60 protein-coding genes and 1 pseudogene (1 of these 61 cut by a window edge) are annotated in these 55429 nt (G+C 51.7%); 39 read left to right on the top strand and 22 right to left on the bottom strand.

The window, feature by feature from the left end:
* Positions 1-920: the 5' portion of a helix-turn-helix transcriptional regulator gene (locus E5336_RS09335; RefSeq protein WP_135980856.1), read on the bottom strand. Its footprint begins 253 nt before the window's first position; only the first 920 of its 1173 coding nucleotides appear in the window; it begins with the start codon at positions 918-920; its stop codon lies beyond the left edge, outside the window.
* 111 nt (positions 921-1031) lie between these two features.
* Here E5336_RS09335 and E5336_RS09330 point away from each other — a divergent pair, with 111 nt between their 5' ends.
* Positions 1032-2546, top strand: coding sequence for an ATP-binding cassette domain-containing protein (locus E5336_RS09330; RefSeq protein WP_135980855.1), 1515 nt, complete (start codon positions 1032-1034; stop codon positions 2544-2546).
* Positions 2547-2575: 29 nt separating this feature from the next.
* On the opposite strand, the gene E5336_RS09325 is transcribed toward E5336_RS09330, so the two are convergent.
* Entirely contained in the window at positions 2576-3619 is a 1044-nt protein-coding gene (locus E5336_RS09325) for a ribonucleotide-diphosphate reductase subunit beta (protein WP_135980854.1), read from the bottom strand.
* A gap of 19 nt (positions 3620-3638) precedes the next feature.
* Positions 3639-6152: a ribonucleoside-diphosphate reductase subunit alpha gene (locus tag E5336_RS09320; RefSeq protein ID WP_135980853.1), complete on the bottom strand. Its 2514-nt coding sequence runs from the start codon at positions 6150-6152 to the stop codon at positions 3639-3641.
* Positions 6153-6549: 397 nt separating this feature from the next.
* On the opposite strand from E5336_RS09320, the gene E5336_RS09315 reads away from it, so the two are divergent.
* From E5336_RS09315 to E5336_RS09275, 9 genes are all read left to right on the top strand, one after another.
* Entirely contained in the window at positions 6550-7467 is a 918-nt protein-coding gene (locus tag E5336_RS09315; protein WP_135980852.1) for a dihydrodipicolinate synthase family protein, read from the top strand.
* A gap of 23 nt (positions 7468-7490) precedes the next feature.
* Positions 7491-9053, top strand: coding sequence for a sodium:solute symporter family protein (locus E5336_RS09310; protein WP_135980851.1), 1563 nt, complete (start codon positions 7491-7493; stop codon positions 9051-9053).
* A complete protein-coding gene (locus E5336_RS09305; protein ID WP_135980850.1) occupies positions 9050-9505 on the top strand; it encodes a NanQ anomerase/TabA/YiaL family protein in 456 nt (151 codons plus the stop codon). The genes E5336_RS09310 and E5336_RS09305 overlap by 4 nt, the downstream gene beginning before the upstream one ends.
* 57 nt (positions 9506-9562) lie before the next feature.
* The gene (locus E5336_RS09300) at positions 9563-10474 is read left to right on the top strand and encodes an ROK family protein (RefSeq protein WP_135980849.1); all 912 of its coding nucleotides are present in this window, start codon (positions 9563-9565) and stop codon (positions 10472-10474) included.
* Complete coding sequence (locus E5336_RS09295) at positions 10467-11285, top strand: MurR/RpiR family transcriptional regulator (protein WP_135980848.1); 819 nt, start codon at positions 10467-10469, stop codon at positions 11283-11285. The genes E5336_RS09300 and E5336_RS09295 overlap by 8 nt, the downstream gene beginning before the upstream one ends.
* A gap of 240 nt (positions 11286-11525) precedes the next feature.
* Positions 11526-12767, top strand: coding sequence for a serpin family protein (locus E5336_RS09290; protein WP_135980847.1), 1242 nt, complete (start codon positions 11526-11528; stop codon positions 12765-12767).
* On the top strand, positions 12760-13569 hold the full coding sequence (locus E5336_RS09285; protein WP_135980846.1) for an AzlC family ABC transporter permease: 810 nt from the start codon (positions 12760-12762) through the stop codon (positions 13567-13569). Before E5336_RS09290 ends, E5336_RS09285 begins: the two co-directional genes overlap by 8 nt.
* Positions 13541-13771: an AzlD domain-containing protein gene (locus E5336_RS09280; protein ID WP_338400921.1), complete on the top strand. Its 231-nt coding sequence runs from the start codon at positions 13541-13543 to the stop codon at positions 13769-13771. The genes E5336_RS09285 and E5336_RS09280 overlap by 29 nt, the downstream gene beginning before the upstream one ends.
* The gene (locus tag E5336_RS09275; RefSeq protein ID WP_135980844.1) at positions 13768-14196 is read left to right on the top strand and encodes a GNAT family N-acetyltransferase; all 429 of its coding nucleotides are present in this window, start codon (positions 13768-13770) and stop codon (positions 14194-14196) included. The genes E5336_RS09280 and E5336_RS09275 overlap by 4 nt, the downstream gene beginning before the upstream one ends.
* A gap of 409 nt (positions 14197-14605) precedes the next feature.
* Here the strand turns inward: E5336_RS09275 and E5336_RS09270 are convergent, their stop codons facing one another.
* Positions 14606-15004, bottom strand: a complete 399-nt coding sequence (locus tag E5336_RS09270; protein WP_135980843.1) for a hypothetical protein — start codon at positions 15002-15004, stop codon at positions 14606-14608.
* A gap of 254 nt (positions 15005-15258) precedes the next feature.
* Positions 15259-16755 (bottom strand): RNA-binding domain-containing protein, encoded by a 1497-nt coding sequence (locus E5336_RS09265; RefSeq protein ID WP_135980842.1) that lies wholly within the window; start codon positions 16753-16755, stop codon positions 15259-15261.
* Between the two features lie 196 nt (positions 16756-16951).
* On the opposite strand from E5336_RS09265, the gene E5336_RS09260 reads away from it, so the two are divergent.
* The 4 genes from E5336_RS09260 (at position 16952) to E5336_RS09245 (ending at position 20621) form a co-directional block, all read left to right on the top strand.
* Positions 16952-17137: a hypothetical protein gene (locus E5336_RS09260; protein ID WP_135980841.1), complete on the top strand. Its 186-nt coding sequence runs from the start codon at positions 16952-16954 to the stop codon at positions 17135-17137.
* Positions 17138-17189: 52 nt separating this feature from the next.
* Positions 17190-17852, top strand: coding sequence for a GNAT family N-acetyltransferase (locus E5336_RS09255; protein WP_135980840.1), 663 nt, complete (start codon positions 17190-17192; stop codon positions 17850-17852).
* 73 nt (positions 17853-17925) lie between these two features.
* A complete protein-coding gene (locus E5336_RS09250; RefSeq protein WP_277820839.1) occupies positions 17926-18699 on the top strand; it encodes a ZIP family metal transporter in 774 nt (257 codons plus the stop codon).
* 230 nt (positions 18700-18929) lie between these two features.
* Positions 18930-20621: an ammonium transporter gene (locus tag E5336_RS09245; protein WP_338400922.1), complete on the top strand. Its 1692-nt coding sequence runs from the start codon at positions 18930-18932 to the stop codon at positions 20619-20621.
* A gap of 157 nt (positions 20622-20778) precedes the next feature.
* Here E5336_RS09245 and E5336_RS09240 read toward each other — a convergent pair whose 3' ends face one another.
* The 5 genes from E5336_RS09240 to E5336_RS09220 form a co-directional block, all read right to left on the bottom strand.
* The gene (locus E5336_RS09240; protein ID WP_277820838.1) at positions 20779-21006 is read right to left on the bottom strand and encodes a PTS sugar transporter subunit IIB; all 228 of its coding nucleotides are present in this window, start codon (positions 21004-21006) and stop codon (positions 20779-20781) included.
* Positions 21003-21827: a Cof-type HAD-IIB family hydrolase gene (locus E5336_RS09235; protein ID WP_135980837.1), complete on the bottom strand. Its 825-nt coding sequence runs from the start codon at positions 21825-21827 to the stop codon at positions 21003-21005. The genes E5336_RS09240 and E5336_RS09235 overlap by 4 nt, the downstream gene beginning before the upstream one ends.
* A 123-nt stretch (positions 21828-21950) precedes the next feature.
* The gene (locus E5336_RS09230) at positions 21951-22808 is read right to left on the bottom strand and encodes a MurR/RpiR family transcriptional regulator (protein ID WP_135980836.1); all 858 of its coding nucleotides are present in this window, start codon (positions 22806-22808) and stop codon (positions 21951-21953) included.
* Between the two features lie 164 nt (positions 22809-22972).
* On the bottom strand, positions 22973-23647 hold the full coding sequence (locus E5336_RS09225) for a DUF554 domain-containing protein (protein WP_135980835.1): 675 nt from the start codon (positions 23645-23647) through the stop codon (positions 22973-22975).
* A gap of 204 nt (positions 23648-23851) precedes the next feature.
* Positions 23852-24337, bottom strand: coding sequence for an NUDIX hydrolase (locus tag E5336_RS09220; protein ID WP_135980834.1), 486 nt, complete (start codon positions 24335-24337; stop codon positions 23852-23854).
* 121 nt (positions 24338-24458) lie between these two features.
* Between E5336_RS09220 and E5336_RS09215 the strand changes: the two genes are divergently transcribed.
* Complete coding sequence (locus E5336_RS09215) at positions 24459-25901, top strand: ATP-binding protein (RefSeq protein ID WP_135980833.1); 1443 nt, start codon at positions 24459-24461, stop codon at positions 25899-25901.
* Positions 25902-26070: 169 nt separating this feature from the next.
* On the opposite strand, the pseudogene E5336_RS09210 reads toward E5336_RS09215, so the two are convergent.
* Positions 26071-26937: pseudogene (locus tag E5336_RS09210) on the bottom strand (RNA-guided endonuclease InsQ/TnpB family protein); the annotation flags it as partial.
* Positions 26938-26973: 36 nt separating this feature from the next.
* Positions 26974-27126, bottom strand: coding sequence for a hypothetical protein (locus tag E5336_RS12450; protein WP_168353629.1), 153 nt, complete (start codon positions 27124-27126; stop codon positions 26974-26976).
* Positions 27127-27624: 498 nt separating this feature from the next.
* Between E5336_RS12450 and E5336_RS09205 the strand changes: the two genes are divergently transcribed.
* The 5 genes from E5336_RS09205 to E5336_RS09185 all read left to right on the top strand — a co-directional run bounded on the left by E5336_RS09205 (position 27625) and on the right by E5336_RS09185 (position 32111).
* Positions 27625-28251, top strand: a complete 627-nt coding sequence (locus tag E5336_RS09205) for a queuosine precursor transporter (RefSeq protein WP_135980831.1) — start codon at positions 27625-27627, stop codon at positions 28249-28251.
* The gene (tgt, locus tag E5336_RS09200) at positions 28248-29468 is read left to right on the top strand and encodes a tRNA guanosine(34) transglycosylase Tgt (protein ID WP_135980830.1); all 1221 of its coding nucleotides are present in this window, start codon (positions 28248-28250) and stop codon (positions 29466-29468) included. Before E5336_RS09205 ends, tgt begins: the two co-directional genes overlap by 4 nt.
* Before the next feature lie 118 nt (positions 29469-29586).
* Entirely contained in the window at positions 29587-30153 is a 567-nt protein-coding gene (locus tag E5336_RS09195) for a DUF1292 domain-containing protein (protein ID WP_168353628.1), read from the top strand.
* 127 nt (positions 30154-30280) lie between these two features.
* On the top strand, positions 30281-31705 hold the full coding sequence (locus E5336_RS09190) for an MATE family efflux transporter (protein WP_135980828.1): 1425 nt from the start codon (positions 30281-30283) through the stop codon (positions 31703-31705).
* A 199-nt stretch (positions 31706-31904) separates the two neighbouring features.
* The gene (locus tag E5336_RS09185) at positions 31905-32111 is read left to right on the top strand and encodes a cold-shock protein (protein ID WP_135980827.1); all 207 of its coding nucleotides are present in this window, start codon (positions 31905-31907) and stop codon (positions 32109-32111) included.
* Positions 32112-32157: 46 nt separating this feature from the next.
* Here E5336_RS09185 and E5336_RS09180 read toward each other — a convergent pair whose 3' ends face one another.
* Both E5336_RS09180 and E5336_RS09175 read right to left on the bottom strand, forming a co-directional pair.
* A complete protein-coding gene (locus E5336_RS09180) occupies positions 32158-32598 on the bottom strand; it encodes a DUF3021 domain-containing protein (RefSeq protein ID WP_135980826.1) in 441 nt (146 codons plus the stop codon).
* A 9-nt stretch (positions 32599-32607) separates the two neighbouring features.
* A complete protein-coding gene (locus E5336_RS09175) occupies positions 32608-33042 on the bottom strand; it encodes a LytTR family DNA-binding domain-containing protein (protein ID WP_135980825.1) in 435 nt (144 codons plus the stop codon).
* A 186-nt stretch (positions 33043-33228) separates the two neighbouring features.
* Here E5336_RS09175 and E5336_RS09170 point away from each other — a divergent pair, with 186 nt between their 5' ends.
* Together E5336_RS09170 and E5336_RS09165 are read left to right on the top strand one after the other, a co-directional pair.
* Positions 33229-33831: a TetR/AcrR family transcriptional regulator gene (locus E5336_RS09170; RefSeq protein ID WP_135980824.1), complete on the top strand. Its 603-nt coding sequence runs from the start codon at positions 33229-33231 to the stop codon at positions 33829-33831.
* Complete coding sequence (locus E5336_RS09165) at positions 33818-34348, top strand: GNAT family N-acetyltransferase (protein WP_135980823.1); 531 nt, start codon at positions 33818-33820, stop codon at positions 34346-34348. The genes E5336_RS09170 and E5336_RS09165 overlap by 14 nt, the downstream gene beginning before the upstream one ends.
* A 17-nt stretch (positions 34349-34365) precedes the next feature.
* Here E5336_RS09165 and E5336_RS09160 read toward each other — a convergent pair whose 3' ends face one another.
* Together E5336_RS09160 and E5336_RS09155 are read right to left on the bottom strand one after the other, a co-directional pair.
* Complete coding sequence (locus E5336_RS09160) at positions 34366-34959, bottom strand: DUF3267 domain-containing protein (RefSeq protein WP_135980822.1); 594 nt, start codon at positions 34957-34959, stop codon at positions 34366-34368.
* A 52-nt stretch (positions 34960-35011) separates the two neighbouring features.
* On the bottom strand, positions 35012-36115 hold the full coding sequence (locus E5336_RS09155) for an aldo/keto reductase (RefSeq protein WP_135980821.1): 1104 nt from the start codon (positions 36113-36115) through the stop codon (positions 35012-35014).
* A gap of 202 nt (positions 36116-36317) precedes the next feature.
* Here E5336_RS09155 and E5336_RS09150 point away from each other — a divergent pair, with 202 nt between their 5' ends.
* The 3 genes from E5336_RS09150 (at position 36318) to E5336_RS09140 (ending at position 39066) form a co-directional block, all read left to right on the top strand.
* Positions 36318-37505, top strand: coding sequence for an MFS transporter (locus E5336_RS09150; protein ID WP_277820837.1), 1188 nt, complete (start codon positions 36318-36320; stop codon positions 37503-37505).
* Positions 37506-38019: 514 nt separating this feature from the next.
* Positions 38020-38466, top strand: coding sequence for a low molecular weight protein-tyrosine-phosphatase (locus E5336_RS09145; RefSeq protein WP_135980820.1), 447 nt, complete (start codon positions 38020-38022; stop codon positions 38464-38466).
* Between the two features lie 3 nt (positions 38467-38469).
* Positions 38470-39066, top strand: coding sequence for a uracil-DNA glycosylase family protein (locus E5336_RS09140; RefSeq protein WP_135980819.1), 597 nt, complete (start codon positions 38470-38472; stop codon positions 39064-39066).
* A gap of 15 nt (positions 39067-39081) precedes the next feature.
* Here E5336_RS09140 and tpx read toward each other — a convergent pair whose 3' ends face one another.
* Complete coding sequence (gene tpx / locus E5336_RS09135) at positions 39082-39564, bottom strand: thiol peroxidase (RefSeq protein ID WP_135980818.1); 483 nt, start codon at positions 39562-39564, stop codon at positions 39082-39084.
* A 141-nt stretch (positions 39565-39705) separates the two neighbouring features.
* Here tpx and E5336_RS09130 point away from each other — a divergent pair, with 141 nt between their 5' ends.
* The 13 genes from E5336_RS09130 (at position 39706) to E5336_RS09075 (ending at position 49094) form a co-directional block, all read left to right on the top strand.
* A complete protein-coding gene (locus E5336_RS09130; protein WP_168353627.1) occupies positions 39706-40791 on the top strand; it encodes a VanZ family protein in 1086 nt (361 codons plus the stop codon).
* Between the two features lie 360 nt (positions 40792-41151).
* A complete protein-coding gene (gene rsmD, locus E5336_RS09125) occupies positions 41152-41733 on the top strand; it encodes a 16S rRNA (guanine(966)-N(2))-methyltransferase RsmD (RefSeq protein WP_168353626.1) in 582 nt (193 codons plus the stop codon).
* Positions 41730-42656 (top strand): alpha/beta fold hydrolase, encoded by a 927-nt coding sequence (locus E5336_RS09120; RefSeq protein WP_135980815.1) that lies wholly within the window; start codon positions 41730-41732, stop codon positions 42654-42656. The genes rsmD and E5336_RS09120 overlap by 4 nt, the downstream gene beginning before the upstream one ends.
* A complete protein-coding gene (locus E5336_RS09115) occupies positions 42653-43540 on the top strand; it encodes a magnesium transporter CorA family protein (RefSeq protein WP_135980814.1) in 888 nt (295 codons plus the stop codon). The genes E5336_RS09120 and E5336_RS09115 overlap by 4 nt, the downstream gene beginning before the upstream one ends.
* Before the next feature lie 11 nt (positions 43541-43551).
* A complete protein-coding gene (proC, locus tag E5336_RS09110; protein WP_135980813.1) occupies positions 43552-44319 on the top strand; it encodes a pyrroline-5-carboxylate reductase in 768 nt (255 codons plus the stop codon).
* Position 44320: 1 nt separating this feature from the next.
* Complete coding sequence (locus E5336_RS09105; protein WP_135980812.1) at positions 44321-45211, top strand: LysR family transcriptional regulator; 891 nt, start codon at positions 44321-44323, stop codon at positions 45209-45211.
* Positions 45208-46020 carry an HAD family hydrolase gene (locus E5336_RS09100; protein ID WP_168353625.1) on the top strand — a complete coding sequence of 271 codons (813 nt, stop codon included), beginning with the start codon at positions 45208-45210 and terminating at the stop codon, positions 46018-46020. Before E5336_RS09105 ends, E5336_RS09100 begins: the two co-directional genes overlap by 4 nt.
* An 88-nt stretch (positions 46021-46108) precedes the next feature.
* A complete protein-coding gene (locus E5336_RS09095) occupies positions 46109-46828 on the top strand; it encodes a carboxymuconolactone decarboxylase family protein (RefSeq protein WP_168353624.1) in 720 nt (239 codons plus the stop codon).
* Positions 46825-47217: a cupin domain-containing protein gene (locus E5336_RS09090; RefSeq protein WP_277820836.1), complete on the top strand. Its 393-nt coding sequence runs from the start codon at positions 46825-46827 to the stop codon at positions 47215-47217. Before E5336_RS09095 ends, E5336_RS09090 begins: the two co-directional genes overlap by 4 nt.
* 13 nt (positions 47218-47230) lie before the next feature.
* Positions 47231-47701, top strand: a complete 471-nt coding sequence (locus tag E5336_RS09085) for a flavodoxin (RefSeq protein ID WP_135980808.1) — start codon at positions 47231-47233, stop codon at positions 47699-47701.
* A 107-nt stretch (positions 47702-47808) separates the two neighbouring features.
* Complete coding sequence (locus E5336_RS12445; protein ID WP_168353623.1) at positions 47809-47949, top strand: hypothetical protein; 141 nt, start codon at positions 47809-47811, stop codon at positions 47947-47949.
* A gap of 47 nt (positions 47950-47996) precedes the next feature.
* Positions 47997-48560 carry an NADPH-dependent FMN reductase gene (locus E5336_RS09080; protein WP_135980807.1) on the top strand — a complete coding sequence of 188 codons (564 nt, stop codon included), beginning with the start codon at positions 47997-47999 and terminating at the stop codon, positions 48558-48560.
* 153 nt (positions 48561-48713) lie between these two features.
* Complete coding sequence (locus tag E5336_RS09075; RefSeq protein WP_135980806.1) at positions 48714-49094, top strand: hypothetical protein; 381 nt, start codon at positions 48714-48716, stop codon at positions 49092-49094.
* Between the two features lie 94 nt (positions 49095-49188).
* On the opposite strand, the gene E5336_RS09070 is transcribed toward E5336_RS09075, so the two are convergent.
* From E5336_RS09070 to E5336_RS09050, 5 genes are all read right to left on the bottom strand, one after another.
* Positions 49189-50787, bottom strand: a complete 1599-nt coding sequence (locus E5336_RS09070) for an ABC transporter permease (protein WP_135980805.1) — start codon at positions 50785-50787, stop codon at positions 49189-49191.
* Entirely contained in the window at positions 50780-51499 is a 720-nt protein-coding gene (locus E5336_RS09065; protein ID WP_135980804.1) for an ABC transporter ATP-binding protein, read from the bottom strand. Before E5336_RS09065 ends, E5336_RS09070 begins: the two co-directional genes overlap by 8 nt.
* Positions 51500-51676: 177 nt before the next feature.
* Complete coding sequence (locus E5336_RS09060) at positions 51677-52576, bottom strand: GNAT family N-acetyltransferase (RefSeq protein ID WP_135980803.1); 900 nt, start codon at positions 52574-52576, stop codon at positions 51677-51679.
* Positions 52573-52854 carry a hypothetical protein gene (locus E5336_RS09055; protein ID WP_135980802.1) on the bottom strand — a complete coding sequence of 94 codons (282 nt, stop codon included), beginning with the start codon at positions 52852-52854 and terminating at the stop codon, positions 52573-52575. The genes E5336_RS09060 and E5336_RS09055 overlap by 4 nt, the downstream gene beginning before the upstream one ends.
* Before the next feature lie 9 nt (positions 52855-52863).
* A complete protein-coding gene (locus E5336_RS09050; RefSeq protein ID WP_135980801.1) occupies positions 52864-53478 on the bottom strand; it encodes a YigZ family protein in 615 nt (204 codons plus the stop codon).
* Positions 53479-53663: 185 nt separating this feature from the next.
* Here E5336_RS09050 and E5336_RS09045 point away from each other — a divergent pair, with 185 nt between their 5' ends.
* Entirely contained in the window at positions 53664-55199 is a 1536-nt protein-coding gene (locus tag E5336_RS09045; RefSeq protein WP_135980800.1) for a nitrite/sulfite reductase, read from the top strand.
* Positions 55200-55429 lie beyond the last annotated feature (230 nt).

Here is a 55429-nt window from a genome sequence, read left to right as displayed (position 1 = left end):
AGCCGCGAAAACGTGACGATCGCGACCAGGCGCAACGCCAGGGAAGTGCGGCTCCAGTCCGGAACGGTTTCCAGCCACCGGGCGACGGTTTTTAGCTCGTCTTTCTCGAAAAAAGCCATCGTAAGGTTGTGGACGTAAACCGCTCGTTTCGAGTCGAGGCAGACGTCGTTCCAGTGTGTCGTGATGTGGTTCCACGTGTGCTTCCAGTCGCTACGTTCCGCTTTGGAAAAGGAAATGAGCTTCAAAATCCAAAGATCCATTGTCCGGATGGGATTTTGCGCGTAAGACACCTCGCTTTCGAGCTGGTTGATGTGCACGGAAAGCAAGTGCCGCCGGTCGGTTTCCCACAACCGGTAACCATAGGAGATGCGGTTGGGCAGAAATTCGCTTTGGGACAGCTTCTTTTCCTCTTCAAAAGGAACGCCAACGGAAAGATGGGCGCCATAGCGCATCGCCAGCGCCAGATCCTGCACGCTTCGTGGCCATACCGGTTCCAAAAAGCGCCACAAGGAAGCGGCTTGATCAAACGAAAGCTCGCGGGATAAAAACCGTCGCAGCAAATCCAGAAAGTCGAGCGCGTCGCGGCAAAAGAGATCACGCGAAAACGGACGAAGCGTCGTTTCGATCCTCGTGATTCGCGCTTCCATGGTAGGCACATCGTACGTTTCGTACGCGTCGGCGAGCATGTTCCAGCACCGGTCGGAAAGAACGGTCTGATCCGGTTGGAGCCGGACATCGAATGCCAGCAGCAAGTCTTCGATCAAATCCAGTCGTATATCGCTTTTGCCGTTTTCCAAAAGCGACAATGTCTTGCGCGAACAGAGCGGGTGCGCTTTCAAAAAAGCCGCCTGCGAAAGACCAAGCGCCTTGCGCCGCCAGCGAATCCATTTTCCAATGTATGTTATCTGTCCGTTTTCCATGGAACAATTTTATCAGCGATTGGCTTAAAGCTCAATTTTTTGACGAATGGAACGTTTGACCGCTTTTTGAAAACAAGGAGAGTACGATAGCGAAAAAGGAAGGTGAGCCCCATGAAAATTTCCGATTTGCTGCGGCAGTCCATGAAAGAAAACCGAATGTGTCTCGCGTTGTCACTCGTGCTGGTCGTTCTTCTTTCGCTGCTCGACTTGTATTTTTCCATTTTGTTAAAAGACGCGATCGACGCCATCGTCAATTTCGATCCAAACAGGCTGACGCTTTGCGCGATCAAGAGCGGAATCCTCATTGCCGGATATGGCGGCGTGTACACGTTGTACTGCCGGGCGCGAAACGCGTTTCTTTTCCACACGATGAACGCGTACCGGACAAAGACGTTCGAAGCCGTGATGCGCCAAAGCGGCTCCAAATTTTGTCTTCATTCCAACAAAGACTACGTGGCGATGCTCACGACCAACATGGAAAACGTCCGCGAGGAAGGACTCGATCCCATCGGCAAAGAAGTGAGTCTGGTTGTGACCGGCATCGGAGCACTCGTTCTCATGCTTTCCTACAACGCCCTGCTGACGGCGCTCGCGCTTGGCGTCTCGCTTCTTCCTCTCGTCTTGTCTTTTCAAGCTGGAAAGCCGCTGGCTCAAATGAACGAGCAAGTCGCCGCAAAGCAGGCCGGGCTCGTCGCCGGGGTGCAAAACCTGCTGGACAACCACAAAGATTTGTTTGTGGGCCGGAAGTTTGGATTCGCCAACGCGTTGTACGAGAAAAAGACGATCCCGTACGAGCAAGCGCTGCTCGACAAGCGTGTATGCGTGCAGCGCATGAGCCAGATCGGGGCGCTCAACGCCCTTGTTTCCCAGCTTGGGATTTGCTGCGTGGGCGGCTTCATCGCCATCCGCACCAACACCTTGACGCCCGGCGAAGTCGTCGTCTTTGTCCAGCTGCTCAACTACGTCATCGAACCGGTCACGAATTTGCCGACGCTATGGTCCAGACAGGCCGGCGCGTTTCGTCTTGCCCGTTGTATGGAAGCCTCGCTTTCCCCGTTTGCCGATCCGCAGCCGCTTTTGGCGCTCGAATCCATCCGGTTCGAACATGTCGATTTTGGCTGGGGCGACAAACGCTGTTTGCGAGATTTTTCCTACACGTTTTTGTCGGGCCGCTCGTACTTGATCCAGGCGCCTTCCGGCTTTGGCAAGACGACATTGCTTCGATTGATGCTTGGCATCCTGCGACCCGATTCCGGAACGGTTTTATACAACGGAAAATCCGGTGTGGACATGGACACGCTACTGGAAACGATCGCCTGGATGCCACAGTTCCAGCCGCTGCTCGAAGGGACGGTTTTGGAAAACATCGCGTTTGTTTTGGACGATGCGGACACGGATGTGGCGAACTTGTCGGGCGGACAAGCCCGACGCGTCGAGCTCGAACGGATCCTCGCCCAAAACAAGGCGTGGCTGCTGCTCGACGAGCCGACGACCGGTCTGGATCCCGCGCTTCAGCTGGACGTGCTGCGCGATTTGGTAAAATCGGGGAAGACGTGTGTGGTCGTGATGCACACAAGCGACGAGAACGTGCTCTCGCTCTTTGACGAAGTCGTTTCGCTGCAATAAAAAACCCGGATGATTGTCCGGGTTGGATTTTAGAGGTCGTCGACAAGCGCCGTGCTCTTGGCGTAGGCGGTGCTTTTCGCTTCGAAAAAGTCGGTCTTGACCAGGTTGGCGTTGGAGTACTGGCTCACCCAGCTCATGCTGGCCGGCTCGGTGCGGTTGTCTTCGTACAAATCGCCAAAGCCTAAACCGGACCAGCGCAAATTGCCCAAATAGCGGATGTAGTCGGTGACCATCTGCTTGTTGAGGCCGGGAATGTCGTCGCCAATGACGTAGTGGCCCCAGGCGATTTCCTGCCGGACGCCTTCTTCCAGCATTTCCTTGAGCGTCTGGATCATTTCCGGGGTGAACAGCTGCGGCTCCTCTTTTTGAAGTTCCTGGAAAATGTTGCGGAACAGCCACAAGTGGGTGTTTTCATCCCGATTGATGTATCGGATCTCTTGCGCGGAGCCTGGCATTTTGCCGTTGCGCGACAAATTGTAAAAGAACATGAAGCCGCTGTAAAAGTAAATGCCTTCCAAAATGTAGTTGGCCATGATGACTTTCAAAAAGGTTTGGGCGTCTTTGCGTTCCTGGAACTCGTTGTACAAGTCGCCGATGAACGTGTTGCGCTTCAGCAAATGCTCGTCGGTTTTCCACTGGTACAAAATTTCCTCGCGTTTTTCCGGCGAGCAAATCGTGTCCAGCATGTAGCTGTAGCTTTGGGAATGGACGCATTCCTGAAATGTCTGGATAGACAGGCACAAGTTGACTTCGTTGGCGGTCGTGTACTCGCTGATGTTGGGCAGGTTGGCCGTCTGGATCGAGTCAAGAAAAATCAGAAAGCTCAGAATTTTGTCGTAGGCGCTTCGCTCCGCCTTGGAAAGAAGCGGATAGTCCTTGACGTCCTGCGCGAGGTTGATTTCCTCGGGGATCCAGAAATTGTTCATCGCCTGCCGGTACCAGTCGCTGACCCAGGCGTATTTCAGCGTGTTGAAGTCGTTGAGGTTGGTCGTGTTGCCGCCAATCATCTTCCGCAGCCGCACGTCGGTGTCGCCTTGCGGATTGAACAGGGGCTTTTTTTTCATTTCATTCATGATGGTTCACACTTTCTAGTTACGCGGAGCAGCTTTCGCACTCTTCCACTTCGAGCGATTTGCTCCGGACATAGTATATCGTCTTGACGCCTTGCTCCCAGGCAAGCAAATATAAATCCAAAACCTGGCGCAAGGTGTATTCGTTGGTAATGTACAAGTTCATGCTTTGCGCCTGGTCGATGTGGCGCTGCCGCACGCCGGCCGCCCGCACGCTCCAGCGCTGGTCGATGTGATGGGCGTTTTTATAGTACCAATACGTCGACGGAGAAAGCTCCGGCGCCACACGCGGAAGCATGCTGCCTTTCTTTTCCTCGAGGAAAAACTTGTTCATGATCGGGTCGACGCCCGCGCTCGTGCCCGCGATGATGCTCGTGCTACTTGTCGGCGCGATTGCCAGAAGGTAGGCGTTGCGCATGCCGTTTTGGCGCACTTTCTCTTTGAGCGCGTCCCATTTTTCGCCTTGGTAGCCGCGCTTGGCGAAGTACGCTCCCGTTTGCCAGTCGCTGCCTTCGAACACGCCGTACGAGCCTTTTTCGGCGGCGATTTCGCTGCTGGCCGAAATGGCCGCGAAGTTGATCGCCTCAAAGACGCGGTCGACAAATTCCAGATGCTTCTCGCTTTCCCAGACAATGCCGCGCTTGGCCAGCATGTGATGGTAGCCGCTCACGCCCAGGCCGATGCTGCGGTATTTGCGATTCGTCAGCTTAGCGTAAGGAAGCGGATAGAAATTCAAGTCGATGACGTTGTCCAGCGCCCGCACGACGGTGTGGACGATTTGGCTGAGCGCGTTTTCGTCTTCGACTGGAATGCGCCCAAGCGACAAGCTCGCCAAATTGCAGACGACAAAGTCGCCAGGTCTCGTCGTCGTGACGACGACCGTGTCGCCATCTCTCGTTTCGACTTCGGTGCTCACAGTGGAAATCGGCGCCATGTTCTGGGCGATCTCGGTACACAGGTTCGAGCAGTAAATGATGCCTTCGTGGCCATTTGGATTGGCGCGGTTCACCGTGTCGCGGTTGAACGTAAACGGCGTGCCGGTTTCCACCGCGCTTTTGAGCACGAGCCGGACAAGATCCTTGACACTGACGACGCGTTTCTGGATGCGGGGATCCTCGACGCAGCTTTGGTAGCGGCGCTCCCACTCTTCGCCATAGTAGTCTTCCAGGGCGTAGCCTTTGACGCTTTGGATTTCATGCGGACACATGAGGTACCATGGCGCGTCGATATTTTCCTTGGCCAGCTTCCAAAACAAATCCGGCCAGCACACCGCCGGGAACACGTCGTGGGCTTTGAGGCGGTCGTCCCCGTTGTTGGTGCGCAGCTGCAAAAACTCGGGCAGGTCTTTGTGCCACGCGTCCAGGTACACCGCGACGGCCCCCTGGCGCATGCCAAGCTGGTCGACGGCGACCGCGGTGTCGTTGACGAGCCGGATCCAGCGGATGACGCCACCGGCCGCGCCCTCGAAGCCGCGGATGTTGCTGCCGGTCGCGCGCACTTTGCCAAAATACAGGCCCATGCCGCCGCCAAACTTGCTGACTTTGGCAAAGTTGTCGATACTGCGGTAAATGCCGTTCAGGCTGTCCGGCACCGTGTCGATAAAGCAGCTGGAAAGCTGGTAGTACGGCTTGCGGGCGTTGGACAGCGTCGGCGTCGCCATCGTGACTTGCAGCTGGCTGAGCATGTCGTAAAACCGACGCACCCAGCCAAGCCGGTCGGCTTTTTCCTCCATCGCCAGGTGAAGGGCGATTCCTAAAAACATTTCCTGCGGCGTTTCCAGCGGAACGTGTTTTTGGTTGCGGATGACGTAGCGTTTGAGCAGCAAATCCAGTCCCGACCACGTGAACAAGTCGTCGCGCGAATCGTCCATGAACGTGGCGGCTTCCAAAATTTCCTGCCGGGTGTAGTTTTCCAAAATATAGCGCCCATACAACCCTTCGTGGGTCAAATAGACGATTTTTTCATAAAAGTCGCGCAAGCCACGCTCGTTTAAATCGGCCGCGAGCTGCTTGCGGAACGCGTAATTGAGAAAGCGGGCCGCGATGTGCTCCCACTGGGGCGTTTCCTGGCTTGTCAGCTCGATTGTCGCTTTTGTCAAGGCGTCCAGCAGCTCTTTGGCGGACATGTTCGGCTTGGCGAAGCCGGAAAACTGGCCGGCCAGCGTCGTGAGCGCGTACTGGTCCTGGTCGAAATCGCGCTGGATTTGCAGCAGAACGGGCTCAAGACCCGGATCGAGAACGAGGTTCAGGATCGTCTGGCGCGCTTTGCGAAGCTCGGTCCGTTTGTGGCGGTACAGGATATAGCTTTTCGCCACATCGTAGTAGCCTTGCTCCATCAAGGCGCGTTCGACTTCGTCCTGGATGTGCTCGACGGACGTGGTTTCTTCCGTGACGCGCAGCTCCACCCGGGTGAGCAGGGCGGCCAGCTCGGACGCGGCCGGCTCGATCCCGAGACTGAGAAACGACTTGCGGATCGCTTCCGTGATCTTGCGCGGATCGTACGCTTCCAGCGCTCCGCTTCTTTTCTTTATATACATGGTATTCCTCCAAATCTTTTTCCGTCTTTATTGATACCACGATGCATTCTCAAATACAAATCGCAGCATTCGCGAAAAGGAAACCTTGTTTGGCGTAAATTCCGAAATTTGCACATTTTGTTGAAAGAAGCGGACAATGAAAACGTTTTCTGCTGAAAGAAAATTCATAAAGCTCTTACATTTTGCGTAAAAATTGATACTTTTTAAAAAGAAAGAATGGTTGGACCAAAAAATATTGAAAGTAAAATCTGTTTTATGGGAAATGTTTGAAACTTATTTCTTTTTCTGTATACTTGGAATCAGCTTCGACGAGTGAAAAATCTTGTCGAGAGAAAATAAATCTATATTTTTGAATATTCATCAATATCGTTATTTAAAGACAAACAAGGAGAAACACATGAGAAATTTAGAAAAGTATGAAGGAGTTATTCCCGCGTTTTACGCTTGCCTGGACGAGAACGGCAACGTGGACGAAAACGGCGTGCAGGCGCTGACCCGCTATTTCATCGACAAAGGCGTGAAAGGCATTTACGTGAACGGTTCGAGCGGCGAGTGCATTTACCTGACGGTTCCGGAACGCAAAAAGGTGCTGGAAAACGTCATGAAAGCCAACGACGGGTCGTTGACCGTTATCGCCCATGTGGCGTGCAACTCGACGGAAGAGTCGAAAGAGCTGGCGCGTCATGCCGAGGCGCTTGGCGTGGACGCGATCGCTTCCATTCCGCCAATCTATTTCAAGCTGCCGGAGCACGCCATCGCCAAATACTGGAACGACATTTCGGACGCGGCGCCAAACACGGACTTTATCATCTACAACATTCCACAGCTCGCGGGTGTCGCCTTGACGCCGGGACTGTATGCGGAAATGCGAAAAAATCCGCGCGTTATCGGCGTGAAAAACTCGTCGATGCCGGTGCAGGACATCCAGATGTTTTGCGCGGATGGCGGCGAGGATCACATCGTGTTCAACGGACCGGACGAACAATTCATTTCGGGGCGTCTGATGGGCGCCAAAGCCGGGATCGGCGGCACGTATGGCGTGATGCCGGAACTGTTTTTGAAAATGGACGAATGCCTCAAAAACAAAGATTTGGAAACGGCGCGTGCCATTCAATACGACGTCAACTCGATCATTTATAAAATGTGCTCGGCGCATGGCAACATGTACGCGGTCATCAAGGCCATTTTGAAAAAGAACGAAGGGCTTGAGCTGGGAACGGTGAAAGCGCCGCTCGCGCCGCTTTGCGAGGCGGACATGGTCATCGTGGACGAGGCGGCTGACATGATTTGCGCCGCGAAGAAAAAATACCTCTAAAAAAACAAGAGAAGGAGAATTTCATGCAAGGTTTTACGATTATTGATTTTATTATTCTGGTCGTCTATCTGGGCGCGGTTCTCGTCGCTGGATTGTTCTTTGCCAAAAAAGACATGAAGGGCAAGGAATATTTCAAAGGAGACGGAACGATTCCTTGGTGGGTGACGTCGGTTTCGATTTTCGCGACGCTGTTGTCGCCAATCTCGTTTTTGTCGCTGGCCGGCAACTCGTATGCCGGAACGTGGATCATGTGGTTCGCGCAGCTGGGTATGCTGATCGCGATTCCGCTGACGATTCGTTTCTTTTTGCCGGTTTACGCCAAATTGAACATCGACACCGCCTACCATTATTTGGAGCTGCGGTTTGGCTCGAAGGCGCTTCGTATTTTGGGCGCCATCATGTTTATCATTTACCAGGTGGGCCGGATGTCGATCATTATGTACCTGCCTTGCATGGTGCTTTCCTCGCTGACGAACATCAACGTCAACGTCCTCATTTTGATCATGGGCGTCATCGCGATCATCTACTCGTACACGGGCGGTTTGAAATCGGTGCTTTGGACCGACTTCATCCAAGGCGCCGTGCTCATCGTGGGTGTGACGTTTGGCTGCGTGTACCTGCTTTCGCACATCGACGGAGGTCTGGGTGCGGTGTTCAACTCGTTTTGGTCGGAACAAAAGTTTCTGGCGCCAAACCAGCCGCTCTTTGACGCGAACCTGCTGCGCGACTCCGTGTTCCTGCTGATTTTTGGCGCGGGTCTGAACACGATGGGCTCCTACGTGTCCTCGCAGGACATCGTGCAGCGGTTCACGACGACGACGGATACGAAAAAGCTGAACAAGATGATGCGCACGAATGGCTTGCTTTCGATTTTCATGGCGACGGTGTTCTACTTGATTGGTACGGGACTGTACGTGTTCTACCAGCAAAATCCGCTGCCGCCAGCGGCCGCGCAGGACCAGATCTTCGCAAGCTATATCGCCTTCGAGCTGCCGGTGGGCATTACCGGCTTGCTGCTGGCAGCCATTTACGCGGCTAGCCAGTCGACGCTTTCGACCGGTTTGAACTCGGTCGCTTCCTCGTGGACGCTGGACATTCAGTCGCGGATCTCGAAAAAGGAAATGAGCTTTGAAAAACAAACGAAAATCGGCCAGTACGTGTCGTTGTTTGTCGGCATTTTCGCCATCGCCGTAGCCATTTTGCTGGCCAGCGGCGGCGTGACGAGCGCCTACGAGTGGTTCAACGGATTCATGGGACTTGTGCTCGGTATTCTTGTCGGCATCTTCGTGCTGGGCGTGTTCTTCAAATCGGCCAACACGTTTGGCGCGTTCATGGGCTTTATCGCCGCGTCGATCATCATGATCGTCATCAAGTACCAGTTTACGGACATCTCGATTTGGTCGTACTCGATGATTTCGATCGCGATCTCGCTTCTTGTCGGGCTGCCATGCAGCTGGCTGTACACGAAGTTCACGCACAAAGTGCTGGAAGTGCTTCCGTACACGACGTACGCCGACTTTAAAAAGGAAAAGGCGTCTGCCCGCATGGAAAAACTGGTGAAACCGGCAAAAGGAACGACGTTATGATTTTTGGACAAATCAAACACAAGAACGACGAGACGTTGAGCCAAGGCGTCCGCGCGGCGCTCGACTTTGCCCGGACGCACGATTTGGCGGCGTTTGAATTGGGAAAACATGAAATCGACGGCGACGATTTGTTCGTCAACGTCGTGGAATACGAAACGACTTCGCCGCAGGATCGTTTCTGGGAAGCGCATCGCGACTATTTGGACGTGCATGTGCCGTTGCGAGGCGACGAGCAAATCGACTTGAACTTTTTGACCAACATGGCTGTTAAAGACTATGAGAAAGCCGCGGACTTCGTTTCGATGGATGGTGGAAAAAACGCGAGTATCGTCATGGCGCCGGGCGACTTTCTCGTTTGCGATCCGCAGGACGCGCACCGGACGGCGGTGGCGGTCGACGGAAAGCCGGAACGAATCAAAAAAGCGATTTTTAAAGTAAAAATTGAACAATAAGACAGAACGGCACCGGGGTACTGGTGCTTTTCTGCATCGTATAAAGGAGGATTTATCATGAATACGTTTGCGTGTGTGGATATTGGCGGAACGGCCATTAAATACGGGATCTTGCGTGCGGATGGCACGATCGTGGAAAAGACGGAAACGCCGACCCAGGCGCATTTGGGCGGCGTGGCGCTGGCTGGCAAAGTGAAGGGGCTTGTCGAAGCGCTGATCAAAAAGGATCCGGCCATCGCGGGGGTGGCGATCTCGTCGGCGGGCGTCGTGGACAGCGAGAAAGGATGCATCATTCACGCTTCGGACGCGATTCCCGGATATATCGGCGTCGACTACAAGGAAGTCGTTGAACGGCCGCTGGGTCTGCCGGTGGAAGTGGAAAACGACGTGAACTGCGCGGGTCTGGCGGAGGCGAAAAGCGGCGCGGGCCAAGGAGCTTCCTCGATGCTCATGCTGACGATCGGAACGGGGATCGGCGGCTGCTTTATCGAAAACGGGCAGCTGCTGAACGGCTCGTGTTTTTCGGCGTGCGAGGTCGGATACATCCCGATCGACGGCGTGCCGTTTCAGGATGCGGGCGCGACGACGGCGCTGGTCCGGGATGTGGCGAATCGGAAAGGCGAACCGGAGGAAGAATGGAACGGCAAGCGGATCTTCGCGCTGGCGGATGCGGGCGATGCGGATTGCGTCGCAGCGGTCGACACCATGTGCGAGGTGCTGGGCCAGGGCATGGCGATGATTAGCTTTGTGCTCAATCCGGAGAAAATCGTGCTTGGCGGCGGCATCATGGCGCAGGGCGAAAAGATGCGGGATCGTCTGGAACGGGCGTTTGCGGCGCATACGATCCCGCTGATCGCCAAAAACACGAAGATCGCGTTCGCGGGCCACGCCAACGACGCGGGCATGCAGGGCGCGCTCGTGCATTTTTTGAATAAGCACCCGGAACTGGGCGGCGAGAACCATGGATAACCAGTACAAGTCTGTCCTTCCTAAAATCGAGTCGGCGTACGAGAAGCTGACGCAGCTGGAAAAAAGCGTGGCGGATTTCTTTTTGAGCAATCGGCAAATCGTCGATTTTTCCGCCAAAAGCATGAGCGTGCGGCTGGCGATTTCGGAGGCGACGTTGTCCCGGTTCGCGAAAAAGTGCGGATTCCGGGGGTATCGGGAGTTCATTTATTTATATGAGAGCTCCCTGAACCAGTCGGAGCTGTACGAGACGGTGGCGCAAAGCTCGAAATCGGTATTGCGGGCGTACGAGATCCTGCTGAACAAAAGCTATTCTCTGATCGACGAGGACCAGATGAGCCGGGTGACGGAGATGCTTTCCCTGGCGCGGCGCACCTATGTGGCGGGTAAGGGAAGCTCGGGCTACGCGGCGATGGAAATGGCGCACCGGTTTACACGTGTAGGCGTGGACATCAACGCGCTGACCGACTCGGAAATGATGATGATCCAGGCGGTCATGCGTCAGGAGGACGATTTGGCGATTGGCTTTTCGCTTTCGGGCGCGAGCCGGGAGGTCGTCGGTTTTTTGCAGGAATCGAAGCGAAAGGGCGCGACGACGGTGCTGGTGACGGCCAGCGCGGACGAGCACCACAAGGCGTATTGCGACGAGATTATCTTCGTGCCATCGCTGAAGCACATGGACCGGGGCAATCTCATTTCCCCGCAGTTTCCGTTGCTCGTGCTGATCGACATGTTGTATACGAGCTTTATGGAACTGGACCGGGCGCGTAAGCTCAAACTGCATGAGCAGACGCGCAAGGCGATTGATAAATGATGCAAAATTGAAAATTACACGTCGGCATGTCCGGCGTTTTTTTTGAGAGGAGCTTCAACTTGTTTAAGTAACGTGATATAAAGAAGTTGAAGGGAAAACTCATCGACAAGAAGGCGATGTTGACACGAAAAAAGGATAAATGAGGATCGAACCGTTTACACGTCGGCGTGTCCGGCGTTTTTTGTTGTGATTGGACGGCGTTTTCGTTATTCTAAAAAGGAAGGAAAAAAGGAGAAGAGAATGAAAAAAAGATACCAACATGGCATGGCGCTGGCGATGTGCTTGTCGCTGCTTTGCGGATGCGCGGCTTCGGGACGCGAGTACACGGCGCAGGTGCCAAAGACTGTGAAGTATTCGGACGACAACATCGACGCGTGGTCTGAAAACAAGCAGGAACTGGCGAACCAGTACGAAGGGTACGCCGACGACATGGATCCGTTTTATGAAAAGATGACGTCGACGCTGCTGGCAAAGGAGAAAAACGGGGTCATTTCGCCGCTCAACTTGTACATGGCGATGGGCATGCTGGCAAAAACGAGCGCCGGACAAACGCAGGCGCAGATCCTGGATGTGCTCAACCAGAAGGACACGGACGCGCTGGAAAAGAAGGTGAACGCCTTGTGGCTGGCGACGTACAGCGACGATGGCCGGATGACGAGCCGGCTGGCCAATTCGCTGTGGCTCGACGAAGGATTCCAATACAAGGAGGCGACGCTCAAAGCGCTGGCCGAGGATTTCCATGCCTCGTCGATGATTGGAAAGATGGGCAGCGACGCGTTCAACGAGCGGCTGCACACGTGGATGAATGAAAACACGGGCGATTTGTTGAAGAAGGAAGTCGCCGATGTGAACTGGAGCGACCAGACCCGGCTGGGCCTTGTGTCGACGCTGTATTATCAAAACACGTGGACCAGCAAGTTCGACGCGGCGCAAAACACGCACGAGACGTTCCATGGCCGTTCGGATGAAAAGGCCGAGTTCATGCATGGTCAAATGACGGTGCCATACGTGAAGACGGACGCGTACGAGGCAATCGCGCTGCCGATGGACGACGGCGCGAGAATGTGGCTGTACAAGCCGGTGGATTCGCCAAACGCGGTATGGAGCGAGAGAAAAAGCGACGAAGGGGAGCGGCGCATCGTCAACGTGTCGCTGCCAAAATTCGACGTGGCCGCCACGATGCAGTTGAAAGACGCGTGGGAAGCGCTTGGCATCACGGATGTGTTCGACGCGTCAAAGGCGGATTTCTCCCCGTTGAGCGACGAGGATCTGGTTCTTTCCAGCGTCGAGCATGGCGCGCGGGTGAAAGTGGACGAGTCGGGTGTCGAGGGTGGCGCCTACACGGTCATGTCGATCGAGGCGACGTCTTTGATCGAGGAGGAGCCAGTCGACTTCACGCTGGACCGGCCGTTCGCGTTCACGATCGAAAGCGCGGATGGATCGCTGCTGTTTGCCGGACAGGTGTATTCGCTCGATGCGTGACGGGAAAGGACAGTTTCGGCAGGGACTGAAAGATGGCGTGCCTGTCGCGCTCGGTTATTTTTCCGTGTCGATCGCCTTTGGCATGATGGGCGTTTTGCTTGGCCGGCCCGTTGGCGAGACGGTGCTCGTTTCCCTGACGAATCTGACAAGCGCGGGACAGTTCGCGGGCGTGCGGCTGCTGGCGGCCGGCGGCACGCTCGTCGAGTTGTTTTTGACGACGCTCATCATCAACGCCCGGTATTTTCTCATGGCGCTTTCCGTGTCGCAAAAGCTGGATCCCAAAGTGACGTGGAAGGAGAAGCTGCTCATCGCGTTTGGGATAACCGACGAGATCTTCGCGGTTTCGATGGGCCATAAAGGCGCGTTGACGTTTTGGTATATGATGGGGCTGATCGCTTTGCCCGTGCTGGGCTGGACGCTGGGAACGTATACGGGCGCGGTGGCCAGTTCCGTGCTGCCTGACAGTGTCACGAGCGCGTTTGGCATCGCGTTGTACGGCATGTTCATCGCCATCGTGGTGCCGGCGGCGAAAGACCACAAAAACGTGTTTTGGGCGGTGGCGCTTTCGATACTGGCCAGCTGCGTTTTGTTTTATGCGCCATGGTTTTCGTTTTTGAGCGATGGCTGGAGCGTGATCGTCGTGACGGTGGGAATCAGCGCTTTGATGGCGTTTATTGCGCCAATCGACGAGCAGGAAAGGATGGATGAAGATGGCGATTGCGGGTTTGATGGTGATGGCCCTGACGACGTATGTCATTCGGGTGAGTCCGTTTTTGATTTTTCGCAGGAAGATCACGAATAGGCGGGTGCAAAGCTTTTTGTTTTATGTGCCATACGTCGTGCTGTCGGCGATGACGTTTCCGGCCGTGTTTTACGCGACTGGCAATATGGCGGCTTCGATCGCGGGTACGATCGTGGCGACGGGTCTGGCGTACCGGCGGCACAGTCTGCTTGTCGTCGCGATTGGCGCGGCGGCGGCCGTGCTGGTCGTGGAGCTTGTATGAGCGGCACGCGCAAGGCGGGTATCGAAGATATGCCGTTCGTGTACGAGCGGATGTGCGATTTGGAGCAGACGATCTTCGACCGGGAACGGTTCGCGGTTTTGTTTGAGGCGCAGCTCGACGACAAGACGATGGAATCGCTGATTTACGAGGTGGATGGCGTGCCGGCGGCCTACGCCGCGATACGGTACGGGACATATTTGCACCATTGCGCCAAGACGGCGGAACTGATCGAACTGGACGTCGTCGAGCCGATGCGAAAAGAAGGCGTCGGGACAAAATTTTTAAAGGATATCGAGATGCTGGCACGTCAAAAAGGATGCGTGGAGCTAGCGCTTGCGACGAATCAAAAGCGAAAAAAGGCGCACCGGTTTTACGAAAAACGAGGGATGAAACAGACGCACTTCACGTATACGAAAAATATTTAAGAAAACCTTAAGAAATGTATTGACTTTCCTAGGACAATCCAGTATATTATGGAAGCAAGTTGTTTGGGGAAGCGACTTGTAACATCATAATAATGAAAAAAAGCGAATCGGGAATCCAATTATTATACTTTCAAATGAATAATACTATCCTATACTCAATCCTTGATACCATATTCTAGTAGCATGGTTCCTCTTTCGGTCGCAGAAGATTGCGAAAGGATTTCCGAGCGCCTTGATTATGTGTGAGCTGAATACTCTACATAAAAAGACACCCGAAAGAAAAGAGCATGTTATATACAATTTGAGAGCGTCGGCTCTCATTTTTTTTTATATTCTGCCCGTAAAAAAAGGAATACCCGTTTCGTTCGAACGCGGATATTCCTTTTTGTTTTGCGTTGCCGGTCGTTCGTTACTCGTCTTCCGCCCAAGGAATGATGAACGCCATGTCGTGCATATAATCGGAAAAGCCGGGCCAGGAAACGATCGCTTTGTCACGGATCGTTTGAAGATGGTCTTTCCATTGCTCGTAAAGCGTCTCGTCCTCGCCTGCCATGCCCGCGACTTCGTAATACGTGTCGAATACGGCGTCGCAAAAGCCGGCTTCATTTGTTTCCCCGTAGTCAAGAGCCAGGTCGATAAAGGTCAAGCACAATTCGCCAAACGAGTCGTTTCCCAGTCCAAGTTGTTGAAAATCCGACAAGACGCGCTGCGCCTTTTCCAGGGAAAAAGGGCGTTTGCGAAAAATCGCATAAAGCTCGTTTTTGCTTGCCTCGAATTGTTTTGGTCCTTTTCTTTTTGTTGAATCCATTCCCATTTGTTTTCTCCTCTTTTGTGTTTTTATACTTTCTGTTGCATCCATTGTAACAAACAGCAGGGCGATCGCCAAAGGGGAATTGTCAGGGAGCGGGAAATGATTTCTCCAGCAAATCTCCAGCAAATCTCCAGCAAATCAAAGCTAAAAAAGGAATATCATACTTTAAGTAAAGTGGTTACTCCTTATTTAATTTGATTTTTTTAATAGTTGCAGGCAAAAATCTCCAGCAAATCTCCAGCAAATCTCATTTATAATTGCTTGGCAAGAATATTCAGTGCCTCTTTCGTTAATGTAAGAAGTTCTTGATTCGAACGAGTGATTGTATATTTTGTGGCTACAGATTTTCCGACACGTTTGATGATTTCTTTTTTGCAAAGCGAGTCTAAGGTTTGTTTAGTATGGTATTCACTTAATTCTGTTGCTTCCTGGATTTCCTTTTTTGCCTTAGGGTTAGGGTAGTTTGTCAAATAATTGATTATAAGTATCTCTTTTTCCGTTAGATCGGGGTAGCTATCAGCAAATTTAACAGTCCAGATAGATAATCGAGTTTTTTCTAAGTCGGTTTCTATTTTTGGTGTTCTAAATTTCCATTTTAAAGAAGTCCCAAATATTTGTTGGCCACCAAAACCTTGTCTTTCGGAAAAACCGCAATTTCTAAAAAAACTCATAAGCATTTCATTGCGAGGTCGAGACTCTCCTCCTTGAGTAAATTGATTAATTGGAATTAGAAGTTGACCAGGATTCTCAAAAATATAAACGCCATTATGAATTTCGATTTTAATAGACGGATAGGATTGCTCATAATCCGCATGTGCTAAACAATTTACAAGAGCTTCGCGTAAAGATACTTCGATTGCCCTAGGATTCGATCTTTCTAAATTTTCATCTAATGCGAAAGGGGAATTAAAGCTATTGAGAAATTTTTCCCAAACTATATTAAAAAAGTTGTATACATTCATTTCAAAATCATAAAATTCGTCAGAAGCAATGCGATCATCCCATCTATTCTGCCCGGAGATACGATTAAAATAATCCAGATGAAAATGTGGATAAACTTTTTTAATTGATTGATATTTACCTAAAAAGAGCAAAGTTCCTCTTTTAATAGCATAAGTATTATTTTTTTGAAGATAAATAGCACCGATTCTTATAAGAAAATCTGTATCAGATAATGATTCAAAACGATTAGGATATTGCTGATTAAATTTTTTTCTATAACGATTTATTGTAGGAGAGTCTAAATCATCTAAAGAAGTGTTAGGTGCTGACAAAGAATCCATATCTGGCTTTGCGTTTCTAAACGTAGCGCGTAATTCATCGTTTGTCATTTTTAAATCAGCACTTCCTTTTCTGATAAATGAATTTTCAATATTTCCGCCACAAAAAACTGGTTTTTTGGATAAAGGAGCTTCTTCAATATCTATTTGAAGAATCGTTTTTCCATCAATGTTAATTAAGGTTATATTTTCCTCATTGGAATTATCATAGTTTACTTTACTTGGATTTCGGCAAGTGACAATGAAATCATCAATTACTTTTCTAGGATTTTCGACGCCTAAGATGATATTTTTAGGAGAATTTTCTTTGATTCCTAAATAAATTGTTCCACCATTTGTATTTGAAAAAGCGGAATAGGTCTCCCATAAATCTTTGGGCAGAAATTTACTTTTTTTTATTTCAGTAGAACAATCTTCTTTGAGTGTTTCAAAGAAGGTTCTATCTTTTTCACCTTGTACTATTTGCATACCAAATCTCCTTTTTATTTTATCCTACATAGGAAATTTAAAAAAGTAAATAATGCTGAAACGAGGATTGGAAATTTTCCCAAAAATGGTGCCGGCCATGTCAAAAAACACGGAAAAATGTAAACGCTTTTCAGGTTTTGTTTCTGAGCTTTCAAGCGTATAGTAAAAGTGAATAAAGGTAATGGAGGAGCCTGACGTGAACAAGAATGATAGACAATATGCCAAATGTTCGATTTTGCTGAATGAACAAACCGCTTTGCAAATGGAAGGCGGAAAAGTGAAATTGGCGATTCTTCCGGTTCGCCGAAAAATGTGGGGTGACGTTTTGAACGACCATTTTAAACGGCGGGAAGAAGAAAAAAAATCGGCGTATTTCGGTTAAATATACAGCAGGCAGCGCGACTGCCTTTTTTTGTGGAAAAGAGGTTTTGAAAATGAGAAATAAAGTGGATATTCCTTTTGAAAACGCCATCCAGGCAGGTGGACGGGTCGTGCGCCACGACAAAGAGGGAAAGCTGGTCGAAGCGCCTTCCGGCGTGTGGATGCTGCGCCAGCCAAACGAGTCCGTGTGTCGGGCGTGGCTGGCCGGGCTGGATCGCCAAAAGGTCGAGGTGATGATGGTGCAAGGGAAGAAAGCGCGGGATCTTGCCATGGTGACGCTTGGGTTTTCCTCGGCGCACGCCTGCCAGCTGGTCGTTTGGCCAAATTCGAAAGCCCCGGCGACAGCTTTGACGCTTTCCTTCCGGAAGGCGCGGGCCGATGATTTGGATTTCATCACCTCCCGTTACGATTTGCTCGAGCGGGAGGAGCTGGCCGCCTACATTGACAACGGGTATCTTTGGATCGCCTTACACGAACAAACGCCGATCGGGTTTGTCGGCCGCCACGCGGAAGGTAGCATGGGACTGCTTGAAGTGTTCGAACCGTTTCGGCGGCATGGCTTTGGCGCGCAGCTGGAAACATTCATGATTGGACAAATGCTTTCGGAAGGATTCACGCCTTACGCGGATGTGTTCGCCGACAACGGAAACTCTCTTTCTTTGCAGCGAAAGCTTGGGATGACGTTTGTTCCTTGCGAAACGTTCTGGCTGTTTTGAATAGCGTTCAAACAGGCGATCGTGGCTTTTTTTTGTATAATGGGGGCAAAAGAAAGGAAACCACACAATGTCAATGGAACTATTACAAGGGGTGCTCATTCCGTTTCTCGGAACGACATTGGGCGCCGCCTGCGTGTTTTTTGTGAAACACAACGTCCATGCCGGCACCCAGCGCGCGCTGACCGGATTCGCGGCCGGCGTCATGGTCGCCGCCTCGATTTGGAGCTTGCTCGTGCCCGCCATGGAACAATCGGAATCGCTGGAAGCGTTCGCGTTCGTGCCCGCGGTGGCGGGCTTTTGGATCGGGATTTTGTTTTTATGGATCCTGGATCATGTCGTTCCCCATTTGCATCAAGGCAGCGACGAGCCGGAAGGGGTCAAGGCGGCGCTCAATCGAAGCACGATGCTCGTTTTGGCCGTCACGCTGCACAACATCCCGGAAGGCATGGCGGTTGGCGTGGTGCTGGCCGGCGCGGCGCAAAACGGAATGATTTCCCTCGCTTCCGCGATGGTGCTCTCGCTTGGCATCGCGATTCAAAACTTTCCCGAAGGGGCGATCATTTCGCTACCGTTAAAATCGGAAGGCATGGGGAAGGCGAAAGCGTTTGGCTATGGCGTCTTGTCGGGCGTCGTGGAGCCGATCGCCGCGGTGGCGACGATTTTGGCCGCGCGCTATGTCGTGCCCGTCCTGCCGGTGCTGCTCAGCTTCGCGGCCGGCGCGATGATGTATGTTGTCGTCGAGGAACTCATCCCGGAAATGTCGGCCGGCAAGCATTCCAACGTGGGAACGCTTTGGTTCGCGGTCGGATTCACGCTCATGCTCGCGCTCGATGTGGCGCTCGGATAAAAACAGGTCGTTTCGCCTCGAATGCCACTCTGTAACAAAAAGAAAGAAAATGAAATAGATTTAATTTTTTTCAAAAAAGTATGAAAAAGACTTGCATATTCGAAAAAAGAGGCGTATTCTTAGGACATCCAATTCGAAGCAAAGGCGCTTATGGACTTGATCAACGGGGATCGGGTCGATAAGCGTCTTTTTCGCTTTTTGGAACAATCGAAAAGGAGAGAGTAGATATGATGGAAGAAGTATTGAGTCAAGTCTTTGGGATTTGGTTTCTGATCGGAGCCGCTTTGGTTTTCTTCATGCAAGCCGGATTCGCGATGGTGGAAGCGGGATTCACGCGGGCGAAAAACGCCGGCAACATCATCATGAAAAACACGATGGACTTTTGTTTGGGAACCGTCGCGTTTCTGATTTTAGGATTCAGCCTGCTTTGCGGAACGGGCGGAAGTCCCTGGATTGGCTGGGGCGCCCATCCGCTGACGGATTTCGCGACCACCGACTGGTCGACGTTTACCTTCAACCTTGTATTTTGCGCCACGGCCGCCACGATCGTTTCCGGCGCGATGGCGGAACGAACGAAGTTTATTTCCTATTGCGTGTACTCGTTTGTGATCAGCTTGCTCATTTATCCAATCGAGGCCCACTGGGTATGGGGACCGGACGGATTTTTGACCGCGATGGGATTCCACGATTTCGCGGGATCGGCCGTTATTCACTTCGCGGGCGGGATTTGCGCCTTCATCGGCGCGGCGATGCTGGGCGCCAGAATTGGCAAGTTTGACGCCGACGGCAAGCCGCACGGCATTCCTGGACACAACATTGTCATCGGGGCGCTGGGCGTGTTCATCCTCTGGTTTGGCTGGTATGGATTTAACGGGGCGGCCGCGAAAAGCGGGGTGCAGCTCGCGACGATTTTCGCCACGACGACAGTCGCGCCGGCGCTGGCGGCATGCGCGGTCATGGTGTTCACGTGGCTTCGTTACGGCAAGCCGGATGTGTCGATGACACTCAACGGCGCGCTGGCCGGACTGGTCGCCGTGACGGCCGGATGCGACGCGGTCAACGTGTTTGGCGCTTGCGTCATCGGCATCGTGGCCGGCTTGATTTGCTGCTTCATGGTATGGCTGCTCGATTATAAACTGCACGTCGACGATCCGGTCGGCGCCGTGGCGGTGCATTTCGCCAACGGGCTGTGGGGGACGATCGCGGTTGGATTGTTCGCGTGCGGCACCGAAACGATGCCGGAAGCGGCCGGCCTGTTTTACGGCGGCGGATGGGATCAGCTGCTCGTCCAGCTGTTTGGCTTGCTTTGCATCGGCGTGTGGACGGCCGTGACGATTTTCATTACCTTCTATTTGATCAAAAAGACGATTGGTTTGCGCGTGACCCCGCACGAGGAAATCATGGGTCTTGATAAAGAGGAGCATGGCTTGGAAAGCGCGTACGCCGGATTCACGATGGCGACGGAAATGAGCCCTTACGCGCCGATTCAAGTCGATGTGCCGAAAAAAGACAGCGTAGTCGTTGATGTCGAGGACGCGGTGCCGGTGCGGATGAAAGATGGAACAGGCGCTTTCTCGCAAGTGACGATCATTACGAAACCGGACCGGTTCGAAGCGTTGAAAAAAGAGCTCGATCAAATCGGAATCGGCGGCATGACGGTCGCCAATGTCATGGGCATGGGCGTCCAGAAAGGACAGACGACGTACTACCGCGGGGCGGAAGTCGAGTCGAAACTGCTGCCGAAGATGAAAGTCGAAATCGTCGTATCGGAAGTGCCGGTACAAAAGGTTGTCGACGCGGCGCGCAAAGCGTTGTATACCGGGTCGATTGGCGATGGCAAGATCTTCGTGTACGACGTGGAAAACGTCATCCGGATCTCCTCGGGCGAAACCGGAAAGGAAGCGCTGCAATACGCGAAATAAATGCGGAGGGACTTCGGTCCCTTTTTTGCGTGAAAAAGGGAAGGCCTGGCCTTCCCGGAGGATAAAAGATTGAGGAGTTGTCCTTGCTTAACGTTTTGAGGAGATCAGTTTTTTGCCTGCTCCAAAACGGCTTGGCCGTTGATGCGTCCGTAGTCGGTCATTGAAATGACATCGAGCGGGACGTTGTGCTTGTCGGCGATTTCTTTTGATAGCCGACTTGCGGGCCGAGCAAAGCGACGTTGATGCCTTCGATATGGCGGTCGAGCTCGTTGAGCGGGTAGGCGACGATATCGGCGTCAAGGCCTTCTTCTTTGGTCGCCTCTTTCATTTTTTCAACGAGCAGGCTGGTGGACATGCCCGCGTTGCAAAACAAGCGAATTTTCATGAATTTCCCTCCTGTAAAAGAAATGTGTCGATAAAATCGGCGATGCCGTCATGGTCGTTGTCGCCAATGATGAAGTCGGCCACGCGCTTCGTGGCGTCGGAGCCGTTGGCCATCGCCACGCCAATCCCGGCTTGCAGCACCATGTCGTGGTCGTTGTCGGCGTCACCAAACGCGCACACATCCTCAAGCGTCATGCCAAATGGTTCAATGGCCATCTGGATGCCGAGCGGCTTGCTGATGCGCGGATCCATGTATTCATACAAGATGCTGGCGGTTTTCAGGGCGGCCGACTTGTATCGCTCATTGGCAAACGTGCTTGCTCTTTCCACAACTTGATCCATGGTTTCCGGATCGCAGACAATCATCACTTTTGGCTTGGGCTCGGTGAGAAACGCGTCAAAGTCGACGACTTTGTATGGAACATGGTCGGCTTTCGACAAACTTTGAATGTGGCGGTCGTCTTTCGGGGCGTACAGGATGCCATCGTATGGAATCGCGAAGTTGACGTCCATATCGTCATAGTGGTCCATGATTTCGTGAATGAGCGCTCCATCCAGTGGAAACGCGGACTGGATCCGGTTCCAGTTGCGGTCCGCCACTTCCGCGCCACCCGTTCCGACGAGGATGTCGATAATCGAATCGAGCTTCCATTTTGGCAGCAGCGTTTCGACGCTGTTGACATCCCGGCCGGTACTTAGTCCCAACAGCACGCCAGCCTCGCGCGCCTTTTTCAAAGCGGACAATGTTTTTTCGGTCACGATGCCTTCACTGTTAAGCAGCGTGCCATCCAGATCGAAAAACAAGATTTTTGGTTGGTTCATATTCAATGCCTCCTTGCATGTTTAGTATAGGAAAACGAAAGCGGAAATGCCGGAAACGGAGGGAATACGAAAAAAAAGTCCCATCGAAATTTCGTTTTGAAAGCGAACGATGGGATTTTCGTGTCAGTCGTCGATTGTCGGGTTGAGCCGGTGGTAATACAAAAACTTTTTGTCAAGGTTTTCCTCGTAGCTTGTTTGAAAGTAAATGGCGTACAAGACGTCGAGCGTGTACAACAGGCTCATTCTTGTCGCGAACGAGGAAATCTTGCGGTAATGGTGCTCGTTGTGGTCGATCCATAAATGCGCTTTCACATTTTGAAAGACGCTTTCGTATCCGGGCGCGCTCAACAGGATGACGGGGGTGCGCGATTGTTCGAGCGCGTAGGCGATGGCGGGAATCGTTGAAGAGCGTCCTTCCATCGTGAGCACGATCGCGAGATGGTCGGGACCGGCGCTGGCGGCCATGAGCGTTTGCTCGTAGTCGTTTTCGGCCATGTGGACGTTTACGCCGATTTCGCGCAGCTGGAACTGGAAGTTTTTAAAGAAGCCCAGATTGCCGGCCGACGTGTACAAGTCGATCGCTTTCGCGTTGCGCATCGCTTTGCACGCTTCATACAAGCTGTACAGGTCGAACAAGTTTTTCTGGCTGGCCAGAGTGCTGTCGTAATCGGCCTTGAGCTGTTCGATGATTTCGTAGTGCGTCTGCATATGGGAAAACGGAAAATTTTTGTCGACATCCGCCTTTTCTTTTTCCCGGTGCAGCAGCGATTTGGAAATCTCGGCTTGCAGCGTGGAAAACCCGTCGAGGCCGAGTTTGGAAAGCAGCCGATACAAGGAGGAGGTGGAAACGTAGCACGTTTGGGCAAGTTGTTTTGGGGTGGTGGCCAGAACGGACTCGGGGTTGGCGAGAATGTGGTTCACGACGACTTGCTCGCTTTGTGTCCATGGGGAATCCAGCTCGAGGCGGGTAAGAAAATCCATAAGTTCCTCCTTTTTGGTTTATCATAACAGAAAAAAGGCCTCCGACGAGGCCTTTTTCCAAGAAAGTTTTAAGAAAGGGAATTTGATTATGAAGTGAGCTTTGTTTTAGCTCACCTGTATTAAACCATATCCGGATGGTCGTGCCAATGGAAACGCTCACTTTTTTATAAGAAAAGGGCGATGAGCAAGGCGGGCAGCAAATTGGCGACTTTGATCGTTTTTGGCCAAATCAAATTGACGCCCACGCAAAAGATGAGGACGTTGCCGACGACGGACAAGTTGTCCAGTGCCCCGTCCGCGAGCAAAAACACGAGAAACGACGACAAGACGGTAATCGTTCCTTGAAGCAGGCCGACGGGGATGGCGGAAAACACGCACCCGACGCCCAGAGAGGCGCTTAAGACGAACACGATGATGAAGTCGAGCAGTGACTTGGCGTACAGCGTGGATGGATCGTGGAACACACCGTCCTGGATAGCGCCGACAATGGCCATCGCGCCGATGCACACGGTCAGCGTGGTCGTGACGAACCCTTCCATGAACAGCTTGTTTTTGGCGTTGCCGCTTTTTTGCTTGAGCCACGCGCCAAAGCGTTCAAGCCAGCCTTCGATGTCGATCCAGTCGCCAACGATCGCCCCGATGGCAAGCGAGACGATGAGCATCATGGAAAACGAGCCGTGGAGCATGGATTCCATCGCGCCCGAGATGGCGAGAAACAGCACGCACACGCCGTTGATTTTCATCAGCAGTTCCTGCGTCGATTGTTTTAAATATTTTCCTAAGAGCATGCCGCCCAGACCACCAGCGACAATGGCGCCCACATTCACGATCGTTCCCATACAAATTCCCTCTTTTCGGCTTTTTATTATAAAATCGTTTATGACTCTTGTCTATTTTTTTTGCGTCACACAAAGAAAAAAGGCCTCCGACGAGGCCTTTTTCCAAGAAAGTTTTAAGAAAGGGAATTTGATTATGAAGTGAGCTTTGTTTTAGCTCACCTGTATTAAACCATATCCGGATGGTCGTGCCAATTGGAACGCTCTTTAAATTTCCAGTTTTTTTCCATCGAGTTCGGCAAGCACGAGCCGGTCGCCGACATAGTCTAGGCGAAGGTAAAAAAGCGGAATATCCTGCTGCATGAGATCGAGGAAAATCAAGTCCCCCGTCCACAAGGGGAGGTTTTTGATTTTGTCTTTCTCGATCCATACGAGCTCGCCTTCGTCGCATTCGATGAGTTCTCCGGAAAAATCTTTTCCGGTATACAAAAACATCAATTCGGAAAAGAGGCTATCGGTTTCGTCCTTTTGGAAGTTGAAGGTGATAATGGCCCGAAGCGTCGGATCATGCCAATCGAGGCCGGTTTCCTCCTTGCATTCGCGCTTCATGCAGTCAAGCACCGTTTCGCCCGGCTCCATTTTGCCGCCGATCCCGATCCATTTGTCTTTGTTGATGTCGTTTTTCTTTTTGATTCGATGGATCATCAAGTATTTTCCATCGTGTTCGATGTATCCTAAAGTCGTGTTTACCATAGGTTTATCTTAGCATAGTTGAGCGTGAAGTGGAGTGAAGTTGATGTTGAAGTGACTTTGAAGTAACGTTGAAGTAAGTTTGAAGTAGATGGAGCGAAAATGCAAAAAAGGGGGGGAGTCTATGTGTTTGGAGGAATTAGTCAACGTGATTTTGCTGGAAGATATGGAAGTGGAATGCAAGTCCCGACTGAATCGGGAGGATACGCTTGGATGGTTAAAAACCATCGCGGGCTTTTCCAATGCGCAAGGCGGTTGCTTGTATATCGGGGTGGAAGACAAGACGAATAAACTCATCGGGTTTGACCGAATCGAAGCGGATAACGAACGGAATTATTTCAATAATATAATCAATGAGCATATTGTTCCAAGACCGAATCTATCTATTTCTTTTCTTCCGTACAAAGTGCGGGAAAAGGAACGGTTTATCATTCAAATCCATGTAAAAGAATCAAGGATCAAGCCGGTTCTCTGCAAATATAAAGGCGTCCCGTCGATCTTTATACGTCGGGACGGGTTTACCAATGGAGCGTCGTATGAGGAAATCATTGATATGAGTGTAAAAAGCAAAAACACACAATATGACATTCAATTTTCGGATCAGCTGTATGATCCGGCCAACTTCACGACGCTCCAGGCGTTTTACGCGCAAAATAATCAGGGAAAAGAACTGCCTGAAAAAGCGCTTCGTTCGATGGGATTTTTCAACGAAGAAGGATATTTAGCCAATGGCGCCTTGTTGTTTTCCGATACGTATGACGGAAAGAAAACGAGTGTGCAATGTTCTGTGTTTTCAGGATTCAGCAAAGGAAGCAACCGGATCGTCACCGTCAATCGGTTTGAAGGAAATCTCATGGATTCGGTTCACTACATGCTGGAATTTGTAGAGCAGAGGATGAATCATACGATGATCAAGGAGGAAAATCATCGGAAAAATATCGACGCTTTCCCTTCGCGCGCTTTATTTGAAGCGGTGATCAACGCCATCGCCCACCGCAACTACTATTTGGATGGAACGCAGATCCAGGTCGATTTGTTTCGGGATCGTCTTGAAATTTCATCGCCTGGCAGTTTCTATCAAGGAGAGCAGCTTGCGAAAACATACGATCTTTCGTCCATTATTTCGAAGAGGAGAAACGAATTGATTGCTTCGGTTTTGGTGTTGTGCAACGCGATGGAAGCGGCAGGAACGGGATTCGATAAAATCATGTTGGAGTATCGGGATGCCAATCGAAAGCATCGGCCCTACATCTTTTCCTCTTCGGATGACTTTACGATCGTTTTGCCGGACCTTACGTATTCGGAAGGAATCGTGGACGACGCGACGCCAAGACTCTCTTTCGTTCCCGTGGAAAACGGGACCCGGTATGATCAAAAAGTATTGGAGTTTTGTTTTTACCGGACGCACAAAATATCGGAAATCGCGAAATTCCTCGGCATTAGCGATTCCACTTATTTTCGCAAAAATGTCATTGGAAATTTGGAGAGGCAAAACTATTTGATTGGCAGCAAACTGGGCCGGGCCAAATACTTTCGCACCAATCCGGAAATGGTCGCGCTCGAATGAATTACCTCGCCTGAACTTACGTTCTGGTAAGGTTTCAGATAACACCTGACAGAGAGAAGTGGAATCGGACGATTTCCGCACCCTTTTCTTTCAGAAACTATCCGGGCATATCCATGAGATGCCCTTACTGGTTCGGTCCTTTTCGACTTTGCCCAGCTATGGTTTTGTTTTAAGCCAGCTCCGGATGCACGATCCTTTTGATGTGGCGCAGGTCCACCTTGTCCGTTTTGAACAATTCAGGAAAAACCTTCCTTCCAATGTTGGCGGCCGCGTTCAGATCCGCGTTCAATATCTCTCCATTCGCGCGCCGGTAATTTCCTCTCGTCGTTCTCGTTCCACTCAAACCGTCCGCATGAAAACCATCCTCGTCATAGAACGACGCTTTCGAGGTGTACGCTTCTTCCGTCTCGATATATCGGATGCCTTCCCGCTCGCAACGGTATTTCAGCTTCTGTCGTAAGGCATAGAACGGGATACGGCAGAAGATGCGGTTGTTTTTCGAGCCAAGTTCGGCGTTTTGCTTCCATTCCTTGTTGCATCCGACGACCAATGTGTCGATGTCGTTTTCGACATACCACTGGATGATGGCATTGGCTGTCTTGTGCAGGAAATCCGTAGTCCTCAGTCCATTCTTGCGGTAGATCGCTTTCGCTCTTTTCGAGCTTTTCAATTTGATTTCCGTCCCGATCGTTTGTCTGGACGCCAATCGTGACAACGTGCGTGATTCCTCTTCCTTGATGCTTTTCAATACCCGCCCCGAAAACAAGAGGGAACGTTTCCCTATGTTGTTCGCGATGGCTGCGAGATTGTTCACACCGAGGTCGATCGAGGCGACTTGTTTGGGTTGTCTGCACGCTTTGACTGATTTCGTCTCATAAGTCAGCATGATCAAAAACACGTCATGATAGGGCACAATCTTCGCTTCTTTCAAGCGCCCTTCTTCCATACGACGGCATGGGATGCGCTCTTTGACATGGGGAAGTTTGAGCATCCCGTCGTAGTTCCTGCACTCCTGATTGGATAGGATGGCTGTCTTGTATTGCGCTTTGACGTATCGAGGAGGATTCGGTCTTTATCCATATGGATTGTTTTTCCACGCCTTCAACGATTTGAAATACGTGTCGAAATCCCGGCACGCCTGTTTCATCATGTGCTGCGCCGTATGACGAGGAAGTCCCTTGGCGAAATAGTCCGGATGGTTGGATACGGTAAACAGACGGAACAAAGTCAAATAGGATGGAAGTTTCCCGGTATCGAACGGGTTGTCAAACGAAGGCTGTTTCTTTTGGATCTCGGGAAGATACGCGTCTCATTGGCGTTTGGCTTCCAATTGAAGCGGATGGAGGTTTGTCTTGCCTTTCGAGGCGAAGACCTGGCGAAGCTGAAAAAGAGCGGCATTGTAGATGTTCTTGCTTTTTTGGCATACGTCCATACAATATGGATAGAGGGTATGGTTTCGTTTGATGACGATTCGATCGACAGCATAGGCCATGGGTTGACACCCCTTTTATCCAGTTCTATTGTAACATAATATGCATTTAGAAAAGAAATTTTATGTCAAAACCGCCAAAACAATATCGAACGCCCATGAAGATTCATCCCGTCATTGAGCCTGGCGTTCAGTGGGGGTCTTCTCTGCATGGGATAAAAACAAGGGAGGATCGTCGTTTTGCTCGTTCGCAGGGCTTTATTTTTCCGGCATCCAAGACTATAATTCATAGGTATGTCAGAGAAGAAATTGAAATTGTTGATTTACTTTATCGCGATATCGGCCGGATCCTTGCTGATATCCAATCTTTGCGCGATCAAGTTGTGGAATCTGGGCGGCATCGCCGTGGACGGCGGCGTCGTGCTGTTTCCCGTTACATATATTATAGGGGACTTGATCGTGGAGCTGTTTGGACAAAAGACGGCGCGCTCGATCATCTACGCGGGATTTCTCGTCAACGTGATCGCGGTGCTCGTGTTTTATATCGTCATCGCCCTGCCGCCGTATCCGGGATGGGAAATGCAGGACGCGTTCGCTTCGGTACTCGGGTTCTCGCCACGCATCATCGCGGGCTCGCTTTGCGGCTATTTGGGTTCGAACTTGCTGAACACGCATTTGTTCACGAAGATGAAAAACGGAAACGGCGTGTTCGCGCGTAGCTTTATCGCCCGGGCCCTTGGCTCCTCGGTGTTCGCGCACATCATCGACTCCGCGGTATTTGAAACGATCGCGTTTATCGGGGTGCTGCCGTTCAACGAGTTTCTGGCGCAGGCGGTGTTCGCGTACGTGCTCGGTCTGGCACTGGAAGTCGTGCTTTCGCCCGTCGAGATCGGTATTGAGAAGAAGTTGAGGAATTTATGAGTGCATATCACAACAACAACACCTTTTGGTTTGAGATCGTAAAACAAATCCCGGGACAGCTCGGCCGGGCCGGTATCATCCACACGCCGCACGGCGACATCATGACTCCGGCCTTCATGTGTGTCGGCACAAGAGGACAGGTGCCGTTTTTATCGCCCGAGGACTTGCGGGAAATCGGTGCCCAGGCCATGCTTTCCAACGGATACCATTTGCGTAACGCCTCGCCCGACATCGCCAGAGAAGGCGGGCTGGCCGCGTGGTCGAAATGGAACGGACCGACATTGACGGACTCGGGCGGCTTTCAAGTCATGTCGCTTGGCTCGGGACTTGGCAAAGTCGTCAGCATGGAACGGGAAAAGGAAGTGACGAACCGCAAAAAGGAGGAGCGGCTCGCGCTCGTGACGGAAACGGGCATCGAGTTTACCGATCCGGTTACGAAGGAGCTTGACTTTATTGGACCGAAGGAGTCGATGGAGATCCAGTGCCGGATCGGCGCGGACATCCACATGGCGTTCGACGAGCTCACGTCGCTGGCGGATTCGTACGAATACAACGTGGAGGCGCTGGAACGGACGGAACGCTGGGCGCAAATCTCGCTCGACGAGCATCGCAAACACGAGTACGACTTGGGCTACAAGCAGTCGTTGTACGGCGTGCTCCAGGGCGGACGCTGGGAGGACTTGCGCCGCTCGACCGCCAAAAAGATGGGACAAATGGACTTTGACGGCTATGGCCTTGGCGGCGCGTTTTTGAAAAACAACCTGGGCGATATCTTGCGCTGGTGCAACGAGGAGCTGCCGGAAGGCAAGCCGCGCCACTTGCTTGGCCTGTCGCACCCGGACGATATTTTGATTGGCTCCCTGATGGGGGCGGACACGTTCGACTGCGTGGCGCCAAGCCGGGAAGCCCGTCATGGCCGTATTTACACGCATGACGGCTACTACGCCTTGAACAAGTTCAAGGAAAGCGACGAGGTGCTTGAACCGGGCTGCGACTGCCCGGCCTGTCGAAAAGGATATACGCGCAAGCAGCTTTACACGATGCTCAAGTCGGAAGACAAGCCGACGCGCTACGAGTATTTCCGCCTGGCGACGCAGCACAATTTGCGATTCATCATCCGGTTGACGGAGGAGATTCGCCAAGCCATTTTGGAGGACCGGTTCGAGGAGTACCGCGACGCGTTCATGACGCGCTATTATAAAAAGAAAGCGAAATAGGCAAACGGGAGGAAGACGTCGAATCAAGACGCTTTCTCTTTTTTTCTGCTTTTTGGGTCATTCGAATGGGAAAACGATCAAGAAACACCAATAATAAAAAAAGATAGGAGGAATGAATATGGTAGAAACATTCACAGTCGAAAAAGACGGAAAGGAAATCACGTACCGCACGTTGCTGACGTTTTATAATAAAGAGGCCGGCAAGCATTTTGTCGTCTATACCGACGATTCGAAAGACGAAAAGGGAAACGTCAAGGTGCTTGTGTCCAGCTACGATCCCGATGTTGAAAAGTCGCCGCTTTGTTCCATCGAGTCGCCGGAAGAGTGGAAAATCGTTTCGGACGCGCTGGATGTGCATCAGGCCGAGCTGATGGCGGCGATCGACCGGTCGCAAGCGGCGGAAACGGTTGAAATCGAGGAGAAGAGCGCACCGGCCCGTTTTGAAATGAACGGTCTTACGTATCAGGTGCTCGCCAGTCTTGTCGACGAGGAAAACAACAACGAGTACGTGTTGTACGTGCCCGCGCAAACCGAAGCGGAAAAAGTGGAAGTGCTTGTGGGCAGGCTGCTGGAAAAAGACGAGAACGGCGTGCCAAGCAAGGTAGGCCCGATCGAAACCGAAGAGGAGTGGCGTCTGATCGAGGAGCCGGTCGGCGCGATCATTGAACATTTGAATCAAAAATAAAGAGGGAAGGCAAAGCGCGGGCTTTGCCTTTTTTGCGAAACGCTGTTTCATCTTTTCGAGGAACAAAGATTTTTTTTCCAATCGAGTCTATAATGAAGATGCATAGAGAAAAGGAAGGGGAAGTCGTATGGAAAAGTCTTTTAAGCTGGAATCCAGCATGCTGACCGGTTCTTTATGGAAACCGGTTTTACTGTTCGCGCTGCCGCTGGCCGCGACCGGGATCTTACAGCAGCTGTTCAACGCCGCTGATATCGCGGTCGTCGGCCAGTTTACGCAAGAGCGGGGCGCCATCGCCATGGCGGCGGTCGGAGCCAACGCGCCGGTCGTGGCGCTGCTGCTCAATTTTTTTGTGGGGATCTCACTTGGCAGCAACGTGGTCATCGCCAACGCGCTGGGATCGGGCAATCATACGATCGTGCGTTCGGCGATTGGCACTTCCGTCCTTCTCGCGCTGCTTGGCGGTGTGCTCATGGGCGTCGTGGGCGAGATAATCGCCGCGCCGTTGTTCGCGTCGCTCAACGTACCCGAGGAAGTCATGGAAATGGCGGTTTTGTATTTTCGCATTTACATGCTCGGCATGCCGGTAATCCTGCTTTATAATTTCGAGGCCGCGATTTTGCGAGGCGCGGGCGACACGAAAACGCCGCTGATGGTGCTGACGATGTCGGGTATCGTCAACGTCGTGCTCAATCTGGTGTTTGTGATCGGGATGGGCATGGCGGTCGAGGGTGTGGCCATCGCGACGGTCGTTTCCAATTTGATCAGTTCGATCCTTCTTTTGATCAAGCTTCTGCGTTCGAAAACAGAAATTTGTCTGGATGTAAAAAATTTATCTATGAACCGGGGCGTGCTCGTACGTATTTTGCGAATCGGCGTGCCGGCCGGCATCCAGAGTTCGGTGTTTTCGCTGGCCAACGTGATCGTGCAGGGAGCGACCAACTCGCTGGGCACAATCGTGATGGCGGCCAGCAGCGCGTCGACGAACATCGAGATTTTCGCGTTCAACGTGCTCGCTTCGTTTGGCCAGGCGTGCACGACGTTTGTCGGCCAAAACTATGGCGCCAACCAGGTGGCGCGCTGCAAGCAGATTTTGAAAGTGTGTCTGGTGGAAAGCGCGACGCTGACGATCGTCGCGATTTTGCTGATTATCAGCATGGGCCGGGGGCTGCTAGGCATCTTCAACGGGGATCCGGAAGTCATCGAAACCGGTTTTCTGCGCATGATGATTATTTTTCCGGCGTATATCTTCTCACTGACGTACGACACGATTTCGGGATATTTGCGCGGCTTTGGCATTTCGCTCATGCCGGCCGTTTTGACGACGGTGGCGATTTGCGGCTCGCGGATCACGTGGGTGTATTTCGTGTTCCCGCTCGCGCCGACGTTCGCGACCATCATGGCGATTTATCCGATTTCGCTTGGTTTGGCCGCGTTGTTTCTGGGCATCGCGCTGTGGATTAAAAAACCGGCGACGACCATTTTGAGAAAACAGCGGGAGCAGGAGGCGCGGCTGGAGGAAACCGGACAAACCGAGATGGCGGTTTCGCTGTAAAAACGCAAAAAGAGGGGTAAATCGCTTGTTTCTTTGAATAAATATGGTATACTTACTCTAGTAAAAGAAATTTCAGGACTTCAACTGATCGTTATTATTGGTTCTAGTGTGTATGTGTTTCTCAATACAAGGACCGGTCATGGCGATCATTTTTTGTAAAAGAAACGATTTCTTCTACGAAATGAAGGAGGTACTGAACATGAGTACAGGCAAAGTAAAATGGTTTAACAACGAGAAAGGATATGGATTTATCCAGATTGATGGTTCGGATCGCGACATTTTCGCGCATTACACGAACATCGCGGGCCACGGATTCCGTTCTTTGGAAGAAGGACAAAAAGTCGAATTTGAAATCGGCGAAGGAAAGCGCGGCCAGCAGGCGGAAAACATTCTCGTATTGCGATAAGGCGTGAAAGACCCGAAAGGGTCTTTTTTGTTCTTGAAAAGACGCCTTAGCGGGAATCGCGCTTCTGGAGTTGCTCATTGATTTTTTTCGCTTCTTTCAAGTTGTAGTGGCGAAAAATCAGGAAAATGCCCAGGGCGAGAGCGATTTGTCCGGCAAAGATAGCGAAAAAAGACAGCGGATGGCTCGGGTCGCCCATCCAGCCAAGCGACATCGCGATCGCTGTATACACGACAAGGCCGATACCAAGGTGAATGGTCATTTGCGTGGCGCGGGACAGGCGCTGGTCCTGGTACACGATCGTTGGCACGCCAAATCCCAGGCCGATGCCGATACAGCCCAGCACCATTTTCGTGAAGCGGTACCCGTCCAGAGAGAACATGCCGTGACCAATTTGGTCGAATACCATACCAATCAGACAAAAAAGCGTGCAGGCGATGCCGATGCTGATGAGCGAGTCGATGATGATTTGTTTGATGTTGTTTTTCATAAGTTCCTCCTAGATGCCGATGGCCTTTTTGAAGGCGGGCAAGTATTTGCGCGAAACGTAGTCCTGCTCCTTGTTTTTGAGCTTGAGCAGCAGCGCGCCGCCAAACGATAGTTCGACGTAGTCGATAAACCGGATGTTGACGAGGGTCGTTTTCGAGATGCGGATCATCGCGTAGCCGAGTTGCTGTTCGAGTTCGTACAGCCGTTTTTTGGACACGTATTTTTCGGTGGCGGTGTAGAAAAACACGGTTCCGTTTTCCACCCGCGCCATGTACAAATCTTCGGGGCGTAAAAGGACGATCCGGTCTTCCTTCATGGCAGCGATGGGCGCCTCGCTTGTGGACAAGGCGTCGATGAGCTGTTCAATATCGGGTGTCAAGGCGCTGGCGTGGATCGTGATATATGGGGCGGTGATTTCCGGGTCGAGTTGGATCTGTACTTTCATGTCATCCCTCCTTGGTTTTGATTATACGAAGAATGGATACGAAGAGGGGATTTTTTTGGTCAGTGGTCAAATATTACCGGTAAGAGGTGAATTGAGCGACGTCAAATCCGTTTTTTTTTCTTCTTGAAAAAGCGACACGCGTGTCGTATCATAAAAGCGACATATATGTCGCAAAGGAGACGGACAATGGAAACAAAGGGAGAAAAAACGAAACAGCTCATTTTGGATACGGCGTACCGGTTATTTGCCGAATATGGATTTACCCGTGTGAATATGAAAATGCTTTGCGAGCGAACCGGTTTGAGCCGGGGCGGGTTGTATCGCCATTATGAAAGCACGGCGCAAATCTTTTTGGAAATCCTTCGAAAGATGGCAGCCCGCCAGCAAGACGAAGTGCGAGAGCAAATCGCGAAAAAAGTGCCGGCTAAAGTCATTTTGGAAAGCCTGCTTTCCCGTTATGAAATGGAAATGCGGGACGATAAAAATTCTTTGAGTTTGGCAATCGTGGAGTTTTACGGCGATTCCAGTCATACGAAGGAAGACGGTTTTGTAAAACAAAGCTACGAGCGCTCCAAAGCGACGTGGATCGAACTTATTGCCTATGGCGTCGCGACAAAGGAATTTATGCCGGTGGATGCCGAGGCGGTGTTCCATGTAATCGTGTTCGCGTATCAGGGCGTGCGGTTGTATAGCCGGCTGATGGATATTGAGGACGATGTATCGTCGCAAATCGTAAAGGAAGTCAAGCGGCTTTTGCTGCCGCAGGAGGAACGGAATGAAAAAAGATGAGATTGTTTTAAAACGGCCGGTATCGGCGATGAAAGAGAGCGCGCTCGCGTACCGGAAAGCGCATTTTGAAAGTGGGGAAAAGACAATTTATGGAAGTGAGCTGTTCGATCAAATCGAGAGTTACGACGAGTGGCTGAAGGCGGTGACGCGCAACACGAAGCCGGAAACCGTCGATCCAAACTGGGTGGTGACGGACACGTTTTTCGCGGTCCGTCCCGGCGATCAGGAAATCGTTGGAATCATCGACTTGCGCCATTCGTTGAACGGCTTTTTGAAAGATTTGGGCCATTGCGGCTACAGCGTGCGTCCGTCGGAACGCAGAAAAGGATATGGAACGCAAATGCTGCGCCAGCTGCTGGATGTGGCGAAAGAGGCGGGTCTTCAAAAGCTTCAGCTTTCTGTGGAGCGGGACAACACGGCATCGGTACGTGTCATTCAAAACAATGGTGGCGTGTATGAGCGAAGCTTTTCCTTTGAGGGCAAAGAGGCGGATGTTTACGGATTTCTATTAAAATAAAGATGGAACGGGGATTTTTAGCGGTCCTCGTTTTCTTCTGGTATGAACCACCAGCTGTGAATACCCGACATGTACGTTTTCGCGCCTTTGGGCATTTGCGTTAGCGCGTGGAACACGTTGAGGTAGTCTCCGGCGCCCATGGTGATCGCGCACCATCCTAAGCCAAGCAGGACGCTGCATGACGGGAAAAGAAGGCCGAGCCCGTAAGGGAGCACACCGAAGACGCGGTTAGGAAGCATGGACATAAAAATGAATCGTCTCTTGCTCATCGTTTCGGTGCCGATCACGAAAAGCATGCCTTGGCGCAAGTTGGTGTATAAATAGACATCGTCTTTGAAACAAAGCGCGTGAAGGATCTCGTGGGGAAAACACGTGAGGAGAGAGAGGCCCCCGCCAATCCAGAAGCCGATGGAGAAAATCAGCCTGGTTTTGTACAGGGCTACGATTGGGATGGCGAGAACGACCAAAAGGACGAGCGCGATCCCGTTGGCGATCCAGGCTATTTTTTCGATGGAATCGGGTTCTTTGAATGGGACGGCGTCTTTTTTTGCGGGCGCGGCAGGCAGCGAGTCGGGATTGAGATCATAAGTTCCTTTATAGTGAAGTTTCATGAGGATTCCTCTTTCTTTTTTTCATTATAACGCAAAAAGCGCCGGCTGGCACTTAATGATCGAACGCTTCGGAAACGGTTTTAAGAAGAGAAACGATGGACAGATGCTGTGGACAGACGCCTTCGCATTGACCGCATGCGACGCAGGCGCTGGCCGGATTGCCCAAGCTGGAAAATTTATTGTAGTAGGTTTGATAGCGGGCGTGTTCGCCATAAAGACGCTGGCTGTTGTATGCCGTAAACAAGTCGGGAATCGCGATATGCATCGGGCAGCCGGCTACGCAATAGCGGCATTTGGTGCACGGAATCGTGTCCGCCGACAAAATTGAACGGGTGATGGCGGCGACGGCTTTTGACTCGGTTTCGGTTAACGGGCTGGCGTTTCGCATCGTCGCTGTGTTTTCTTTCATTTGTTCCCCATTGGACATGCCGGATAAAATCGTCATGACGCCTTCTTTTTCGGCAAGAAAGCGCAGCGCGAGAGAGGACGGTGTCGTGTGGGGAATGGTCTGTTTTCGAATGGCTTCGGCTTCGGGAGGCAAAACCGCCAGCGTACCGCCTTTGATGGGTTCCATGACGACGACGGGTTTGCCAAACCGTCGGGCTGCTTCATAGTTGCGCTTTGCCTGGATCACTTCGTTTTCCCAGTCGAGATAATTGAGTTGAAGCTGGACAAATTCCAATTCCGGGTGTCTGGTGAGGATTTGTTCGAGCAGTTCTGGCCCGTCATGATAGGAGAAGCCGATGTGCCGAATCTTTCCTTTGGCTTTCATTTCTTTTAAAAAGTCGAACGTGTTGTATTTTTCATACGTTGGCAAGTGTTTTTCCTCGACACTGTGAAGCAAATAAAAGTCGAAATAGTCGACTCCTGCGGCTTCCATGGATTCCTGGAAGACGCGTTCCACATCTTCGGGTCCTTTTAATTTCCATGCCGGCAGCTTGTCGGCTAAAGTAAACGTATCGCGCGGGTAACGTTTGACGAGCGCTTCACGTATCGCGTTTTCACTGCCCGCGTACGCGTAGGCGGTATCAAAATAGGTAAAACCGTTGTGCATGAATAAATCGACCATCGTCTGGACTTGCGTCTGGTCGATGACGCCGTTTTCGTCTTTGGGCAGGCGCATGAGCCCGAATCCGAGTTTGGAATGGCTGAGCATGAGGATTCCTCGCTTTCTATAGCTTCATTCTAGAGAAAAGGAAGAAGCGGCGCGATTCGTGGAGATGCTTTTGGAATGTTGTTTACAGATTGAATGAAAACGGGATTGGAAAGATGAAAACGAAGTTTGAGAAACAGGAAAAGCCATTTTCTTTTTTCTAAACGACTTTTACGATAAAGCTATCAAGAAAAGAGGGAAAAACATGGAATTTCAAATTCTCAAACAAAAGAAACACAGTTTGCTTGCCGGGTATAAAAATTCGTATTTCAGCTACTTTCTCATGTATAATTTTTACTATTTGTCATGGGCTTTATTTTCCGTTCTGATTTCCGTGTATTTGCTGGATCGGGGATATCGCGCCAGCGATGTTTCGCTCGTCGTGTCGGGATCGTTTCTTGCCTCGCTGCTTACGCAGCCGCTCATTGGTTCCTTGACGGACCGGTATGACGCGAAAAAGCTGAATCTCGCTTTGTTTGGTATCGCGATGATTGGGGCGGTCTTGTTTTTGATGGCCGATACCTTGTGGATGATTGCCGGCTCGTACGCGCTTGTGATGCTGATTTTGAACGGGACGAATCCGGTGATGGAAAAGGTGGCGACGGCCTCGCCGTACGCGTATGGACGGATTCGGATTTGGGGGACGATTGGATACGCGCTTGGCAGTCAGCTTGCCGGCTTGATTTACGACTTTGTTTCGCCGCAAGCGATCTTTATCGCGTTTTTGGGGACGATGGCTTTGTGCGTGATTGGATTGGCCGGAACCGATTCGCTGGCTATGGAAAAGAAACCGGAAAAGGAAAAGAATTCTTTGAAGAGCGGCAATAAAAAATTTTTTATCTATCTTGGGCTTGCGGGCGTGTTTTTTGGAATCACGAACGTGGTGAATACGTACGCGCCGGCCATGTTCCAGGCCAAAGGGCTGGATATGAGCGTGACGTCCGCGATTCTTTCGGCCGCTGTCCTTTGTGAGGCGCCCATTGTGTTGTGGTCGGGAAAGTTTATGGATCGTCTGGAAACAAAAACGCTTATGCTGATCGCGTTTGGTTTGGTGCTGGTGCAGCTAGGCGTGTACGCGCTTGATCTGAAGGTTGGAGCGATGGTGGCAATCACGCTGATGGCAAAGCATCCAGCCGGGATGTTGTTTATTATGATCAATTTGAAGGCGGTCGCTTCGCTTGTGGATGCCAATCGGCAAATCAGCGCGCTGGCGCTTGTGCAAACCGTGAAGTCGCTGTTTTCGATTGGATTTCAAAACGTAGCAGGAAATCTGTTGAATGTTGTGCCGTTCGCGCAGGTTTATCTCATTTGCGGATGCGTTCTTGGGGTGGCTTTGCTTGTGTTGCTAGGTGTCAAACTGCCTTCGACCAGTCAAAAGCTGTTCCAGAAATAGGGAAAAGGCTTGATGATATCCCCTCTATTCATCAAGCCTTTTTGTTTTCTATTCTTTTTTTCTTTTTCTTTTAAAGGCAGCCCGAGGAGCCGGTCTGTCTGGTCGGCCATAAAGAGTGGGATATTTATGGTAAATAAAGATAATCACGAAAATATGCATAATTTCGTGATAAAAATGACGTTTTTATTAAAAATGGCGTGATTGTCTTATGGTTTTCGTTATCGGACAGAATTGTAAAATAACATTTGAAGTCTATGTACATTTGAAGAAAAAAAGATGTAAAATTGAATCAAGTACTTTAAATATGAGATCAAAATAGTGTATTCCCAGCGGAAGCGGGGATGATCCCAAAAAGGTTTGCCTTCTCCGGGTGCGGGATGGGTATTCCCCGCGAAAGCGGGGATAATTGATGGGTCAGGATTGACTCTATTCAAATTAGAGATTTATATCTATGAGTCGGAATCGAAAAAATCCCCGTTCCATGTTAAGCTGGATTTCAAAGGAGAACGTACATATGAAAAAAATCCTATTCGTCTGCCATGGCAACATCTGCCGTTCCGCCATGGCCGAGTTTATTATGAAAGATCTCGTGAAAAAGGAAGGGATGGAAGACCAGTTTTACATCGAGTCCGCCGCCACGAGCACCGAGGAAATTGGCAACGACATATACCCGCCCGCCAAACAGAAGCTGCGTGAAAAAGGCGTGCCATTCACGCGACATTACGCTCGTCAGGTCACGAAAAAAGATTATAAACTGTTTGATGTCATTTTACTTATGGACGCCAACAACCAGCGCAACATCAAACACATTATCCCCAACAACCCGGACCACAAGATCCACTTGCTGCTGGACGGAAAGAATATCGCCGACCCATGGTACACAGACGATTTCGAAACGGCGTACCAGGATATTTTGAAAGGATGCCAGACGTGGCTGGATCGTCTGGTGTGGGAAAAATAGCGTATGGAAAAACTGGAAGAAATCATCGAGAAAGTCAAAAACGATCCTCGCAACGCGGACTACACGAAACGCGGCATTCCGCCCATCGTGCAAATGAGCGAAAACGCGAAAATTTTGATTGTTGGCCAGGCCCCCGGACGGAAGGTGGAGGAAACGTTGATTCCATTCAACGACGCGTCCGGCGTCACGCTGCGCAAGTGGCTTGGCATCGACGACAAGACGTTTTATTCGGATCAAATCGCGATCCTGCCCATGGACTTTTACTATCCCGGCAAAGGAAAGAGCGGCGATTTGCCGCCAAGAAAATTCATGGCCGCCTATCACGACGAGCTGCGCGCCCTCATGCCAAACATCGAGCTGACGATCCTGGTCGGGAAATACGCGGTCGACCACACGTTGAAAAAAGACAAGGAGCCGACGCTGACGGAAACCGTGCGCCAGTACGCGCGCTATTTGCCAACGTATTTTCCAATCGTCCATCCAAGTCCGCTCAATTTTGGATGGCGCAAAAAAAATCCATGGTTCGAGCAGGAAGTCGTCCCCGCGCTCCAGAAGCGGGTCAAGGAAATTTTAGACAACAAAAAAACGGCAGGATCCTGATTCCCGCCGTTTTGTTTACGCGCCAATCGCTTCGATGACTTGATCGTAGTGCGGCTCGTGGCTGACTTCATCCACGTATTCCACGTAGGTGAGTTTGCCGTCCTCGTCCGTGACGAACACGCTGCGCGCTAGCAAGCCGTTTTCCGTCATGCGCGTCCCTGTCTTTTTCGCAAAGTCGCGCTCTTTGTAGTCGCTTGTCGTCAGCACGTTGCCTTTGTGGGCCTGGCACCAGCGATCCAGCGCGAAAGGGAGATCCATCGACACGGAAATGACTTGCACGTCATCGCGCCCTTTCATGTATTCCATAAATTTCTCGAGTTCCAAATTGCATACGCCGGTATCGACGCTAGGAACGGCCAAAATGATTTTCTTTCCTTTTTCCTGCATGGGGTGGAGCGGTTCCAAACTAGTCGAGATAACTTCGAAGTCCGGCATCGTTTCGCCGGCTTTGAGCGCCTCGCCTTCCAATGTCACCGGATTGCCTAAAAATGTAGTCATAGTGTTTCCTCCTTGTTGATTTAACAGTAGAGGTTTCCAACGAAAGTATAAAGTGAAATGCCTGCCTTTCCGTCTAACAAAAACGTAATTCCGGCCCGCCGGCTCGCGCGATATAATCAAGGAAAAGAAAAGGAGGCAGACATGCACACTTATATCGAAGTCATTCACACCGCTCTGGTCGCGTTTCCGCTCGTGGCGGTTTTCTTCACCTTGCCTTACGTGTTGTACAACTATCATAAATACGGATCGGTTTTCTCGCTCAAAGTGCTCATCGTGTACTCGTTTATTTTATACATGATGACGGTCGTGTTTCTCGTGATTCTCCCGCTGCCTTCCCGCGCCAGCGTGGCCGCCTCGCCCGGCGTGCCGCCCAATTTCATCCCGTTCCGGTTTGTAGGCGACATTGTCGAGTACCAGAACCGGCACCATGTGCCCCTTTGGAAAAACGAAGCGTTGTTTCAAGTGCTGTTCAACGTGCTCATGTTCGTTCCCTTCGGCATGTATTTACGCTATTATTTTCGCTGTTCCTGGAAAAAAGCGATTTTGTTTTCGTTTTGCTTCTCGCTCTTTTTGGAAACGACGCAGCTTACCGGAATATACGGTCTTTACGCCAAAGCGTTTCGCATGTTCGATGTCGACGATTTGATGGCCAACACATGCGGAGGACTCGTCGGCTACGCGCTCATGAGCGGCTTTCGGTTTTTGCTGCCGTCACGGGAAAAACTCGATGAGGAAAGCTACGCCCTTGGACGACGGGTGTCCTTGTTTCGAAGAATCTTGTCCGTCTTGTGCGATCTCGCGTTTTCCAGCGGGTTCGCCGGTCTGATGAGCGTTTTGCTGCCGCACACGTTTATGGTTTGGATCGTACTTTATTTTATCGGAAGCGTGGCATGGTCGAAAAAAAGACGGACACCCGGTATGGCAATGACAAGCATGCGACTGTATTCGACGATCCCGCCCGACACGCAAACCATCGAGCTTTGGCAAATTTTCATCCGGTATTGTTCGATTTTTGCCGTTTTTTATATTTTCCCGTTCGAATTACTCGACTTGCTCGCCGTAAGCGGCCTCTTCGCGCCCATCGCCGCCATCGGGTATTTCATTTTCACGCTGGTCATCTTTTCCAAAATCGTGGAACGCCGGCCTGTCTTTTTCTCCAAATGGTCGGGAACGATCGTCGAGTCCGATATCGCCGCGCTCGAACAGCACGAGCGTGCTTTACGCTAACCGTCTTTGGACGGTTTTTTTTTGAAAACAAGAAAAAAGGCCTCCAACGAGACCTTTTTCCAAGAAAGTTTTAAGAAAGGGAATTTGATTATGAAGTGAGCTATTTCAAGCTCATCTGTATTAAACCACACCAAGTCCCTTTTGCCTATTGAAACGCTTTTCAATCGCCGCTTTTTTTTGAAAACGGTCAATACGCCGGAGAATTGGCGCGCTTTTCGCTGCGTCGCCATCGTTTCCTGGCTAAACGATCCGCTTTTGGCAGGGAAAGGGAATTCAAAAATGTAAAGGAACGTGATTTCCGGTAAAATGCGGTATAATAAAAAGAATCAACCGATACGAAAAAAGAATGGAGGAAGCAGTATGCGGATTATTTCCGGCAGCGCGCGCGGAACGAAAATCGACGCGCCCGAAGGATACGATACAAGACCGGTGACAGACAAGATTCGGCAGTCCTTATTCAACATATGGCAATGGGATATCGCCGGCAGTCATTTTTTAGATGTGTTTTCCGGCAGCGGGAGTATGGGGCTTGAAGCGCTTTCCCGTGGAGCCGATCGCGTCGTCATGATCGAAAAGGCGCCCAAAGCGCTGAAAACGATCCAGAACAATTTGAAAAAATGCCATTTTGAGCAAAAAAACGTGGAACTCATGGGAGCCAACGCGTTCAGCGCCCTCCCCGAACTGTCCCGGCGCGGCGAACGCTTCGATATCATTTATTTGGATCCGCCGTACACAGTCGACGAGATTTTCCATCCAGTCATGGAAACGCTCGGCTCGCTGCCGTTGCTCAAAGAAGACGGCATCGTTGTGATTCGAACAAAAAAAGAAAAGGAAATGGCGGACACGTACGGCTCGCTCGAGAAATACCGCGACAAGGTATACGGCATATCGAGAGCGCATTTTTACCGCCAGAAGAAGGAGGAAACGGAGGAATCCGCATGAAGAAAAACTATTTTACGATTCCGTCGTCCAGCGACGGGCTTTCGCTAAGCGTCATGACGCTGATCCCCGACCATGTGATCGGCGTCGTGCAGCTTGTTCACGGCATGGCCGAGCACAAGGAGCGGTATTTGTCGTTCATGACTTTTTTGGCAAAGCATGGTTTCGCGACCATTATCCACGATCATCGCGGGCATGGCGCCAGCGTGCCCCACGAAGACGACCTGGGGTATTTTGGCGACGAGAGCGGGCAGGCGATCGTCGAGGATGTGCACGACGTGTATTTGGCGATGAAGGCGCGCTTCCCCGATGTGCCTTACGCTTTGTTTGGCCACTCGATGGGCTCGCTTGTCGTGCGCCGCTACATCCAGTTGTATGACGACACGCTCGACGCCTTGATCGTGTGCGGCGCGCCGGGAAACAACCCTCTTGTCGACCAGGCGCTGTTTCTTGTGGAAAAACTGGAACGCCGGTTTGGCAAGCGGCATCGCTCCAGGCTGGTGGCGGCGCTCTCGACCGGCGCCTACGACCGGCAATTCAAGGGCCGGCACAAAAACCGCTGGATCAGCGCCAACGAGGACAATGTCCACGCGTTCAACCACCACGACCGCGACGGATTCACGTTCACACTCAATGGCTATAAAAACTTGTTTCAACTCGTGAAGGCGACGTACACGAACGAAGGATGGCGAAAACAAAATCTGGATTTGCCGATTTTGTTTGTCGCCGGCGAGGACGACCCTGTCATTTTGTCGGTGGAAAAGTGGAAGGAAGCCCAGCGCTTTTTGCGCCGGGAGGGATATCGCCATGTGAAAGGCATGTTGTTTGAAGGAATGCGCCATGAAATCCTGAATGAAAAAAACGGCAATTTGGTGGAAGAGGCGATTCTTGACTTTTTAAAAGACGCCGGCGGGGGACGCGAATGAGAAGGGAATGGGAAAACGACGGTCTGACCGAGGCGATCGAAGTCGTGACCTCGAAGGATTTCAAAACGGCCCACCCCGAATTGTTCGATCGGACGCTGGTCGGCAAAACCATCAATCAAATTCACTTCTGCAAAGCCAACCACTATAAAAACATCACATCAGGCAGCTTTGTCGTTCCCGACAAACGCGATCCATCGAAAGAACGAATCGTGTTCGCCTTCTGCATCGCCAGCAACACGTTGTATTTTATCGACGACACGAACAAAATCGAGTTGCTGCTAGGCAATATGCAAAAGGAATTCGAATACGCGCTGACGACGCCGATCGTGTTTTTGCTCGATTTCATGCAGTATATGATCACCGACGACGTGTACTATTTGCAGAAATTTGAAATGCGGCTCTCGCAGCTCGAAGAACAGCTCAAGCATGGCATCGCCAAAAATCTGGATCAAAACATCATGAGCATGCGCAAAGATCTCAACAGCCTGGGCATGTATTACGAGCAGCTCTCGGATTTGGGAGAAACGCTCGAGCAAGTCGTGCTTCAGGAAAAAGACGAGCTCGCCAACAATCTGCTTTCACTGTACAACACGCGGGTCGGGCAGCTGTATTCCATGGTGCAAACCATCAAGGACTACGCTTCGCAGCTTTCCAACTTGTCGCAAAACATCATGGCGGCCAAACAAAACAACATCATGCAGTTTCTCACCGGTGTCACGACAATCTTTTTGCCCATGACACTCGTGACCGGATGGTTTGGAATGAACTTTCGCTATTTGCCGTTTATTTACACCCGCGCCGGATTTATCGGCACCTGCGTGTTTTGCGTCCTCGTGCTCGTTGTGGAAATCATCATCTTCCGCAAGAAAAATTTATTTAAGTAAGGAGAATAACGATGAAAATTGGAATGATTGGATTTGGGAACATGGCGCAAGCCATTTACCGGGGCCTGGAAGGGAAAAGCGTCGTAAAACCCGACGACGTGTATGTATGCGCCGCCCACTATGACACGCTGCGCCAGCGGGCCGAACGCTATGGCGTGCACGCGTGCGAAAGCGCCCAGGACGTCATCGACCACAGCGAGCTTGTCGTGCTCGCCGTCAAACCGTACCAGGTCGACGACGTGTGCGCCGGACTCGATTTCAAAGGACGGATCGTCGTTTCCGTCGTGGCGGGAAAGCCATTCGCGACACTTTGCGAAATCGTCAAAAACGGCGCCCTGCTTTGCACGATTCCTAACACACCCATCGCGGTGGGGCAGGGCATCGTGCTCGTCGAGTCGAACACGAACTGCACCGGGGAACAATGGAAACGCTTTGAGCAGCTGTTCGCGCCGATCAGCCTCATTGAGCGAATCGAACCCGAGCACATGTCGATCGCGATGGTTTTGGCCAGCTGCGCGCCCGCGTTCACGGAAATGTACATGGAGGCGCTGGGCGACGCCGGCGTGAAGTACGGCTTGAAACGGCAAAGCGCCTACGCACTGGCCGCCAAAATGATCGAAGGGGTCGGGGCGCTCTATTTGGCCGAACAGGACCATCCCGGCGCGATGAAAGACGCCGTCTGCTCGCCGGGCGGCACGACGATCAAGGGCGTATGCGCCTTAGAACAAAGAGGCTTTCGCGGAACGGTGATCGCAGCCGTCGACGCGATCGAACAATGATATGGAGCTGCGGGTCCTCCGGTATTTTTTGACGGTCGCCCAGGAAGGAAGCATTTCGGGGGCGGCCCAGACGCTTCATCTCACCCAGCCGACGTTGTCGCGCCAGCTGCACGATTTGGAAATCGAGCTGGGCGTCAAGCTTTTTAACCGCGGCAAACGCGAAATCACGCTCACCGAAGCGGGCGCGCTGTTTCGGGAACGCGCCGCCGAAGTCGTCGCCCTCGTCGACAAGACGACAAGAGAATTCGTCCAAATTGGAGGGCAGGTTTCCGGCACCATTCACGTAGGCTGTATCGAAAGCATGGGCTCAGCGCTGCTGGCCCGCATCATCGCGGCGTTTCACAAGCGCTATCCGCTCGTCCGCTTTCATCTCTACAACAACTTTACCGACGACTTAAAGTGGCGGCTCGAGCAGGGATTGCTCGATGTTGGTCTGCTCATGGAGCCAACCGACATCGCCCGCTTTTCCTTTTTACGCTTTCCCGTCGAGGAACGGTGGGGCGTCACGGTGTCCGTCGACGATCCGCTCGCAACTAGGGAATCCGTTCTCGCGTCCGATTTGGAAAAGCGCGCCTTGATCCTGCCGGTGCGGGAGGCGGTGCGCCGCGAGGTGCTCAACTGGTTTCAAAAAGAGGAAAACGAGTTGAACATCGTGTGCGAGGAAGCGCTGTTCTCCAACGTCATGTATTTGGTGGAGGAGGGTATGGGATGCGCCATCGGCTTGGAAGGCGTCGTGGGCGCCGTGCAAAATCCGTATTTGGCGTTTGTGCCGTTTCATCCGCGCAAAAACACCCGCAGCGTCCTCGTATGGAAAAAGAACCGGACCGAAAGCGCGTGCGTGAAGCTGTTTCTGGATTTTTGCGCCTCGTATATAAAGGAGAATTTCGTATGATCAAATTGCTGGCCGTTGACATGGACGGCACGTGCCTGGATCCGTTTTCGCGTTTTTCCAGCCAAAACCTCGCCGCGCTGTACCGCGCCAAAGCGGCCGGGATCGAAATCGTGCCAACGACCGGACGGGCACTCGACTGCCTGCCGCACGTTCTCAAAGCCCATCCCGACTTGTTTCGTTACGTCATCGCATCCAACGGGGCGCTCGTGCGCGACATGCGCCGCGGGCAGGATGTGTTTCATACGCGGATCCCGCCGTATTTGGTGGAGGAAATCATCGACGCGTTTCAAAACACGAGCGTGAAGCCGGCCGCCCACATCGTGGGACAGTACTGGGTGCATGGCCAATGGATGAAAGCGCAGGGACGCCTCGTCTTTGGCAAGGACGCGAAACAATCCAAAGCGGCCGGAAATCTATACGATGTGCTGCGCGAGCAAAAAGCGTACGTCGAGGAGATCCAGCTGTACTTTCTTTCCCCGAAACAAAAGCGGCTCGTGCAAAAGAAGCTGGAAGGACTGGTCGAGCTGCACGCCGCCTACACGAGCGCGTATGTCGAGATCTTCGATCAAAACAGCTCGAAGGGCAAGGCGCTCCAGCGGCTGGCCCGCCATCTTGGCTTGCAAACCGGGGAGATCGCCTGCGTTGGCGACGGCGAAAACGACGTGTTCATGTTCCATGTGGCGGGGATGTCGTTCGCGATGGGCAACGCGAAGCCGGCGGTAAAAAAAGAAGCGGACTTTGTGACGGGAACGAACCGGGAGCATGGGGTCGCGCAAGCTGTGGATCGTATTTTACATACCATGCCTTAAAGGCATGATACGCCATTGGAAACGGGCATTTTACATCGACCCGTTTCTTTTTTATAGTAAAGGTACGAAATCCAAGGAGGGCAATACGATGTTTGAGGAAAGTATGAAAACCAATCACGCCGCGCTGGCGCGAAAAAATGAACAAATGATAGACCGGTGGCTGTATTTCACATCCGAAAAATCCGCGCTGGACGAGAAGACGCGCTGCATGGCGGTTTTGGCGGCGCTGCTTGGCTGCCAGGGAATGGACGAGTTTGAGCGGATGGTTCCTGTCGCGCTAGACTGCGGGGTGTCGCCGGTCGGGATCCAGGAAATCGTCTACCAGGCGACGGCGTATTTGGGTATGGGCCGGGTGGCGCCGTTTTACACGCTTCTCGACCGCATCTTTGATGCCCGCTCGATTCAAATCGAAGACGACCGGCAAACGACGATGCTGGAAACCCGCCTTCGCCAAGGCAACGACATCCAGATCGCGTATTTTGGTCCGCAAATGAAAAACACGTGGGAAAAAGGAGGCGATCGGGCGCGCGTCAACGAATGGCTGGCGTCGAACTGTTTTGGAGATTACTACACCCGCAAGGGATTGACGGATTCGATCCGGGAAATGATCACGTTTTGTTTTATTATGGCGCAGGGCGGCTGCGAGAACCAGCTGCGGGGCCATACGAATGGCAACTTGAACGTGGGCAACTCGAAGTCGTTTCTCATCGCGGTCATCGAAGCGTGCGTGCCGTGGATTGGCTATCCGCGCAGCCTGAACGCGTTTGCCATCGTCGAGGAAGTATGCAAAGGGGAAGAGAAAAAATGAAAAGCATTTTCAAGCGAGGAGAAGTCAATCCATATGGAAAGTTCTTTGATGGAACGAGCTATTTGAACATGTTGAATACGGAAAACATCAGTGTGGGCGATGTCATCTTCGAGCCGGGATGCCGCAACCACTGGCACATCCACCACGCAAAAAACGGTGGCGGACAGATCCTGCTTTGTCTGGCCGGCCATGGCTGGTACCAGGAGGAAGGCAAACCGGCGCAGGCGCTGGAAGCGGGCAGCGTGGTGCGCATTCCGGCCAATGTCAAGCACTGGCATGGCGCCACGAAAGACGACTCGTTCGAGCACATCGCCATCGAGGTGCCGGGCGAGGAAACGAAAACCGAGTGGTGCGAGCCGGTGGACGAGAAAGCGTATTTGGCGCTGTGAAAGGAGAATGCGTATGACAAACAAACTGGTGGCTTATTTTTCGGCGACAGGAACGACAAGACAAAAGGCGCAGCAGCTTGCCGGGGCGCTGGGAGCGGATGTGTATGAAATCGTCCCGAAACAGCCGTATACGAACGCGGATCTAAACTGGATGGACAAAACGTCGCGTTCTTCATTGGAAATGAACGACCCGGACAGCCGTCCGGAAATCGCGGACAACGCCATCGACGTATCCACGTACGATACGATTTATGCCGGCTTTCCGATTTGGTGGTATGTCGCCCCGCGCATCATCGGGACGTTTTTGGAGGCGCATGATTTTGCGGGCAAGCGCATCGTGCTGTTCGCCACGTCGGGCGGCAGCGGGTTTGGCCAGGCGGTCGACGAGCTGAAACCGCTTGTGGCGGCTTCGACGACGATCGAGGAGGGCGCGCTGCTCAACGTCCCCGTGTCGGACGAAAAACTGAAAGTCTTGTTCAAGTAAGCGGAGCGATCCGCTTTTTTGTATGCGGTTTCATGAAAAGAGCACATCGTTTTTCTTTTTTTAACGAATTGGATATAGTAGAGCCAGAAAAATCAAGGAGGACAAACATGATGAATCAACCATTTCAAATCAATGCGGACGAAGTGCTTGCCCGCTATATGACAGAAGAAAAGGAAGAACAAGTGAAGACGCTTGTGCAAGTCGACCCGTCTGGGATCGTGCGGCACACAGTGCTTTCCGAGAGTTAAAACAGCAGTGGCGTGATACGATAAAAATACAAGGGAGAATCAACTCTATGACAACAATGAAAAAAATCACGATCCTCATTGGATCGCTGCGGAAACACTCGCTCAACCGCCAGCTTGCCGACATGGCGCAGGCGGCGCTGCAAGGAAAGGCGGAATGCGTCGTGTTCGATCCGGCCGAAATCCCCCTCTTCGACCAGGATCATGAATTTCCGGCCCCGGAAAAAATCAAACGGATGCGCGACGCCATCCATGAAAGCGACGGCGTGTGGATCTTCACGCCCGAATACAACGGCCAGCTGCCGGGCGGCTTGAAAAACGCGCTCGACTGGCTGTCCAGACCACTCAAGGAAAACGATCCGGACTGGAAAGACACGGCGGTATGGGGCAAGAAAGCGACCATGTCCGGTGTTGGCGGAAAGAACGCGACGAAATCGGTGCAGGAACAGCTGTTGTCCCTGCTCAAATTTATGGGCATGGACGTGATGACGCAGGATCGGGCGCAGATTGCGATGTCGCCGCAGACGATGGAAACAAGCGATTTGGCTTTGACCGAAGGGGTCCATGAAGCCATCGACGCCCAGGCGCGAGCCTTTCTGGAATTTTTGAAGTAAAAATAGAAGAAGAAATCGACGTCATCGTAAAAACGAGGCGTCTTTTTGCATGACATTCCACTATAATGGCCAAGTATTCCATTTCGTTTTTGTATAAATATATTCTGTTATTATTGTTGAAGTGAATAAAAAACGAAGAGAGGAGCAGTTGAAATGATATTACCGGATACGATCCGATTTGATTCGGTTATTTTTGATCATCAAAATCAAACGTTTGAAATATTGAATGGATCCGTTGGTGTTCATCCATATAAGGAAATCGAGCGGGTCGCGGTATTGAATGAAAACGCGAAATATCGCGGGAAACGGCCGCCTTTTACAGCCCTTTTACCGGGTGCCGGCTTACCGGCGGGCATCTTTTCCCATCCATATATGTTTGTAGGTGTCAAGGTTGTTTTGAAAGAGGAAACCATTTTAGGGATTTACGTCTCGAAACAAAAAAAGATGTTGAATACGGATCAATATGTGCGCGACAGAAAAATCGCGAATGAAATCGAACAGGTTTTTAAGGCGATCATGCGCCTTCAAAAATAAGGAGTAGACGGTTCACCAATCGAAGGGAACCGTCTTTTTCCTTCTTTCTTGAAAAAAGGAAGATGCCATGAACGACATCTTCCTGCAAGGATATTTATATTTTCATCAAATGCTTGATGACCAGCTTTGGCGTGATGATGCCAAAGACCACGATGAGTCCGACAAGAACAAGCCCCGCCACGATTGTGTACACCGTCAAGTTGTCGATGAGAAAAAATAAACCGACAAACAAGGCGAGAACGAGCCACGACACGAAAAGCTCCGCCATGACGTTCATGTTGTTTTTGACAGCCTGCGTTTCGTCCTCCCAGTTGAGCTTTGGATGCAGTCCGTCGATCAGGATCGCGATCTGGTTGATAAGCACCGTTGACAGCAGGGCGCCCAGCACGAACATCAAGTCGTAATACACCGGATATGTGAAGATAAAGTGGGCCAGAATGACGATGATAATGGTTCCCAGCAAGGAGAACGCGATGCCGATGCCCATTTTGGCAAGGATCTGTTTTTCCATCGCCAGCGGAATGTACTTCACGAAATCCAGATTGCGTCCCTGTCTGGAAAAGGCGGTGCCACTAATGCCGTTGACGGAGCCAAAAAAGAAGCCACTGCCCGCCCCGAGCAAAAACATGAAGATCCACAAGTTGAACATATCCGCCAGCGGCAGGGCTTTGGCCATGGGCAGCAGTTCGCGGATTTGCGGATTGATCACAAAGACAAGCACGAGCACGATGGGCATGATGAAGGCGCCCAGCACGCAGTTGGACAAATACGCCGGGGTGCGCACGAGCTGTTTGAGCTCCACGCTCATATAGCTTGCCAGTGCGCCCTGCTTGCGAATCGTCTTGCGCTTTCCTTTTTTTTGCGCGCCCTGGCTCATTGAAAGCACCGTTGGCAAATACAGCTTTTGGGCGCATACGAAGAACAGCGCGCCCAGCGCCACGATGATTGCCACGTTGACAAGCAGCGAAACGAACGAGCCGTCGACGATGCTTTGCGCCGCGCTCGGCACATGGAAGAACAACTTGGTCGCCATGCCAAGCAAAACCGGGCTTTGGGTCATCAGATTCATGACGACTTCGCCATCGCTGGCCGACACCATGTTGCTCATAACGCCCACACTCACACCAAACACGATGCCCAGCAAGCCAAGCACGAGGTTGAAGCGGTCCTTGTTGGCGAAAAACGGCATGAACCGCATGACGAGCATCGTCAAAACGCTCATGACAAACAAAGGCGGCAAAATGTTCAAAAACAGCTGCAGCACAAACATCACGATGCCAACGATTTGAGTCGGATGCGTCTGGATGAACGCGACAAGCAGCGGCAGCAGCGCAATCAGGCTGATCGTCAGGCACGAAATGTAGTTGATGACGAATTTCGCCGCGACAATCGTCCACGATGGCACGGGGAGCACAAGCAGTTTGGGTACGTCGTTGGAAAAGTAAAACGAGCTGGCGAAGGTGAACAGCGCCGTCCACAATACGAGCATCGCCGTCGCGACCAGAAACATTTCAAGCCACATCAAGTCGAAGCGGGAGGCGAACATGTCCACGCTGCTTGTATACAGTATCCAAAGCAAAGGCAGGATGGATACGATGATCAGGGCGCCCAGCGCGAGCGTCTTCGCTTTTTTCTTTCCAAGCGAAAGGCTGTTTTTGAGCAGCGCTTTCGTCAAAACCGCAAAATTACGCATGGGACACGACTCCCAGGAAAATTTGCTCCAGACTTTCGCCTTCGTGCATCGCCTTCAAGTGGTCGAGCGTGCCGTCGTATTTGATTGAGCCGTCGCTAATCATGATGATTTTGTCGCACAGCTTTTCCGCCACCTCGAGCACGTGGGTCGAGAAAAAGACGGTGTTGCCCGCGGCCGCGTGCTGTTTCATCTTTTCCTTTAAAATGTAGGAGCTTTCCGGATCGAGGCCGGTCATTGGCTCGTCCAGGATCCAGATGCTTGGATTGCACACAAGCGCGGCGATGATGATTGCTTTTTGGCGCATGCCGTGCGAGTAGCTCGCCATTTGGGAGTCGAAGTCGTTTTCCAGCTTGAAGTCGCGCACAAGCTCGTCGATCCGCTGCTTGCGCTCGTTTTGGCCGATATCGTAAATGTCCGCCATGAAGTTGGCGTATTCGCGGCCTGTCAGGCGCAAAAAGAGATCGGGCGAATCGGGAACCAGGGTGAACTGGCGCTTGGCCTGGATCGGATCGGTGGCGATATTGATGCCGTTGAGCGTGATCAGTCCTTGATCGGGCGCGAGAACGCCGGTCATCATGTGGATCGTCGTCGTTTTGCCGGCGCCGTTGGGGCCGATAAAGCCTGTAATGCAGCCGGCCGGAATATCAAAAGAAATATGATCGACTGCGACTTTCGAGCCGAATTTTTTGGTGGTGTTTGAAATTTGAATCATAATCATTCCTCCGTGTTCAACAGTAGCACGGTTTTCGACACTTTAAATCAAGTGGTCGCCGGCTTTTGGCGACTGGTTCGATTTGAAAGCCAAGTGGTACTGTATTACACGAATAATACACCTTGCGCTCTTTGGACGCAATCCGGGAAAGAAAATAAAAAAGCGGTATGAAAACCGCTAAAGCAATCCAAACCACATGGGCCGGTCCAAATCTTTGAATGCCTGATTTTGCTCCGCCTGTGAAAACGTGGCGAACAGTTTCGGATTGTTCGCCCGGGCGAGAACCGTTTCCTTTTTCCGCCACTTCAAGTTCGGGTACAGCTTTTCCAGTCGCTCGTGCTCGGATGTGCGCACGTAAATTTTGTCGCTGATCAAGCTCAAATTCGAGAAAAGCGATTCCAGGGCGTCCGAATTCAAATAAATCAGACACTCGATCCGGATGACGTGCTCGTGCACCGTGTAGATGGCCAGTCCGTTGGGCTCGTAATGGTCGTCGTACATAATGTCGATTTTTTTGCGGGCGGCGTGCAAGTACGCCAGCTCGTTTTCAAACTGGGCGCGCGTCAGCACGATCGAGCCGTCGAAATGACGAATGAATTTTTGATACAGCGGGTACAAGTCGAAAGCGGGCCGGTATTTTCGGGTGCGCGCGAACCGCTGCTCCTCGATGCGCGAAACCGGCAGCGTGTATTCTTTGATGAAGGCGACAGGTTCCAGCGATTCGCCGCGGAAGATCTTTGGTGTCATCGTTTTGACAAGCGAGACGAGATCGTTGCACGACGCCTTGGCGCAAAAGGCCGAGAGCAGTTGCTTGAAGTAGCCTTGATCGCGCTGGTCCTGCGCGGTCAGCGCCAGCTCGATGACGCTGGCGGTCGCGTTTTTGCCTCGGTAGCGCAAGGTGCGCTTGGCGTATTGCAGGCAGGAAACGATTTGATCGTCTTCCAGCAAAAGGAACATATGTTTCGGGTCGAATTTGTAGGTGAACCACGCGTCGATTTCCGCGTCTTTGGCGTACCACCACCGGCGCAGGAACCGATAAAGCTGTTTTTCACGTCCAAGAGCGGTTTGTACGATCATGGGCGCTCCTCGTCCTTTTCCTCGTATTCGACATATTCGACATCAATGGCGTCGGGCCGTTTTTCGCGGGTCTGCACCTTTGGCTGCTCCGGTTCCTCGCTGGTGAAATACGATTCGTATTGGCGGGTGAACTCGCTTTCGCGCTTGTTTTTTTGCAGCGCGCGCCGCACAGCGCCCAAAACGGAAACGATGATCAAAAACGGAATGAGAATCGGCAGCATGTAAAAAGCGAACATGAACAAGCCGATCAAGATGAGTATAATTAAGAAAAATTCCATAGTGCGTATTTATCCTCCGGTTGTTGGAACGGCGCTTTCGCGTTCGGTTTCGCCGACATAGTCGATTTGAATGCGGCCGGATGCCAGCTCGTTGAGCGCCGTGTCGATGTTTTCTTTGACGCAAAAATGATAAACCACTTCGCTTTGATAATCCTTTGAAATGACTTCGATGCCGCGGGTGCGGAAATACGCGTCGAAACGGCCGATCAGGCTGTAGTCGAACGCGATCCGATACGTCTGGAGCGTTTGCGCTTCGACAAGCGAAGCCTGCTCGAGCGCCAGTTTGACGCTGTCCGTGTAGGCGCGAACCAGTCCGCCTTTGCCAAGAAGCGTGCCGCCGAAATACCGCACGACGACCGCCACGATATCGGTCATGCCCCGGCTTGTCAGCACGTCGAGCATCGGATGGCCGGCGGTGCCGGCTGGCTCCCCGTCGTCGTTGGAGCGGACGATCGGACCAATCACCAGCGCGGTGCAGTGATGGCGGGCGTCGGGATGCGTCTTTTTGACGAGTTTGATAAACGCCCGGGCCTCGTCCTCGCTGTCGGTTCGGTGCAAGTAGGTGATGAATTTGCTTTTTTTGACCTCGATCGAGTGTTCCACATCATTTTTGAGTTTCGGCATATATTAATACTAGCAAACTTTCCTGGGCAATTCCAATGCAAAATCGTCAGAAACGGACGGGAGGGCTCTTTTTTTTGGGCATCGGTTCGATTCGGACAACGTCCTAAAATTTTCCGTTCTTTTGCGGGAACTTGGGATGGAACCTATGATATGATGACAATAGAAATTCAGGAGGCTTTTTAACAATGAATAAAGAATGGATCGAATTATACGATAAGGAAATCGAAAAATTTGCCGAACAGACGAAGGCGTTCCACGATCAGGAGATGACCCGGAAAGAATACAAGGGAATTTCCGGCGGAATGGGTTCGTACGCGCAGCGCGACGCCAACGAGCATATGGTTCGTTTACGGATGAACGGTGGCGACCTGACGCAGGATAAATTAAAATTTCTAGTCGATACGATTGACCGTTACGACATCAAGCGTCTGAAACTTTCAACTTGCCAAACCGTGCAGCTGCACGATTTAAAATACGACCAGGTCGCGCCCATCATCCGGGAGGCGATTGACGCCAAGATTTACACGAAGGCGGGCGGCGGCGACAATCCGCGCAACGTCATGTGCTCGCCGTTGTCGGGCGTGGAAAAAGGCGAACCGTTCGACGTGATCCCGTACGCGACGGCGGTGGCCGACTACACGCTGTCGATTTGCCGCGACTTCAAAATGCCGCGCAAGCTCAAGATCGCGTTCTCGAACGGCGTGGACGATTCGGTGCACGCGACGTTCCGCGACATGGGCTTTGTCGCCAATGACGACGGCACGTTCAAGCTGTATATCGCCGGCGGTCTTGGGGCCAACCACAGCAAAGGCGTGCTCGTGAAGGAAAACGTGCCGGCCGAAGATGTGTTGTACTATGTCCGGGCGATGATCGACTTGTTCTGCCAAAACGGAAACTATGAAAACAGGGCGAAGGCGAGAACGCGCTATTTGCAGGAAAGCATGGGCGCCGACAAGCTGAAAGAGGAGTTTTTGCGCCTGGCCGGCGAATTGAAAGCGGCGGGCGGCCACGATTTGCACATCGAACCGAAGAAAATCGACAAGAAAGGCGACGGCGCGATCGAGGGCAGCCGGATCGTTTCGCAAAAACAGGAAGGGCTGTACGCGGTCGAGTACCATCCAATCGGGGGCGATTTGCCGGTCGATCTGCCAAAGAAGCTGCTGGAAGCGCTCAAGGACATGCCGGATGTCGAGTGCCGCATTGGCGCCGACGAGACGATGTACTTTGTCAACTGTACCGCCAAAGAGGCGCAAAAGCTGCTTGACTTGACGGAAGGCGCGGCGCAGACGGCGTTCGAGCACTCGGTCGCTTGCATTGGCGCGGCGGTTTGCCAGCAAGGACTGCGCAACTCGCAGGCGACGCTGAAGGCGTGCATCGACGCGTTGCGCGACCATCCAAAAGCGGCGGCCGCCTTGCCAAAAGTCCGGATTTCGGGATGCGCGTCGAGTTGTTCGGCGCATCAAATTGGCTCGCTGGGCTTCCAGGGCTTTGTGAAAGTCGTGGATAAGGCGCCACAGCCGGCGTTCCGGATGTTTGTTGGCGGCAGCGACGCGATCGACGACGTCCAGTTCGGGGATTTTGTCGGCGTCGTGCTGGAGAAGGACATGCCGGCCATGTTCGTCGAGCTTGGCGAGGCGTGCGTCAACAGCGGCAAGCCTTGGGATCGCTTTGTCAAGGAAAACCGTGACGAAGTCGTGGAAATCGCGAAACACTACGCTTAATTTTCAACAAGACGACGCTTCGCTTTGGCGGGGCGTTTTTTGCGTGGAAGGCAAAGGAATGGACAAAAACGGAAAAAGGTGTTGCGCTGGCGGTAAAATTCATGTAAATAAATATTAAGCGTATAGAAGACTTTAAATAAAAAAGACAACTATATAGGAAGTCAAGTATAAAATCATGAAATAGTTTGAAATATTATTGCTTGATTTGTTGTCGATTTGATCTTTGAAAT

Source organism: Dubosiella muris, from assembly GCF_004793885.1.
In the GTDB taxonomy this organism is placed as follows: Bacteria; Bacillota_I; Bacilli_A; order Erysipelotrichales; family Erysipelotrichaceae; genus Dubosiella; species Dubosiella muris.
This window is presented reverse-complemented; position numbering and strand designations above follow the sequence as displayed.

What these genes read in the sequence shown, in the direction of transcription:
- E5336_RS09330 (WP_135980855.1), top strand. Translation starts at nt 1,032, where the DNA reads ATGAAAATTTCCGATTTGCTGCGGCAGTCCATGAAAGAAAACCGAATG.
- E5336_RS09325 (WP_135980854.1), bottom strand. Translation starts at nt 3,619, where the DNA reads ATGAATGAAATGAAAAAAAAGCCCCTGTTCAATCCGCAAGGCGACACC.
- E5336_RS09320 (WP_135980853.1), bottom strand. Translation starts at nt 6,152, where the DNA reads ATGTATATAAAGAAAAGAAGCGGAGCGCTGGAAGCGTACGATCCGCGC.
- E5336_RS09315 (WP_135980852.1), top strand. Translation starts at nt 6,550, where the DNA reads ATGAGAAATTTAGAAAAGTATGAAGGAGTTATTCCCGCGTTTTACGCT.
- E5336_RS09310 (WP_135980851.1), top strand. Translation starts at nt 7,491, where the DNA reads ATGCAAGGTTTTACGATTATTGATTTTATTATTCTGGTCGTCTATCTG.
- E5336_RS09305 (WP_135980850.1), top strand. Translation starts at nt 9,050, where the DNA reads ATGATTTTTGGACAAATCAAACACAAGAACGACGAGACGTTGAGCCAA.
- E5336_RS09300 (WP_135980849.1), top strand. Translation starts at nt 9,563, where the DNA reads ATGAATACGTTTGCGTGTGTGGATATTGGCGGAACGGCCATTAAATAC.
- E5336_RS09295 (WP_135980848.1), top strand. Translation starts at nt 10,467, where the DNA reads ATGGATAACCAGTACAAGTCTGTCCTTCCTAAAATCGAGTCGGCGTAC.
- E5336_RS09290 (WP_135980847.1), top strand. Translation starts at nt 11,526, where the DNA reads ATGAAAAAAAGATACCAACATGGCATGGCGCTGGCGATGTGCTTGTCG.
- E5336_RS09285 (WP_135980846.1), top strand. Translation starts at nt 12,760, where the DNA reads ATGCGTGACGGGAAAGGACAGTTTCGGCAGGGACTGAAAGATGGCGTG.
- E5336_RS09275 (WP_135980844.1), top strand. Translation starts at nt 13,768, where the DNA reads ATGAGCGGCACGCGCAAGGCGGGTATCGAAGATATGCCGTTCGTGTAC.
- E5336_RS09270 (WP_135980843.1), bottom strand. Translation starts at nt 15,004, where the DNA reads ATGGATTCAACAAAAAGAAAAGGACCAAAACAATTCGAGGCAAGCAAA.
- E5336_RS09265 (WP_135980842.1), bottom strand. Translation starts at nt 16,755, where the DNA reads ATGCAAATAGTACAAGGTGAAAAAGATAGAACCTTCTTTGAAACACTC.
- E5336_RS09255 (WP_135980840.1), top strand. Translation starts at nt 17,190, where the DNA reads ATGAGAAATAAAGTGGATATTCCTTTTGAAAACGCCATCCAGGCAGGT.
- E5336_RS09250 (WP_277820839.1), top strand. Translation starts at nt 17,926, where the DNA reads ATGGAACTATTACAAGGGGTGCTCATTCCGTTTCTCGGAACGACATTG.
- E5336_RS09245 (WP_338400922.1), top strand. Translation starts at nt 18,930, where the DNA reads ATGGAAGAAGTATTGAGTCAAGTCTTTGGGATTTGGTTTCTGATCGGA.
- E5336_RS09240 (WP_277820838.1), bottom strand. Translation starts at nt 21,006, where the DNA reads ATGAAAATTCGCTTGTTTTGCAACGCGGGCATGTCCACCAGCCTGCTC.
- E5336_RS09235 (WP_135980837.1), bottom strand. Translation starts at nt 21,827, where the DNA reads ATGAACCAACCAAAAATCTTGTTTTTCGATCTGGATGGCACGCTGCTT.
- E5336_RS09230 (WP_135980836.1), bottom strand. Translation starts at nt 22,808, where the DNA reads ATGGATTTTCTTACCCGCCTCGAGCTGGATTCCCCATGGACACAAAGC.
- E5336_RS09225 (WP_135980835.1), bottom strand. Translation starts at nt 23,647, where the DNA reads ATGGGAACGATCGTGAATGTGGGCGCCATTGTCGCTGGTGGTCTGGGC.
- E5336_RS09220 (WP_135980834.1), bottom strand. Translation starts at nt 24,337, where the DNA reads ATGGTAAACACGACTTTAGGATACATCGAACACGATGGAAAATACTTG.
- E5336_RS09215 (WP_135980833.1), top strand. Translation starts at nt 24,459, where the DNA reads ATGTGTTTGGAGGAATTAGTCAACGTGATTTTGCTGGAAGATATGGAA.
- E5336_RS09205 (WP_135980831.1), top strand. Translation starts at nt 27,625, where the DNA reads ATGTCAGAGAAGAAATTGAAATTGTTGATTTACTTTATCGCGATATCG.
- tgt (WP_135980830.1), top strand. Translation starts at nt 28,248, where the DNA reads ATGAGTGCATATCACAACAACAACACCTTTTGGTTTGAGATCGTAAAA.
- E5336_RS09195 (WP_168353628.1), top strand. Translation starts at nt 29,587, where the DNA reads ATGGTAGAAACATTCACAGTCGAAAAAGACGGAAAGGAAATCACGTAC.
- E5336_RS09190 (WP_135980828.1), top strand. Translation starts at nt 30,281, where the DNA reads ATGGAAAAGTCTTTTAAGCTGGAATCCAGCATGCTGACCGGTTCTTTA.
- E5336_RS09185 (WP_135980827.1), top strand. Translation starts at nt 31,905, where the DNA reads ATGAGTACAGGCAAAGTAAAATGGTTTAACAACGAGAAAGGATATGGA.
- E5336_RS09180 (WP_135980826.1), bottom strand. Translation starts at nt 32,598, where the DNA reads ATGAAAAACAACATCAAACAAATCATCATCGACTCGCTCATCAGCATC.
- E5336_RS09175 (WP_135980825.1), bottom strand. Translation starts at nt 33,042, where the DNA reads ATGAAAGTACAGATCCAACTCGACCCGGAAATCACCGCCCCATATATC.
- E5336_RS09170 (WP_135980824.1), top strand. Translation starts at nt 33,229, where the DNA reads ATGGAAACAAAGGGAGAAAAAACGAAACAGCTCATTTTGGATACGGCG.
- E5336_RS09165 (WP_135980823.1), top strand. Translation starts at nt 33,818, where the DNA reads ATGAAAAAAGATGAGATTGTTTTAAAACGGCCGGTATCGGCGATGAAA.
- E5336_RS09160 (WP_135980822.1), bottom strand. Translation starts at nt 34,959, where the DNA reads ATGAAACTTCACTATAAAGGAACTTATGATCTCAATCCCGACTCGCTG.
- E5336_RS09155 (WP_135980821.1), bottom strand. Translation starts at nt 36,115, where the DNA reads ATGCTCAGCCATTCCAAACTCGGATTCGGGCTCATGCGCCTGCCCAAA.
- E5336_RS09150 (WP_277820837.1), top strand. Translation starts at nt 36,318, where the DNA reads ATGGAATTTCAAATTCTCAAACAAAAGAAACACAGTTTGCTTGCCGGG.
- E5336_RS09145 (WP_135980820.1), top strand. Translation starts at nt 38,020, where the DNA reads ATGAAAAAAATCCTATTCGTCTGCCATGGCAACATCTGCCGTTCCGCC.
- E5336_RS09140 (WP_135980819.1), top strand. Translation starts at nt 38,470, where the DNA reads ATGGAAAAACTGGAAGAAATCATCGAGAAAGTCAAAAACGATCCTCGC.
- tpx (WP_135980818.1), bottom strand. Translation starts at nt 39,564, where the DNA reads ATGACTACATTTTTAGGCAATCCGGTGACATTGGAAGGCGAGGCGCTC.
- E5336_RS09130 (WP_168353627.1), top strand. Translation starts at nt 39,706, where the DNA reads ATGCACACTTATATCGAAGTCATTCACACCGCTCTGGTCGCGTTTCCG.
- rsmD (WP_168353626.1), top strand. Translation starts at nt 41,152, where the DNA reads ATGCGGATTATTTCCGGCAGCGCGCGCGGAACGAAAATCGACGCGCCC.
- E5336_RS09120 (WP_135980815.1), top strand. Translation starts at nt 41,730, where the DNA reads ATGAAGAAAAACTATTTTACGATTCCGTCGTCCAGCGACGGGCTTTCG.
- E5336_RS09115 (WP_135980814.1), top strand. Translation starts at nt 42,653, where the DNA reads ATGAGAAGGGAATGGGAAAACGACGGTCTGACCGAGGCGATCGAAGTC.
- proC (WP_135980813.1), top strand. Translation starts at nt 43,552, where the DNA reads ATGAAAATTGGAATGATTGGATTTGGGAACATGGCGCAAGCCATTTAC.
- E5336_RS09105 (WP_135980812.1), top strand. Translation starts at nt 44,321, where the DNA reads ATGGAGCTGCGGGTCCTCCGGTATTTTTTGACGGTCGCCCAGGAAGGA.
- E5336_RS09100 (WP_168353625.1), top strand. Translation starts at nt 45,208, where the DNA reads ATGATCAAATTGCTGGCCGTTGACATGGACGGCACGTGCCTGGATCCG.
- E5336_RS09095 (WP_168353624.1), top strand. Translation starts at nt 46,109, where the DNA reads ATGTTTGAGGAAAGTATGAAAACCAATCACGCCGCGCTGGCGCGAAAA.
- E5336_RS09090 (WP_277820836.1), top strand. Translation starts at nt 46,825, where the DNA reads ATGAAAAGCATTTTCAAGCGAGGAGAAGTCAATCCATATGGAAAGTTC.
- E5336_RS09085 (WP_135980808.1), top strand. Translation starts at nt 47,231, where the DNA reads ATGACAAACAAACTGGTGGCTTATTTTTCGGCGACAGGAACGACAAGA.
- E5336_RS12445 (WP_168353623.1), top strand. Translation starts at nt 47,809, where the DNA reads ATGATGAATCAACCATTTCAAATCAATGCGGACGAAGTGCTTGCCCGC.
- E5336_RS09080 (WP_135980807.1), top strand. Translation starts at nt 47,997, where the DNA reads ATGACAACAATGAAAAAAATCACGATCCTCATTGGATCGCTGCGGAAA.
- E5336_RS09075 (WP_135980806.1), top strand. Translation starts at nt 48,714, where the DNA reads ATGATATTACCGGATACGATCCGATTTGATTCGGTTATTTTTGATCAT.
- E5336_RS09070 (WP_135980805.1), bottom strand. Translation starts at nt 50,787, where the DNA reads ATGCGTAATTTTGCGGTTTTGACGAAAGCGCTGCTCAAAAACAGCCTT.
- E5336_RS09065 (WP_135980804.1), bottom strand. Translation starts at nt 51,499, where the DNA reads ATGATTCAAATTTCAAACACCACCAAAAAATTCGGCTCGAAAGTCGCA.
- E5336_RS09060 (WP_135980803.1), bottom strand. Translation starts at nt 52,576, where the DNA reads ATGATCGTACAAACCGCTCTTGGACGTGAAAAACAGCTTTATCGGTTC.
- E5336_RS09055 (WP_135980802.1), bottom strand. Translation starts at nt 52,854, where the DNA reads ATGGAATTTTTCTTAATTATACTCATCTTGATCGGCTTGTTCATGTTC.
- E5336_RS09050 (WP_135980801.1), bottom strand. Translation starts at nt 53,478, where the DNA reads ATGCCGAAACTCAAAAATGATGTGGAACACTCGATCGAGGTCAAAAAA.
- E5336_RS09045 (WP_135980800.1), top strand. Translation starts at nt 53,664, where the DNA reads ATGAATAAAGAATGGATCGAATTATACGATAAGGAAATCGAAAAATTT.